At 61.9% G+C, this 57671-nt stretch carries 51 protein-coding genes (2 of these 51 only partly in view); 35 read left to right on the forward strand and 16 right to left on the reverse strand.

Annotated features, from left to right (window positions below; genetic code table 11):
• On the forward strand, positions 1-341 hold the end of the coding sequence (ilvD, locus tag KZO83_RS08855) for a dihydroxy-acid dehydratase (RefSeq protein ID WP_246895522.1). It extends 1372 nt beyond the left edge of the window; only the last 341 of its 1713 coding nucleotides appear in the window; its start codon lies beyond the left edge, outside the window; the stop codon is at positions 339-341.
• A gap of 64 nt (positions 342-405) precedes the next feature.
• Here ilvD and KZO83_RS08860 read toward each other — a convergent pair whose 3' ends face one another.
• Positions 406-2349: an aconitate hydratase gene (locus tag KZO83_RS08860; RefSeq protein WP_247620517.1), complete on the reverse strand. Its 1944-nt coding sequence runs from the start codon at positions 2347-2349 to the stop codon at positions 406-408.
• Positions 2350-2799: 450 nt separating this feature from the next.
• On the opposite strand from KZO83_RS08860, the gene KZO83_RS08865 reads away from it, so the two are divergent.
• On the forward strand, positions 2800-3858 hold the full coding sequence (locus KZO83_RS08865) for an oxidoreductase (protein ID WP_247620518.1): 1059 nt from the start codon (positions 2800-2802) through the stop codon (positions 3856-3858).
• Positions 3859-4010: 152 nt separating this feature from the next.
• Complete coding sequence (locus KZO83_RS08870) at positions 4011-4397, forward strand: hypothetical protein (protein ID WP_246942727.1); 387 nt, start codon at positions 4011-4013, stop codon at positions 4395-4397.
• Positions 4398-4493: 96 nt separating this feature from the next.
• Here the strand turns inward: KZO83_RS08870 and nudE are convergent, their stop codons facing one another.
• Positions 4494-5126 carry an ADP compounds hydrolase NudE gene (gene nudE / locus KZO83_RS08875; RefSeq protein ID WP_247620519.1) on the reverse strand — a complete coding sequence of 211 codons (633 nt, stop codon included), beginning with the start codon at positions 5124-5126 and terminating at the stop codon, positions 4494-4496.
• 81 nt (positions 5127-5207) lie between these two features.
• Between nudE and yrfG the strand changes: the two genes are divergently transcribed.
• The 9 genes from yrfG to rsd all read left to right on the forward strand — a co-directional run bounded on the left by yrfG (position 5208) and on the right by rsd (position 15196).
• Positions 5208-5882: a GMP/IMP nucleotidase gene (yrfG, locus tag KZO83_RS08880; protein WP_178999724.1), complete on the forward strand. Its 675-nt coding sequence runs from the start codon at positions 5208-5210 to the stop codon at positions 5880-5882.
• Between the two features lie 102 nt (positions 5883-5984).
• Positions 5985-6377, forward strand: coding sequence for an RNA-binding S4 domain-containing protein (locus KZO83_RS08885; protein ID WP_178999725.1), 393 nt, complete (start codon positions 5985-5987; stop codon positions 6375-6377).
• A gap of 50 nt (positions 6378-6427) precedes the next feature.
• The gene (gene hslO / locus KZO83_RS08890) at positions 6428-7303 is read left to right on the forward strand and encodes an Hsp33 family molecular chaperone HslO (RefSeq protein WP_178999726.1); all 876 of its coding nucleotides are present in this window, start codon (positions 6428-6430) and stop codon (positions 7301-7303) included.
• A 197-nt stretch (positions 7304-7500) separates the two neighbouring features.
• The gene (locus tag KZO83_RS08895; protein ID WP_246920175.1) at positions 7501-9084 is read left to right on the forward strand and encodes a phosphoenolpyruvate carboxykinase; all 1584 of its coding nucleotides are present in this window, start codon (positions 7501-7503) and stop codon (positions 9082-9084) included.
• 87 nt (positions 9085-9171) lie between these two features.
• The gene (gene msrB / locus KZO83_RS08900) at positions 9172-9678 is read left to right on the forward strand and encodes a peptide-methionine (R)-S-oxide reductase MsrB (protein ID WP_040242599.1); all 507 of its coding nucleotides are present in this window, start codon (positions 9172-9174) and stop codon (positions 9676-9678) included.
• A 160-nt stretch (positions 9679-9838) separates the two neighbouring features.
• The gene (locus KZO83_RS08905; protein ID WP_247620679.1) at positions 9839-12166 is read left to right on the forward strand and encodes a Tex family protein; all 2328 of its coding nucleotides are present in this window, start codon (positions 9839-9841) and stop codon (positions 12164-12166) included.
• Positions 12167-12418: 252 nt separating this feature from the next.
• A complete protein-coding gene (gene gshA / locus KZO83_RS08910; RefSeq protein ID WP_247620680.1) occupies positions 12419-13981 on the forward strand; it encodes a glutamate--cysteine ligase in 1563 nt (520 codons plus the stop codon).
• Between the two features lie 107 nt (positions 13982-14088).
• Positions 14089-14607 (forward strand): disulfide bond formation protein B, encoded by a 519-nt coding sequence (locus KZO83_RS08915; protein ID WP_247620520.1) that lies wholly within the window; start codon positions 14089-14091, stop codon positions 14605-14607.
• A gap of 79 nt (positions 14608-14686) precedes the next feature.
• Positions 14687-15196 (forward strand): sigma D regulator, encoded by a 510-nt coding sequence (gene rsd, locus KZO83_RS08920; RefSeq protein WP_178999730.1) that lies wholly within the window; start codon positions 14687-14689, stop codon positions 15194-15196.
• A gap of 45 nt (positions 15197-15241) precedes the next feature.
• Here the strand turns inward: rsd and KZO83_RS08925 are convergent, their stop codons facing one another.
• Both KZO83_RS08925 and cra read right to left on the reverse strand, forming a co-directional pair.
• Positions 15242-17197 carry an alkaline phosphatase D family protein gene (locus KZO83_RS08925; RefSeq protein ID WP_247620521.1) on the reverse strand — a complete coding sequence of 652 codons (1956 nt, stop codon included), beginning with the start codon at positions 17195-17197 and terminating at the stop codon, positions 15242-15244.
• Between the two features lie 16 nt (positions 17198-17213).
• Positions 17214-18209 carry a catabolite repressor/activator gene (gene cra, locus KZO83_RS08930; RefSeq protein ID WP_247620522.1) on the reverse strand — a complete coding sequence of 332 codons (996 nt, stop codon included), beginning with the start codon at positions 18207-18209 and terminating at the stop codon, positions 17214-17216.
• A 316-nt stretch (positions 18210-18525) separates the two neighbouring features.
• Between cra and ptsP the strand changes: the two genes are divergently transcribed.
• From ptsP to fruA, 3 genes are read left to right on the forward strand one after another with little or no spacing between them, the layout of a single operon-like run.
• Complete coding sequence (gene ptsP, locus KZO83_RS08935; RefSeq protein ID WP_247620523.1) at positions 18526-21402, forward strand: phosphoenolpyruvate--protein phosphotransferase; 2877 nt, start codon at positions 18526-18528, stop codon at positions 21400-21402.
• Complete coding sequence (gene pfkB, locus KZO83_RS08940) at positions 21402-22370, forward strand: 1-phosphofructokinase (RefSeq protein ID WP_247620524.1); 969 nt, start codon at positions 21402-21404, stop codon at positions 22368-22370. Before ptsP ends, pfkB begins: the two co-directional genes overlap by 1 nt.
• The gene (fruA, locus tag KZO83_RS08945; protein WP_247620525.1) at positions 22367-24148 is read left to right on the forward strand and encodes a PTS fructose transporter subunit IIBC; all 1782 of its coding nucleotides are present in this window, start codon (positions 22367-22369) and stop codon (positions 24146-24148) included. Before pfkB ends, fruA begins: the two co-directional genes overlap by 4 nt.
• A 199-nt stretch (positions 24149-24347) precedes the next feature.
• Here fruA and KZO83_RS08950 read toward each other — a convergent pair whose 3' ends face one another.
• The 4 genes from KZO83_RS08950 to otsB all read right to left on the reverse strand — a co-directional run bounded on the left by KZO83_RS08950 (position 24348) and on the right by otsB (position 30664).
• The gene (locus KZO83_RS08950; protein WP_247620526.1) at positions 24348-26402 is read right to left on the reverse strand and encodes a choline transporter; all 2055 of its coding nucleotides are present in this window, start codon (positions 26400-26402) and stop codon (positions 24348-24350) included.
• Between the two features lie 331 nt (positions 26403-26733).
• Positions 26734-28110, reverse strand: a complete 1377-nt coding sequence (locus KZO83_RS08955; RefSeq protein ID WP_247620527.1) for an alpha,alpha-trehalose-phosphate synthase (UDP-forming) — start codon at positions 28108-28110, stop codon at positions 26734-26736.
• Positions 28107-29924: a glycoside hydrolase family 15 protein gene (locus tag KZO83_RS08960; protein ID WP_247620528.1), complete on the reverse strand. Its 1818-nt coding sequence runs from the start codon at positions 29922-29924 to the stop codon at positions 28107-28109. Before KZO83_RS08960 ends, KZO83_RS08955 begins: the two co-directional genes overlap by 4 nt.
• Entirely contained in the window at positions 29888-30664 is a 777-nt protein-coding gene (gene otsB / locus KZO83_RS08965) for a trehalose-phosphatase (protein WP_247620529.1), read from the reverse strand. Before otsB ends, KZO83_RS08960 begins: the two co-directional genes overlap by 37 nt.
• 211 nt (positions 30665-30875) lie before the next feature.
• Between otsB and KZO83_RS08970 the strand changes: the two genes are divergently transcribed.
• Complete coding sequence (locus tag KZO83_RS08970) at positions 30876-32654, forward strand: acyl-CoA dehydrogenase (RefSeq protein ID WP_247620530.1); 1779 nt, start codon at positions 30876-30878, stop codon at positions 32652-32654.
• Positions 32655-32664: 10 nt separating this feature from the next.
• Here KZO83_RS08970 and KZO83_RS08975 read toward each other — a convergent pair whose 3' ends face one another.
• Both KZO83_RS08975 and KZO83_RS08980 read right to left on the reverse strand, forming a co-directional pair.
• Positions 32665-33327 carry a 2OG-Fe(II) oxygenase gene (locus tag KZO83_RS08975; RefSeq protein ID WP_040242579.1) on the reverse strand — a complete coding sequence of 221 codons (663 nt, stop codon included), beginning with the start codon at positions 33325-33327 and terminating at the stop codon, positions 32665-32667.
• 23 nt (positions 33328-33350) lie between these two features.
• On the reverse strand, positions 33351-33974 hold the full coding sequence (locus KZO83_RS08980) for a CoA pyrophosphatase (protein ID WP_040242576.1): 624 nt from the start codon (positions 33972-33974) through the stop codon (positions 33351-33353).
• Between the two features lie 48 nt (positions 33975-34022).
• Here KZO83_RS08980 and KZO83_RS08985 point away from each other — a divergent pair, with 48 nt between their 5' ends.
• Complete coding sequence (locus KZO83_RS08985; protein WP_040242575.1) at positions 34023-34580, forward strand: NUDIX hydrolase; 558 nt, start codon at positions 34023-34025, stop codon at positions 34578-34580.
• Positions 34581-34585: 5 nt separating this feature from the next.
• On the opposite strand, the gene KZO83_RS08990 is transcribed toward KZO83_RS08985, so the two are convergent.
• Complete coding sequence (locus tag KZO83_RS08990) at positions 34586-34897, reverse strand: YqfO family protein (RefSeq protein WP_040242573.1); 312 nt, start codon at positions 34895-34897, stop codon at positions 34586-34588.
• A gap of 125 nt (positions 34898-35022) precedes the next feature.
• Here KZO83_RS08990 and ftsB point away from each other — a divergent pair, with 125 nt between their 5' ends.
• The 13 genes from ftsB to KZO83_RS09055 all read left to right on the forward strand — a co-directional run bounded on the left by ftsB (position 35023) and on the right by KZO83_RS09055 (position 46459).
• The gene (gene ftsB / locus KZO83_RS08995; RefSeq protein ID WP_040242570.1) at positions 35023-35388 is read left to right on the forward strand and encodes a cell division protein FtsB; all 366 of its coding nucleotides are present in this window, start codon (positions 35023-35025) and stop codon (positions 35386-35388) included.
• The gene (gene ispD / locus KZO83_RS09000; protein ID WP_178999741.1) at positions 35385-36107 is read left to right on the forward strand and encodes a 2-C-methyl-D-erythritol 4-phosphate cytidylyltransferase; all 723 of its coding nucleotides are present in this window, start codon (positions 35385-35387) and stop codon (positions 36105-36107) included. The genes ftsB and ispD overlap by 4 nt, the downstream gene beginning before the upstream one ends.
• On the forward strand, positions 36104-36592 hold the full coding sequence (gene ispF, locus KZO83_RS09005; protein ID WP_247620531.1) for a 2-C-methyl-D-erythritol 2,4-cyclodiphosphate synthase: 489 nt from the start codon (positions 36104-36106) through the stop codon (positions 36590-36592). The genes ispD and ispF overlap by 4 nt, the downstream gene beginning before the upstream one ends.
• A complete protein-coding gene (gene truD, locus KZO83_RS09010; RefSeq protein WP_247620532.1) occupies positions 36589-37635 on the forward strand; it encodes a tRNA pseudouridine(13) synthase TruD in 1047 nt (348 codons plus the stop codon). Before ispF ends, truD begins: the two co-directional genes overlap by 4 nt.
• A gap of 36 nt (positions 37636-37671) precedes the next feature.
• The gene (gene surE, locus KZO83_RS09015; protein WP_247620533.1) at positions 37672-38424 is read left to right on the forward strand and encodes a 5'/3'-nucleotidase SurE; all 753 of its coding nucleotides are present in this window, start codon (positions 37672-37674) and stop codon (positions 38422-38424) included.
• Entirely contained in the window at positions 38405-39094 is a 690-nt protein-coding gene (locus tag KZO83_RS09020) for a protein-L-isoaspartate(D-aspartate) O-methyltransferase (RefSeq protein ID WP_075368052.1), read from the forward strand. The genes surE and KZO83_RS09020 overlap by 20 nt, the downstream gene beginning before the upstream one ends.
• Positions 39091-40032 (forward strand): DUF368 domain-containing protein, encoded by a 942-nt coding sequence (locus tag KZO83_RS09025; protein WP_178999744.1) that lies wholly within the window; start codon positions 39091-39093, stop codon positions 40030-40032. Before KZO83_RS09020 ends, KZO83_RS09025 begins: the two co-directional genes overlap by 4 nt.
• Positions 40025-41131, forward strand: coding sequence for a peptidoglycan DD-metalloendopeptidase family protein (locus KZO83_RS09030; RefSeq protein WP_247620534.1), 1107 nt, complete (start codon positions 40025-40027; stop codon positions 41129-41131). The genes KZO83_RS09025 and KZO83_RS09030 overlap by 8 nt, the downstream gene beginning before the upstream one ends.
• Before the next feature lie 122 nt (positions 41132-41253).
• Complete coding sequence (rpoS, locus tag KZO83_RS09035) at positions 41254-42231, forward strand: RNA polymerase sigma factor RpoS (RefSeq protein ID WP_178999746.1); 978 nt, start codon at positions 41254-41256, stop codon at positions 42229-42231.
• 280 nt (positions 42232-42511) lie between these two features.
• Positions 42512-43984, forward strand: coding sequence for a TolC family outer membrane protein (locus tag KZO83_RS09040; protein ID WP_097021863.1), 1473 nt, complete (start codon positions 42512-42514; stop codon positions 43982-43984).
• Between the two features lie 132 nt (positions 43985-44116).
• Positions 44117-45211 (forward strand): alanine racemase, encoded by a 1095-nt coding sequence (alr, locus tag KZO83_RS09045; RefSeq protein ID WP_247620535.1) that lies wholly within the window; start codon positions 44117-44119, stop codon positions 45209-45211.
• 43 nt (positions 45212-45254) lie between these two features.
• Positions 45255-46175: an LpxL/LpxP family Kdo(2)-lipid IV(A) lauroyl/palmitoleoyl acyltransferase gene (lpxL, locus tag KZO83_RS09050; protein WP_247620536.1), complete on the forward strand. Its 921-nt coding sequence runs from the start codon at positions 45255-45257 to the stop codon at positions 46173-46175.
• Positions 46176-46300: 125 nt separating this feature from the next.
• Positions 46301-46459 carry a DUF1328 family protein gene (locus KZO83_RS09055; RefSeq protein WP_075368045.1) on the forward strand — a complete coding sequence of 53 codons (159 nt, stop codon included), beginning with the start codon at positions 46301-46303 and terminating at the stop codon, positions 46457-46459.
• A 131-nt stretch (positions 46460-46590) separates the two neighbouring features.
• Here KZO83_RS09055 and ettA read toward each other — a convergent pair whose 3' ends face one another.
• From ettA to KZO83_RS09070, 3 genes are all read right to left on the reverse strand, one after another.
• The gene (ettA, locus tag KZO83_RS09060; RefSeq protein WP_097021860.1) at positions 46591-48252 is read right to left on the reverse strand and encodes an energy-dependent translational throttle protein EttA; all 1662 of its coding nucleotides are present in this window, start codon (positions 48250-48252) and stop codon (positions 46591-46593) included.
• 136 nt (positions 48253-48388) lie between these two features.
• On the reverse strand, positions 48389-48823 hold the full coding sequence (locus KZO83_RS09065; RefSeq protein WP_097021859.1) for a PAS domain-containing protein: 435 nt from the start codon (positions 48821-48823) through the stop codon (positions 48389-48391).
• A 71-nt stretch (positions 48824-48894) separates the two neighbouring features.
• A complete protein-coding gene (locus KZO83_RS09070; protein ID WP_247620537.1) occupies positions 48895-50211 on the reverse strand; it encodes an MFS transporter in 1317 nt (438 codons plus the stop codon).
• Between the two features lie 133 nt (positions 50212-50344).
• Between KZO83_RS09070 and KZO83_RS09075 the strand changes: the two genes are divergently transcribed.
• On the forward strand, positions 50345-50617 hold the full coding sequence (locus KZO83_RS09075; RefSeq protein ID WP_247620681.1) for an Rdx family protein: 273 nt from the start codon (positions 50345-50347) through the stop codon (positions 50615-50617).
• 4 nt (positions 50618-50621) lie between these two features.
• Here KZO83_RS09075 and KZO83_RS09080 read toward each other — a convergent pair whose 3' ends face one another.
• The gene (locus KZO83_RS09080; protein WP_247620538.1) at positions 50622-51596 is read right to left on the reverse strand and encodes a zinc transporter ZntB; all 975 of its coding nucleotides are present in this window, start codon (positions 51594-51596) and stop codon (positions 50622-50624) included.
• 116 nt (positions 51597-51712) lie between these two features.
• Positions 51713-52321, reverse strand: coding sequence for an arylesterase (locus tag KZO83_RS09085; protein WP_247620682.1), 609 nt, complete (start codon positions 52319-52321; stop codon positions 51713-51715).
• Between the two features lie 46 nt (positions 52322-52367).
• Here KZO83_RS09085 and KZO83_RS09090 point away from each other — a divergent pair, with 46 nt between their 5' ends.
• The 4 genes from KZO83_RS09090 to KZO83_RS09105 all read left to right on the forward strand — a co-directional run.
• Positions 52368-53087, forward strand: coding sequence for an ABC transporter ATP-binding protein (locus KZO83_RS09090; RefSeq protein WP_040242543.1), 720 nt, complete (start codon positions 52368-52370; stop codon positions 53085-53087).
• Positions 53084-55612, forward strand: coding sequence for an ABC transporter permease (locus KZO83_RS09095; protein ID WP_247620539.1), 2529 nt, complete (start codon positions 53084-53086; stop codon positions 55610-55612). The genes KZO83_RS09090 and KZO83_RS09095 overlap by 4 nt, the downstream gene beginning before the upstream one ends.
• 376 nt (positions 55613-55988) lie before the next feature.
• Positions 55989-57251, forward strand: coding sequence for a serine hydroxymethyltransferase (glyA, locus tag KZO83_RS09100; RefSeq protein WP_247620540.1), 1263 nt, complete (start codon positions 55989-55991; stop codon positions 57249-57251).
• A gap of 277 nt (positions 57252-57528) precedes the next feature.
• Positions 57529-57671, forward strand: the start of a protein-coding gene (locus KZO83_RS09105; RefSeq protein WP_247620541.1) for a FadR/GntR family transcriptional regulator. Its footprint extends 640 nt past the window's final position; 143 of the gene's 783 nt are visible here — the first part of the coding sequence; it begins with the start codon at positions 57529-57531; its stop codon lies off the right edge, out of view.

A 57671-nucleotide genomic window follows, 5' to 3' on the forward strand; every position in this document is an offset into this window, starting at 1 on the left:
CTTCGGCGATCATGGGGCGCGGCCTGGGCGACAAGGTCGCACTGATCACCGATGGGCGTTTCTCCGGCGGCAGTCACGGTTTCGTGGTCGGGCACATCACGCCGGAAGCCTTCGTGGGTGGCCCCATCGGTCTGATCGAAGATCATGATGAGATCACTATCGATGCCGAGAATGACGTGATGACATTGCATATCAGCGACGACGAGATGAATCGGCGTCGCGAGGCCTGGAAGCGTCCGGCACCGCGCTACACGCGTGGCACGCTGGCCAAGTACGCCAAGACGGTCAGCTCCGCGTCTAAAGGGGCAGTCACCGATCTGCCCGAAGCGCTGGACGACTGAGGCGGCGTTTTCTTTGCATCACCAAAGCGGCCCCTGCGGGGGCCGCTTTTCATTGGTGGGCTTGTCAGGCGGCCTTGTGGTCGCGCATCCAGGCGATCAGGCCGCCGCTGAACAAGATCTCGACCTGGCGTGGGGTCAAGGTATGTTCGAGCGTCAGCGTTCTACCGTCAGCCTGCGCCGTCACGGGATCGCCAGCTTCCAGCGCTTCTTTTAGCTTATCGAAGCCGATGCGGGTATCGACCTCGAGCGCATCGTAATCGTTGTCGTCGGCGAAGGTCAGCGGCAGCACACCGAAGTTGACCAGGTTCTGGTGGTGGATACGGGCAAAGCTCTTGGCGATGACGACACGCATGCCCAAGTAGCGCGGGGCGATGGCGGCATGCTCCCTGCTCGACCCTTGGCCGTAATTCTCGCCACCGATGACGATATGATCGCCTGTCTCGCGGGCACGGTCGGCATAGTCGTCGACGACGCCGCGAAAGGAAAACTCGGCGATCTTGGGGATGTTGGAACGGTAGGGCAACACCTCGCCGCCGGCCGGCATGATCTCGTCGGTGGAGACATCGTCGCCGGCCTTGACCAGCACCGGCAGGTCCAGCTGTGTCTCGAGCGGCTCGAAATTCGGCAGCGACTCGATATTCGGTCCCTTGATCAGGTGCACCTTGCGCGCCTTGGACGCCTCCATGGGAGCGATCAGGGTGCGGGTGTTGATGATCGGGTCGTCAGGCTCCCGCACCTGTGGGTAGGCCATGTCCAGCGTTCGAGGGTCGGTGATCATGCCCTTGAGCGCCGAGGCCGCTGCGGTTTCCGGGCTACACAGGAAGACGCGGTCTTCGCGCGTGCCTGAGCGACCGGGGAAGTTGCGCGGCACCGTGCGTAGGCTGTTGGTATCGTTGGCTGGCGCCTGCCCCATGCCGATACAGCCATTGCAGCCGGCCTGGTGCAGGCGGGCGCCGGCACCCAGCAGGCTCAATAGGTGGCCGTCGCGGGTCAGCGTTTCGAGAATCGAGCGCGAGGTGGGGTTGATCTCCAACGAGACGTTATCGTCGATGGTTTGATCCTTGAGCATGGCGGCGACGATAGCGAAGTCGCGGTAGCCAGGATTGGCTGAAGAACCGACATACGCCTGCGATAACGGCTGGCCGGCTACCTCGCGAACGGGGACGACATTGCCGGGGCTCGATGGGGTGGCAATCAGAGGCTCGAGTTGCGATAGGTCGAGCGTCTCGTGGCGGTCGTAGCTGCATCCGTCGTCCGGCAACAGTTCGTGCCAATCCTCGCCGCGCCCCTCGGCAATGAGGAACGCCTTCACCGCCGTATCGGAGGGGAATACGCTGGTAGTGGCACCGAGTTCCGCGCCCATGTTGGCGATGACATGGCGGTCCATCGCCGAAAGCTGCTCGAGGCCGGGACCATAATATTCGATGATGCGTCCCACGCCGCCGCTGACGCCATGGCGGCGTAGCATCTCGAGAATCACGTCCTTGGCACTGACCCAGTCGGGCAGATGGCCCTCGAGACGCACGCCCCAGACTTCTGGCATGCGCGTATGGAAGGGCTCGCCGGCCATCGCCATGGCGACGTCGATGCCGCCGGCGCCGATTGCCAGCATGCCCAGCGAGCCGGCGGCCGGGGTATGGCTGTCGGATCCCAGCAGGGTCTTGCCGGGCTTGCCGAAGCGTTGCTGGTGTGTGGGGTGGCTGACGCCGTTGCCCGGGCGTGAAAACCACACACCGAGACGTTCCGCCGAGGTCTGTAGAAAGCGGTGGTCGTCCGGGTTCTTGTTGTCTTCCTGAATCAGATTGTGATCGACGTACTGGGCGGAGACCTCTGTCTTGACGCGGTCGAGCGCCATGGCTTCCAGCTCCAGCATTACCATGGTGCCGGTGGCATCCTGAGTGAGGGTCTGGTCGATTTTCAGGCCTATGGCTGCGCCCGGCGTCATGTCGCCGCTGACGAGGTGCGAGGCGATCAGCTTCTGGGTAACGTTACGGGGTGTGTGACGCATGATGATGTCCCCAATGGTGAAATTCGTCCCTTCAGTGTAGGACAGACATCGTCGGCTTCACGGACCGAGCATGTGGCCGCTGCCAGTGACGGGCAATCATCGCCAGACAAGGCTCGCCACGAAAGGCCGGGGGCAGCCTCGAAATAGGGGGGGGGGGACGCCACGTCAGGCGGCAAGTTGCCAAGCCTGAGCGGCGTCATCCATCATTAGCCATTGCTCGATGTCGTACCATAATGTTTCCAGTAGCAGCTCGAGACTCTCTTCCGAGCAACACATAACGTCTCTCCCGGTAACGTGGCAGGGTGAGTGAAGCCCAGCTTTCAGTATGGCGCTCGTAAGCCAAGTCGCCGAGGTTTTTAGTGACGCTTTGTCACCGCGCGTACGGGTGGGCATCATCGCGCCGTCCTGTGGGTTGACGCCCGAGGGCGCAGGAGCAGAAGGGATTCACGCATGACCAACAAGATCAATGTGGGGTTGGTAGGTTACGGTTTTGCCAGCAAGACGTTTCATGCACCGCTGTTGATGGCGGATGACGGCATGACATTGCGAGCAATCTCCAGCAGCGATGCCGCTAAGGTGGCGGCCGATTGGCCGCAGGTTGAGGTCGAAGCCAGCGCGGCCGCGCTCTTCGCGCGCGACGATATCGATCTGGTGGTGATCCCCACCCCCAACGATACGCACTACGATCTGGCGAGTGCGGCCCTGTCCGCCGGAAAGCATGTGGTGATCGACAAGCCCTTCACGGTCACCCTCGACGAGGCGACGTCACTGGTCGAACAAGCCTCGCGGGCGGGCAAGCTGCTTTCTGTCTTCCACAATCGGCGTTGGGATGCGGACTTCCTGACCGTGCGGGACCTGCTCGAGAGTGGCGATCTGGGGCGTATCGCGCATTTCGAATCGCATTTCGACCGTTACCGGCCCGAGGTCAAGACGCGCTGGCGTGAATCGGCCGCCCCGGGGGGTGGCATCTGGTATGACTTGGGGCCGCATTTGATCGATCAGGCGTTGGTACTGTTCGGTATGCCCGAGGAGATCTTGCTCGATCAGGCGTGCCAGCGCGACGGTGCACAGGTCGACGATTATTTTCATGCCGTGCTCCGCTATGGGCAGCAGCGGATCATTCTGCATGCTGGCAGTCTGATGGCGGCGCCTGCACCACGCTTCTCCGTGTATGGCACGCATGGTAGCTACGTCAAGCATGGGCTCGACCCGCAGGAGGAGATGCTCAAGCGCGGCGAGCGTCTGCCCACGCCGGGATGGGGCGAAGATCATCAGCATGGGCTGCATACGGTGACCAATGTGCACGACGCCGGTGCGCGCCCTGAATTGCGGGAAGTGCCTACACGCGCGGGCAATTATCCGGCGTATTATGCGGGCGTTCGCGAAGCGATACGGGGGCAGGGGAAGAACCCCGTACCAGCGGAGCAAGCCCTGGCGGTGATGCAGGTGCTCGAAGCGGGTCGACGCAGTGCGCAACACGGGGCTTTCGAGCACTTGGTGGCGCATTGAGGCTTTCGAGCAGGCGCTCGGTAGGTGGTTTTTCCTTGCATCATGCGAATACCTTGTCTAGGGTCTGTATAGGGTTGAGCGATAACCTTTTACTCGCATAACCCACACACTTCACCTGAATGTGAAGGCGTAAAGGATTAAGGAGGATTCGCATGAAACAGCAACTGACCGCACTGACCTTCGCCGCGCTCCTAGCACTGCCCACTGCGGGTGCCTTCGCGCAAGATGATTCGGCGCCGGATGTCAGCAGTGAGAAAGGGTCAGCCAACACCGCGGAAGGGTCTACCAAAGTTGAAGGTGGTACCGTCAGTGGTGAAACCGAAGGATATGTCGACGGAGAAGACAGCATCCCCGGTGGTGATCAGGAAGGCCTGAGCACCGAAACCGGCTCGGCGAATACCGAGCAGGGTGACACTGCTGCACAGGGTGGCACTGCCGCGGCTCCCGATGCGGATGATGGTCCGGTACCGGAAAGCATGGATGATCCGGCAGACAACCACGGTGTGGATTCCGCGCAGGATGTCGATCCCGAAGAATGATCGTTTTGATGGTCCATGGACTGGGCCACTGTCACGCTAGGAAGCGATACGATGAAGCCCCGCCACGGCGGGGCTTCGTCGCGTTTGGACGGTGGCTCACCACCACTGTTCGTGGGTGCGCTCGTTACGCAATCGGTCGCGTGCGATGAATAGGGCGGCGATGGCGCGTCCTTCGTGGAAATCCTCCCGCGCCAATAGGGAGGCGATATCCTCAATAGGATGACGTTCGACGATCAAGGGCTCCGGTTCATCGCCGGGCAAGCGCTTCTCATAAAGGTCGGTGGCGAGCATCACATGGATGCGGTGGCTCATGTAATTGGGCGCCAGGGAGAGTTCCACCAGCGGTTCGATGCGTTGCGCACCCATGCCGCATTCTTCCATTAGCTCGCGATTGGCCGCACTGACGATGTCCTCACCGGGATCGACGAGCCCCTTGGGCAAGGTCAGGGCATAGTCATCGAAACCCGCAGCATATTCATGAATCAGCAACACATGCTCCGGGTCCGTCATGGCGACGATCATCACGGCGCCACCGCCATGGCCATTACCGCTGCCCGTGAGGCGTTCAAAAGTGCGCTCGGCGCCGTTGTCGAAGCGCAACTCGAGTTCTTCGACGGCGAACAGGCGGGTGCGGGCGACTTCACGACGGTTCAAGAGGCGTGGCTTGGGATGGCCCACGCCGGTGTCTTCGGGCGGTATGCCGCCATCCCGATGGGAAGAAAAGGCCATGGTGTCTCCGTGCGGGTAGCTATCATGCAGCGTACAATAAGAGAGCTTTAGGTTCGATATCCACCCTGGCGGGAGCCCATCATGGTTGACTGGAACGCCATCGACACTGTGCTGCTCGACATGGATGGCACACTGTTGGACTTGCATTTCGATAGCCATTTCTGGCTAGAACACTTGCCGCAGCGCTATGTGGAACTGCACAAGCTGGATGCCCATCATGCCGATACGCTACGTTCACGTATCATCGGCGAGCAGGGCACGCTCAACTGGTACAGCCTGGCCTACTGGAGTCGCGAGCTGGGCGTCGATGTGGTCGCGCTCAAGCGTGAGGTACAGCACTTGATCGGCTTGCGCGGCGATGCGCTGGATTTCCTCAAATGGCTCAAGAAGGCGCATCCCCGTGTCGTGCTGGCGACCAACGCCGACCGTGAAAGTTTGGCGCTCAAGTTACCGCTGACCGGGCTTGAAGGGTACCTCGATGCCATCGTCTCGTCGGCGGACGTGGGTGTCGCCAAGGAAGCGCCCGAGTTCTGGTTCGCGTTGCAGGATATCGAGCCGTTCGAGCCCGCGCGTACCTTGTTCATCGATGACAACCCCGCGGTGTTGGAAAGCGCGCGCGAATACGGCATTCGCTATCTGCTGGGCATCAAGCAGCCGGACAGCCAACGACCCGAGCGCGAGCTGGAAAATTTCATCGCTCTGGAGCGTTTCGCCACGCTCTTGCCGCAGGATATGCCGAGTGCATCGCGCCGTTGATCGCTCCTCATCCCGCCTTGAAAAGTCGCCCTTCGGCGCCCACGTTACACGTTTCGTTCGTAGGGCGTTCTCGCGTCTTGAGGCGGCGATGCAGGGAGAGATATGAGCGACACGATCCGTATCGACAAGTGGCTATGGGCGGCACGCTTCTTCAAAACGCGTGGCCTGGCCAAGAAAGCCATTGAAGGTGGCAAGGTCCACTACAATGGTGGGCGTGTGAAGACCAGCAAGGCGGTCGAGCTCGGTGCCTTGCTCAGGGTGCCGCAAGGCTGGGACACCCTCGAAGTCGAAGTGACGGGGCTCTCCGGTCAGCGCCGCGGCGCCGCCGAGGCTCGCGAGCTCTACCGCGAAACGTCGTCGAGCCAGGCGCGACGTGAGCGCGAAGCCCAGAATCGGCGTCTGGCCAATCAAAGCATGCAAGGGCCACGTGGCCGCCCCGACAAGAAGCAACGCCGTGCGATTCAAGACTTCCAGCGCCATGGCTTCGATGATTGAATGCCGGCATGGCATCCCTTTCGGCCTTTCCAACCTGACGACGAACCATCATGACCGACCAGATCCAACGTTTTCTTTTCGACGATACCAACGTGCGCGGTGAAATCGTCAACTTGCAGCAGGCTTACGCCGAGGTACTCGACAAGCATGCTTATCCCGAGGCCGTAAGCCGTCAGCTAGGCGAGTTATTGAGCGCCGTGGCTCTGCTCACCGAGACAGTCAAGCTCGATGGCACCGTAAGCCTTGAGGTACGTGGCCAGGGCGCCGTGCGTTTGCTGATGGCGGAGTCCAATCCCGGGGGCGACTTGCGTGCTATCGCGCGTCTTGACGATGAAGCGGCACTTCCCGAGGAAAACACCTCGCTCACGTCCCTGGTTGGCGAGGCGCAGATCGTGATCACGCTCGACCCTCGCGAGGGGCAGCGCTATCAGGGCATCGTCGCCGTCGAGGCCGATAGCCTGGCCGCCTGCCTGGAGGACTACTTCGCGCGTTCCGAACAGCTGGCCACTCGCCTGTGGTTGGCGGCCGATGGTCGCCGTGCGGCGGGAATGCTGCTGCAGCAACTGCCCGACGATGAGGCCAACAGCGATCCTGATGCCTGGGAGCGCACCGCGCATCTGGCCACCACGCTGAGCGATGCGGAATTGCTCGACCTCGAGCAACGCGAGCTGCTCCATCGCCTCTTTCATGAGGAACAGACCCGCGTCTTCGACCCCAAGACGCTACGCTTCGGTTGTACCTGTACGCGCGAGCGCATCGCCAATGCGCTGCATGGCTTGGGTGCCGAGGAATTGCGCAGCATCGTGCGCGAACAAGGCGAAGTGGAAACGCAATGCCACTTCTGTCATAGCCATTATCGCTTCAATGCCGCCGATATCGAGGCGCTGATCGAGTCGCCGGGCGCCGACGCCTCGACCCTGCATTGATCTGACGCGCGTCATGCCCAAGTGCGCGCGGTGTCATTACCGTGCTGGCGACGTTTTCCGCGCAGAGCCTTTTTGCCATAATGACGGCCCCTCAGTCTCGCCTTGTCCTCACAAGAGGCAATCCATTGTCCGGGTGGCCCTGGCGAGTAAGCATCGGTTAACGAGAGAGAAACGCCCTCCGGGCCCAGGACACGATAATGACCACGACCCCAGCCGCCTCCCCGGCAACCCACGAGGCACGTCCCGTGCAAACCCATACCAATCTGAGCAGCGCCGCGTTGATCGAGCATGCCATCGTGCGCGGTGAAGGCCATCTCGCCGACAACGGTGCCTTCGTGGCGAATACCGGACGGCGGACCGGCCGCTCCCCGAAGGATCGTTTCGTCGTCAAGGAGCCCTCCACGGCGGACTTGATCGACTGGGGAAGCGTCAATCAGCCGTTCGACGCCGACAAGTTCGACGCGCTGTGGGAGCGTGTCGAGGATTACTTGGCCGAGGGTGACAACTTCGTCTCCGAATTGCATGTCGGTGCCGACCCCGAGTATTACCTGCCGATTCGTGTCACCACCGAGACCGCCTGGCACAATCTTTTCGGGCGGAACTTGTTCGTGCGTCCCGAAGGCTACAACCCCAAGGGCAAGAGCGAGTGGACCATCCTCAATGCGCCGCATTTCGAGTGCGTGCCCGAGCGTGACGGCACGAACTCCGACGGCACGGTGATCCTCAACTTCGCCCGGCGCCGCGTGCTTATCGCCGGCATGCGCTACGCCGGCGAGATGAAGAAGGCCATGTTCTCGGTGCAAAACTTCCTGTTGCCCGAGAAAGACGTACTGCCCATGCACTGCAGCGCCAACGTTGGTGAGGATGGCGAAACCACGCTGTTCTTCGGTCTTTCGGGCACCGGCAAGACCACGCTCTCCGCTGATCCTGAACGCTACCTGATCGGCGACGACGAGCATGGTTGGGGAGAGGGCACCGTATTCAATCTGGAAGGCGGCTGCTACGCCAAATGCATCGACCTCTCGGAGAAGAATGAGCCTCTCATCTGGAAGGCCATTCGCTTCGGTACGGTGCTCGAGAATGTGGTCCTCGATGAGTGTCGCCATCCCGATTATAGCGATGACGGCCTGACCCAGAATTCCCGCGCCGCCTATCCGCTCGAGCACATCGACAAGCGCGTGCCCGAGAACCTGGCCGGCGAGCCCAATGCGATCATCTTTTTGACCTGCGACATGAGCGGGGTGCTGCCGCCGGTGTCGCTATTGTCCAAGGAAGCTGCCGCCTATCACTTCCTATCCGGCTACACCGCCAAAGTCGGCTCCACCGAAATGGGCGCCTCTGCCGGTCTGGAAGCGACGTTTTCGACCTGCTTCGGTGCGCCGTTCTTCCCGCGTCCGGCGCGCGAGTACGCCGATCTGCTGGTCAAGCGCGTCGAGGCCTTCGAGTCGCGTGTATACCTAGTCAACACCGGTTGGACCGGTGGCGCCTACGGCGAGGGTGGCTCGCGCTTCAGCATTCCCACCACACGGGCGATCATCGCGGCGATCCAGAACGGCGACCTCAAGGACGTCGAGACGCGTCACATCGAGGGATTGAACCTGGACGTGCCGGTGGCCGTGCCGGGCGTCGACTCGACGCTGCTCGACCCGCGTCAGGCGTGGCCGGATAGCGCCGACTACGAACGCCACATGCGCGTATTGGCAGACAAGTTCATCGCCAACTTCGCCAAGTTCGAAGGCGTCGACGAGGATATTGTTGCCGCCGGTCCTGCGCTGACCTGACGAAGCGAACCATTCAGTGGAATTCGCCTCTAACGGGGAGAGTCGGCCATCGGCTCTCCCCGTTATGTATCGCAAGGAGGACACGTCATGCATCGCCGTCGTTTTTTGGGCTGGTTGGGTGTCGCGGGAATCCTGGGTGCAGTGCCGGGTTTCGTCCTGGCACGCCCCAAGTTGTCGCTGGAACGGGGCGCGGATGTCGAGGTGCTCACGCTCGATGACGCCGAGTGGCGCGAGCGACTCAGCAAAGAGCGCTATCGTATTCTGCGTGAGGCCGATACCGAGCCGGCAGGTAGCAGTCCGCTCGACAAGGAGACGCGCGCCGGTGAATATCGCTGTGCCGGTTGTGACTTGCCGCTTTTCTCCTCGCGGACCAAGTATGACTCCGGCACTGGCTGGCCGAGCTTCTTCGACCATATCGAAGGCCACCTGCTGACAGAACTGGACTTCGTGTTGCTGATTCCACGTACCGAGTACCACTGCGCGCGTTGTGGCGGGCATCAGGGCCACGTCTTCGAGGACGGTCCCGAGCCGACCGGCCTGCGCTGGTGCAACAATGGCCTGGCGCTGCGGTTCGTGCCCGACGAGACGGGATAAGGAAGCGCCATCTGCGTCGCGCCGGCGGTTGTGATACCTTGTCGCCACTTCTGTGACAGGTCGTTTTCGACAAACGGCTTTCGACATGACGGCCCGCGTTATCGCGGGCCGAGGTTTTGCCGAGCGTCTCGCGCCCGGCCCGGAGAACGTCAAGGACATCATGGACGCCAATCTCAAGATCGTTTCTCGGCTCGCCGAAGAGCTCGCCGTTCGTTCCCAGCAGATCAGTGCTGCTGTGGCTCTGCTCGACGACGGCGCTACCGTGCCCTTCATCTCTCGTTACCGTAAGGAAGTCACCGGCGGGCTGGATGACATTCAACTACGCACGCTGGAAGAGCGTCTGCGCTATTTGCGTGAGCTGGAGGAACGCCGTGTCGCGGTGCTTGCCAGCATCGACGAACAGGGCAAATTGACCGACGCTCTGGCGGCATTGATCCAGGCTGCCGATACCAAGCAGCGCCTCGAGGATCTATACCTACCTTATAAGAAGAAGCGCCGCACCAAGGCGCAGATCGCTCGGGAGGCCGGGCTCGCACCCTTAGCCGAGGCGCTGTTGGCCGATCCCGATCTCGATCCCGAGACCGAAGCGGCAAAATATGTTCGCGCCGCTGAAGGCGATACGCCCGCCATCGAGGACGCCAAGGCTGCATTGGATGGCGCCAAACAGATCCTCATGGAACAGTTCAGCGAAGATCCCGAGTTGGTTGGGCTGCTGCGCGAGCGGCTGTGGAGTGAAGGGCAACTTGTTTCGCGTGTGATGAGTGGCAAGGAGCAGGAGGGCGCGAAGTTCTCCGATTACTTCGAGCACGACGAATCGTTCGCCAAAGTGCCTTCGCATCGTGCGCTGGCCATGTTCCGGGGCCGTAACGAGGGCGTGCTGTCGTTGGCGATTCGCCTGCCGGGTGAGGAAGACGCTGAGATTCATCCTGCCGAGGTCGCCATTGCCAAGCATGCTGGCGTGGCACTCACCGCCACGCAGCCGGCCTCGCGTTGGCTCAAGGAGGTAGTGCGCTGGACCTGGCGGGTCAAGCTTTACACCCACCTAGAGACCGAGTTGATGAGTCGCCTGCGCGAACGCGCTGAGCGCGAGGCCATCGAGGTTTTCGCCGCCAATCTCAAGGATCTGTTGCTAGCAGCGCCCGCCGGGGCGAAGGCGACTCTGGCTATCGACCCGGGCCTGCGTACCGGCTGTAAGGTCGTGGTCGTCGATGCGACCGGCAAGTATCTGGAAGACACGGTGATTTATCCGCATGCGCCGCAGAAGCGCTGGGATCAGTCCCTGGCCACGCTGGCGGGGCTGGTCGACAAGCATGACGTGGCCCTGATCGCGGTGGGCAACGGTACCGCCAGCCGCGAGACCGACAAACTCGCCGGCGAGGTGGTCAAGCAGGCGTCGCGGTCGCTTGCCAAGGTCATGGTCAGCGAGGCGGGCGCCTCGGTGTATTCCGCTTCAGAGCTCGCCTCGCGCGAATTCCCGCAGCTCGATGTCACCGTGCGCGGCGCGATTTCCATCGCCCGGCGCCTACAAGACCCGCTCGCCGAGCTGGTCAAGATCGAGCCCAAGTCCATCGGCGTGGGCCAGTACCAGCACGACGTTTCCCAGGTCCAGCTCTCGCGCAGTCTGGAGGCGGTCATCGAGGACTGCGTCAACGCCGTGGGCGTCGAGCTCAACACGGCGTCCGGTGCCTTGCTATCCAGGGTTTCCGGTCTTAATCCGACGCTGGCCGAGAACATCGTGGCCCAGCGCGATGCGAAGGGGCGCTTTACGTCGCGTCGCGAGCTGCTGGATGTCAGCAGACTAGGGCCCAAGACCTTCGAACAGTGCGCGGGGTTCTTGCGTATCGCGGACGGCGACAACCCGCTCGATGCCAGCGCCGTGCACCCCGAGGCTTACACGGTGGTCAATCGCATCGCCCAGCGTCATGAGCGTGACCTAGCCGGCGTGGTCGGCGATAGCAGCTTTCTCAAGTCGCTCAATCCGGCCGATTACGTCGATGATACCTTCGGTGTGCCTACCATCAGCGATATTCTCAAGGAGCTCGACAAGCCCGGTCGCGACCCGCGCCCCGAGTTCAAGGCCGCCGAGTTCCGCGAAGGTGTGGAAACGCTCAAGGATCTCGAGCCAGGGATGATCCTCGAGGGTAGCGTGACCAACGTCACGCACTTCGGGGCGTTCGTGGATATCGGCGTTCATCAGGATGGCCTGGTGCATATCTCGGCACTCTCCGAGAAGTTCGTCGAGGATCCGCGGCAGGTGGTCAAGGCCGGCGACATCGTCAAAGTGAAGGTCATGCAAGTCGATCTCGAGCGCGCCCGGATCGGATTGTCCATGCGCATGGGCGATACGCCGAGTGATGCCTCGCGAGGCGACGAACCGCGTCGCTCACGCGGGCAGCGTGGCGGGGGCGGCAAGCGTGATTCGCAACCGGCGAGCGAGGGTCTTGGGGCGCTCGGCGAAGCATTGGCGAAGGCACGTCGCCAATCGTGAAACGCCTCGTGCGCGCGATTTGCCTTGAAAGGTGGCCGGCCGCCTCCATAATGGTTTTTTAATGCGGCGCGCTCAGGGGGCCGACGATCCGCCGGGTTGTCCTCGGCGATGTTTCCGTTAGCCGCACACATGAGATCGTCCGGCGATGCCGGCAAGCCACGATCCACCGGTGACACCAGGGGAAAAGCCGCGCTTTTCCCAGACGTGAGGGAATTTATCTTGTCCGAAACACTCGCCACCGCCATTCAGCGCATGCACGGGCTGGCTCGCCAAGGGCGATTCGGCCGCTTGCGCCGCGGCATCGAGAAAGAAGGCTTGCGCGTCGATGGCGCCGGGCGCATCGCCCAAACGCCCCATCCCCATGCCCTGGGTTCCAAGCTCGCGCATCCCTATATCACCACCGATTACTCGGAAGCATTGCTCGAGTACATTACGCCGGTCTACTGTCGCCCCGACGACGCCTTGGCATTTCTCGGTGATCTACTGCGCTATAGCTATCGACAGCTCGGCGATGAGTTGATCTGGCCGGCAAGCATGCCGAGCCGCCTGGATGGCAACGACAGCGTGACCATCGCCGATTACGGCACCTCCAATGTCGGCATCATGAAATACGTCTACCGCAAGGGGCTCGACGTGCGTTATGGGCGCATCATGCAGTCCATCGCCGGTGTTCACTACAACGTCTCGCTACCCGAGAACCTGTGGCCGATGCTGCGTGAACTCGAAGGCCGCGACGGTGAGAGCCTGGAGGGCTATCGCTCCAGCCGCTATTTCGATCTGATCCGTAACTTCCGGCGTCACAGCTGGTTGTTGCTGTACCTGTTCGGAGCGTCGCCGGCGTTGGATCGTAGCTTCCTCACCGGCCCGGCACCCGATCACCTCGAAGCGCTGGGCGAACACACCTTGGCAGGACGTTACGCCACAAGTCTGCGCATGTCCGATCTGGGCTATCAGAACAAGGTGCAGGAGCAGCTCAAGATCTGCTTCAATTCGTTGTCCAACTACGTGGGCACGCTACGCCATGCGATCAGCACGCCGTGGCCGGACTATCAGCGTTTCGGCGTCAATGTGGACGGCGACTGGCGCCAACTCAACGCCAATATCCTGCAGATCGAGAACGAGTACTACAGCGACATTCGTCCCAAGCGAGTGGCGCGTCACGATGAGACGCCCACCCAAGCGCTAGAGGCGCGTGGTGTCGAATACATCGAGGTGCGCTGTCTGGATCTCGATCCTTTCACGCCGTTGGGTATCGACGAAACGCAGATGCGCTTCCTGGATACCTTCCTGATGTGGTGTCTGCTCTCCGAGAGCCCGTGGATTCCCGACGAAGAATGCGACCGCCTCGACGATAACCGCCGCCTGGTAGTCGAGCGTGGCCGTGATCCTGAGCTCAAGCTGAGTGTCGGCGATCGCCAGCGTTATTTACGCGATTGGAGCCACGACATCTTCGCGGAGCTCGACGGTGTTGCCGAGTTGCTCGACACCAATGAGGAGGGAACGCCGCATCGCGATGCCCTCGTGGCGCTTGCGCCGCGCCTCGACGACCCCGAATTGACGCCGTCCGGTCAGCTTTACGCCCAATTGGTCAACGAAGGCGTCGAATACCTTGATCAAGCGCGTGCACTGGCCGAGCAACAGGCGGCTGAGTTACGCGAAGCGCCTATGGATCGGGCGCGTGAGGCGTTGTTCGAGCAGCTCGTCGAGACCTCGCATCAGCAGCAAGGCGATATCGAACGCGCCGATCACGAGGATTTCGCGACCTTCCTGGCGCATTATTTCGAGCGTGCAGGTAAACCTCTCAGCGTCGCGTGAGTCGAAGCGTTGTCCAAGGCCTGTGCCGCACCTGCGGCACAGGCTTTTTCATGAGCGAAGCAAAGACCCAACACGAAACGAGTCGGATTGCCTGAGGAGACGTGACGATGATTACCCGATTGGCCGCGATGAACGTGCGTCGAGGCTGTTTGCTTGGCCTGGCGATGTGCGTGCTGATGATGGGCGTGGCCTTGGTATTGCAATATGTCTATGGGTTGACGCCTTGTCCGCTGTGTATCGGGCAGCGTATTGCGGTCTTGCTTGCGGCGCTCGTTTTCGTCGTGGGTGCGGTGCACAATCCTGCAGGATGTGTCGGGCGCGGCGTTTATGCCGGCTTGGGCGCATTGGCTGCAGCCCTGGGCGTGGCGGTTGCTGCACGCCATGTGTGGTTGCAGTCGCTGCCCTCGGAAAGTGTGCCCAGTTGCGGTCCAGGACTGGACTACATGATGGAAGTGCTGCCATTGTGGAGCGTAATCTCGCGAGTGCTTTCCGGCTCGGGGGAGTGCGCCGAGATACACGGCTTGCTGTTGGGCATGTCGATCCCGCAATGGACGCTGGTGGGGTTCGCCGTGCTGCTGCTGATTCCACTGGGCATGCTGGCCGGTATCGTGATTCGCCGCCGTTGAGGGGCGGGAAGGTGGCAGGAGAGCCGCCTTCCTCAATGTCAGGGAGTGGCCTGCGCGGCCATGACAGGAGAGGTTCATCATGCTGGAAGATACCAAGACGGCCCTCGAGCGTTGGGGTGGTGTTCACACGCTCATCGACCGCTGGCTACAACAACGCTATGACATGCTGGTGACGCTGATGGAGCTGCGCGAGGCCTGCGACGCGGAACTGGAGTCGGTTTCCAAGGCGCGCATCGATGCCTTCAGCGAAGCGCTGATGGATTACATCAGCGGTGGTCATTTCGAGGTCTATCCGAAGCTGCGCGATGAGGCGGTGGCATTCGACGACCGAGACGCCCTGGTCCTGGCCGACCGTCTGCTCGCACGGCTGGAGATGTCCACGCAGATGGTGCTTGAGTTCGACAACGACTATTCGACGCCGACGCGTTGTCAGCATTACGTGACGCGTTTACCGGCATGGCTCGAACGCCTGGGCAAGGCGCTCACCGAGCGCTTCGCGCTCGAGGATCAACTGATCGCACGCTTGCATGCCGCGCATGCACCGTCTTCCGGCGTCGGCGACTCCCCTGCACCGCGCGCCTTGTCGTAAGCCGGGTCGTTTCGGCTGTGCCGCTTAGCGTCAGCCGTCGGGGCGTCAATCGTCCTGAAGAAAGTACGTGGTGCTGCCGTCGACGCCCAGTTGCGCGATGCTGGCGGGGCGGCCTTGCGCATCCAAGGTGACCAGCCCGATGCCGGCTTGATTCCACAGTCGCTCGCCGTGGCTGGCTCCTTGTGGGTAGCGTGGGAGAATGTGCATGGGGCGACGCTTGGTGAACCAGTTAAGCGGCGACGCCGGTGCATACAGCCAGCGGTTGAGACGGTCGAATACATCCAGTAACCGTGTGGGAAATTCGTTCTTGAGCCCGCTGCTGGTAATCTGCCAGAGGCGTGGGCCGCGCTGACGGTGGCGAACCTCGATATCGTAGACAAAGGAATAATGCACGTCGCCGGAGAGGATCACGTAATTGCCGGGGGTGCGGGTATGGCGAAAGATATTGAGCATGACGCTGGCCGCGCCGCGATGGGCCATCCAGTTTTCCGCATCCACCAGCAGCGGCTTGCCCACCAGCGTGAATAAACGCTGTATTCCCTCGATCAACTTCACCCCGAACATCGGCGCCGGCGAGACCACGATCACTGAATGCTGCCCGAGCAGTGTCTGCTGGAGTTCGCTCAAGGCCTCCCAGTCCATCAGTCCCGAAGGATGATGGCGCCGCCGCTCGCTGCGCCAGCGGTGTGTGCGTGTGTCGAGCACCACCAGGCGTGGCGTGGAAGGCAGTTGATAATGCCAGTGGTCGAAATCATACAATTGCTCGATGAGGGCGTCCTGCGTTTGGCAGTCGAGACGTCCCTTGGCGTCGCGGTGTTCGAACAGTGCTCCCAGCTTGGGCCACAGTGAGCGGAAGGCGTCGGGGTCGTTGCCCCATCCCTGGCACAGCAGATATCCCAGCAAGGCATTGCCGATGATGCGTCGCGAGAATGGGTGGCCGTAGGCGGTTTCCTCCCAGGCCGCGGACAGGTTCCAGTCATCGGTGACGTCGTGGTCGTCGAAGATCATCAGGGTCGGTATATGTGCCATCACGCGCGCGGCGCGAGGCAATCCCTCGCGAAAGGCGGCGATGATCCCGGCCTCGGCGTCGAAGGTCTCGGCCAGCGTGTCGTCGAGCGAGGGCCGTGTCATCTCGATCAGCGACCAGGGCGTCGGCGACCACGTCAGCAGGTACATGGCCATGATCTCGGCCAGCGTGATCAAGTGATTGTGCGCACTGCTGGTGGTGAAGACTGGCTTGCGGACACCGCCGAAGAAGCGCTCGCGCAGTTTTTCGTTGGCCTCGAACGCGGGCAGCAAGTGTTCCCGGCGATAATACGTATCGGGGTGCGTGTAGAGGCTGTCCGCATCCTCGACCACGGCACCTTGCACACATTCGCCGAATAACCCCAGCCGTTGAATGAGCGCGTGGATGGCGACCAGCATTGGGCCGGCGACATCATCGGCATAAATCTGATCGCCCGTCATCAAGAGTGCTGCGGGCATGCGTTCGACGTTGCTGCGTGAGGCCGCGACATGGGCGTCGGCGCGTACCAGACCATCTTCGGAGGGATGGTGCGGTTTGCGACATGAGCCGTGGAGTAGCGAATCGAAACGCGAGCGCAATACGAAGCAGGGGCGGTCGGCATCGTCATATAGGAGATGAGACGCCCAGTCGGCGATGCCTTGCGTGGCATCGCTGGTTTCCTCGGCTACGCGCAGATCGTAACCAATCGGACGGTCGTAAGGCAGCGGCGCGGTAAGTGGCACATCGATGAGATGCAGCCATGCGTGTTCGCCTACCGGTACGCGCCTGCACAGCGAGCTATCCAGTGCGAAACGCTGGCTCGGCGACTCGGCGTCGTCGACATGCAAGGTTAATGTCAGGTCGAGTGGGCGCGCCCCGACGAGCCAGATTACCAGGCGGTCGGGTAATGCGCGGCGCAGGATCGGTCCGGCCAAGACCTCGGGTAAGGAAGCGTGAGACGACGTCATGAGGCCAGCATAACGGGCGGCTTGCATGCCGTCATCCGGTGTCTCACGTCGGTGCAGGGCGACGCAGCTTGAGGTCGCGTTCGACGATATCCACGCCCGGGCGATAGTCGCCACGTGCCGCTTGCATGGCGCGGTCGAGGGCGAGTTCGGCGATGCGGTCGTGATGCTGGGGTAGTGAATTGACCGCCAAAGGCAGAAAGTCCAGCAGGCGGTCGTCGCCGAATGTCGCCAGACGCAGCTCTTCGGGTAGCCCCCCTTGTTCGAGCAGCACATCGAAGACGCCATCGAGCAGCACATAGGACGCCGTGACGAGCGCATCGGGAATGCCGTGTTCGTCGATCAGACGTCGCATGAGCGCTGCGCCGGTAGCGCGGTCGTAGCGCGCGCCGCTGAGCAATATCGGGTCGTCGAGGGAGGCCTCGTGAACCGTCTCCAGAAAGCCCGCCCGGCGTTCCACACTGATCGACAACTCCGGCACTGCATCCATCCAAGCGATGCGCGCGACATCGGTGTCGAGCACCGAGCGCGTCAGGGCGCCGGCGGCTTGGGCATTGTTACTGACCACACAGACTACGCGCTCTGGGTCGAGGGCGCGGTCGAGCGCAATGATAGGCAGACCGCCCGCCATCAGATCGGGATAGAACGGATCGTCCATGGCCAGGCTGCTGGCGACGATCAGGGCGTCGCAGCGTTGGGCGCGCAAGGCTCGCGCCAGCTCGCGTTCAGTGTCTGGGTCATCGTCCGAGCCGGCGATCAGCAACTGATAGCCCAGACGGCGGGCGCCATTCTCCAGACGCTTGGCCAAGCGGGCGTAACTGGTGTTCTCCAGATCCGGTACGATGAACCCCAGCGTGCGGCTCGCGCCCCGACGCAGCGCCGCCGCCTGTGCATCGATACGATAGTCATGCTTGGCGACCACGTCCATGACGTGCGCCACCGTCTCCGGTCGGATGCGCCGCTCAGCGGCCTGACCGTTGATCACGTAACTGGCGGTGGTGCGTGAGACGCCGGCCAGCCGAGCGATTTCTGCGAGAGTCATGGGTACATTCCTTGAACGAGCCGACGATGCAAAAGCGCCTATTCTAGAGGCTGACACGCGGTCTTGCTTGTCCGCCCCTGCGAAGGTCTAGTCCCGTGTGGCTTGATAAATCTTGGTGAACGTTTCAGCATTGCTTCCAAGATAGCTGACACGATTCAGCCCGTCATCCGAAAACGCCGGGTGGTTGGCGTCCAATCGTCGGCATGTCCTGGTTCGACGGTGCTCATTCCTATTATGACGGTGCCATGTCGGGCGTGATCGTTGGCCTTACCCGAGGGACGGACGGCTCCGTTCCGGCGGCATTCTGGAGAGTTCCATGCTGACACTGACAAGCGAAGACGTTCTACTCGACCGGCACGCCGACGATTGGCGCGATGCCTTGAATCAGGCCGGTGAGGCCTTGGTCGAGGCCGGCCGTGTGGCGCCTGGTTACCGTGATGGACTGCACGCGCGTGAGGCGCAGTCGTCGACCTACCTAGGCAATGGTATTGCCATTCCTCACGGCACTCCCGAAAGTCGCGAACACGTCAAGACCACCGGGGTGCGGGTGCTGCAATTTCCCCACGGTATCGAATGGCATGATGGGCAACGCGTCACCCTGCTGGTGACCATCGCCGCGCAGAGCGACGAGCATCTCGATATTCTGCGCCAGTTGACGCACGTGCTCGATCGCGACGGCGTGGCTGAGCGTCTGGCGGCTGCCGACACTCGTGAAGAGATCATTACACTGTTGTCCAAGGCACCGGTCGAGGCGCGCCTGGATGCCGATACGCTGTGCCTGGGGTTCCCCGCGCGCGATCGCTTCGAGTTAGCGCTGGCCGCCGCGGCGCGGTTGCGTCAGGTGGGCAGCGTGGATAGCAGCTTCGTGGCCGAGATCAACACGCTGGAGCCAGTGGCGCTGGGCCAGGGATTATGGCTGGTGAGCAGTGCCCAGGGCGTCATCACGCCGACGCTGGGCGTGGCGACGCCGGAACAGGCCTTCTCGGGCCCCAAGGGGCCGGTCAATGCGGTCTTCTGTCTGGCGGCGCAAGGTGATGCGCATCGCGGTTTGCTCGAACGCCTGGGTAGCCTGCTGGATGCCGGCGACGGCGAGAGCCTCGCCGATGCCGACGCCGCGACACTGCTGGCGCGGCTGTCCGGTGAGTCCGCCGAAGCGGAGACTGCGCGCGCGACGGTACTCAATGCCCACGGGCTGCATGCGCGGCCGGCCAAACAACTGGTGCAGGTTGCCCGACGCCAAACCATGCCGGTCAAGGTGCGTCTGCTCGAGGGCAGTGCTGAGGCGGTTTCGGCGGCGAGTCTGACCAAGGTCATCGGATTGGGTGCGCGACGTGGCCAGACGCTGGTGTTCTCCGCCGAAGGGGATGGCGCCAGCGAGGCACTGGAAGCTCTTGTCGCGGCCGTCAGGGATGGCCTCGGTGAGCACGTGACACCTCTTCAGGAGGCGTCGTTCGAGGCACCTGTCGACGAGGATGAGAGCCTCCCCGCGCCCTTGGAAGACGACGTCGCGCATCCCGCCGTGCCGGCATCGCCGGGGCTGGCCATCGCGCCGGCCTTCGTGATGCGCACGCCGCGCTTCGAGTATCCCGAGCGGGCCGACGGTCTCGACGACACCCGTCGCGGTGACAGCGACGCGCAACTGGCGCGCCTCGATGCCGCGATCCGAGAAGCTGCCGAGCAGCTTCGTGCTCTGGTGCGGACCGCCCAGGGCGGCGAGGTCGCCGAGATACTCTCGATGCATGAGGAAATGCTCGACGATCCCGAGCTGCGCGAAGCGGCGCATGAGTCGTTGAGTACCGGCACGAGTGCCGAGGCGGCATGGTGGTCGGCCATCGATACTGCCGCCCGCGCCCAGGAAAACCTCGCCGATCGTTTGCTGGCCGAGCGTGCTGCCGATCTGCGTGACGTCGGCCGGCGTGTGCTGGGCATCCTGTGCGGTGTGCGCCTGCCCACGCCGCCGGAGACGCCTTACATTCTGATCACTGATGACGTCGGCCCCTCGGACGTGGCGCGCCTGGATACCGCTAAGGTGCGCGGTCTGGTCACTGCGCGCGGCGGTGCGACCTCGCACAGCGCGATTCTCGCCCGGGCGCTGGGTATTCCCGCCGTGGTAGGTGGCGGTGAACGCGTGCTGACGCTGGCCAATGACATTGATGTGATCGTCGATGGCGAGCGAGGCCGCGTGATTCCCGCACCGTCCGACGAGCGTCGCTCACGCACCGAGCTACGCCTGAAAGAGCACGAAATGCGTGAGCGCGAGGCCTATGCCGCGCGCCATGAGGAAGCGCGCACGCAGGACGGGCATCGTGTCGAAGTCGCCGCCAACTTGGGCAACACCGCGCACGCGACGGATGCCGTCGAGCGCGGCGCCGAGGGCGTGGGGCTGTTGCGTACCGAGTTCGTGTTCATGGCGCACCCCGAAGCACCGGATCTGGACACCCAGATCGCTGAGTATCGCCAGGCGATTGACGCCCTCGATGGTCGCCCGTTGGTCGCTCGTACGCTGGATGTCGGCGGCGACAAGCCGCTGCCGTACTGGCCGTTGCCCCAAGAAGACAATCCGTTCCTCGGCTTGCGTGGCATTCGTCTGGCGCTGACGCGTCCCGAGGTGCTCGAGACGCAACTGCGCGCCCTGCTGACTGCGGCGGGCGACCGCCCGTTGCGGATCATGTTCCCAATGGTCAAGGACATCGCCGAGTTTCGCGCCGCCCGCGAGATCTTCGATCGTGTGCAGGCCGAGGTGCAGGCTGGCGATGTGCAATTGGGGGTGATGATCGAAATCCCCTCGTGCGCGCTGTTGGCACCGAGCCTGGCCGCCGAGGTCGATTTCTTCTCCATAGGCACCAATGACCTGACCCAGTACACCTTGGCCATCGACCGCGGTCACGCCGAGCTCTCGGCCCAGGCCGACGGCCTGCATCCCGCGGTGCTGGCGCTGATCCGCATGACCGTCGAAGCCGCGCACGCTCAGGGCAAATGGGTGGGTGTGTGCGGCGAGCTGGCCAGCGACGCCCAGGCGGTTCCCGTGCTGGTGGGGCTGGGCGTCGATGAGCTTTCGGTCTCGGCGCGGCAGGTGCCGATGGTCAAGGCACGGTTGCGCGAGCTGACCCTCGAAGTGGCTCGCCAGCACGCCGAGCTGGCCCTGAGCCAGTCGACCGGCGATGCCGTGCGCGAAGCGTTGGAGGCTCTCTGATGGCGCGTGTACTGACGTTGACCCTCAATCCCGCGCTGGACCTGGCGATTCGCTTGCCCGCGCTCACGCTGGGGGCGGTCAATCGCACCGAGGCCACGCATCTCGAGGCGGCGGGCAAGGGCGTCAACGTGGCGCGGGTGCTGGCGGCGCTGGGCCATGAGGTGGCGGTCTCGGGCTTTCTGGGCGCGGACAACGACGGTGCCTTCGGGCGCGCTTTCGCCGACTGGGGCCTAGAGGACGCCTTTCTGCGCTTGCCTGGCGACACGCGCATTAATGCCAAGGTGGCCGAGGCTCAGGGACGCATCACCGATATCAATGGCCCCGGTCTCGAGGTTGCTCGCGATGATCTGGCGGCACTCTATGCCGTGCTTGAGGCGCGGTTGATGGATGCTGCGTTATGCCCCGATGCGGTAGTGATCGCCGGGAGTCTGCCGCCAGGCGTGTCGCCCGACGACTTGGCGGCCTTGATCGGCTGGCTGCGCGGCTATGACGTGCCGGTCTGGGTGGATACCAGCGGCGCGGCGTTGAACGCCGCGATTGCCGCCACGCCCAATGCCGTCAAACCCAACGAGACGGAACTGGCCGAGTGGGCGGGTGAGTTGCTGGAAGATGCCGCGTCGCGCCTGGCCGCCGCCACACGCCTGCACGCGTCAGGCATCGAGCACGCCCTGGTGTCGCTGGGCGGCGAGGGCATGCTGTGGGTCGGCCCCGAGGGGAGCTGGCAGGCCACGCCGCCGCGCGTCGAGGTCGCCAGCACGGTATGTGCCGGCGATACGTTGCTGGCGGCAATGCTCCACGGACAGTTGGCGGGCTTGCCTGCCGAGGACGCGTTGCGCCTGGCGAGCGGTTTGTCTGCCGAGGCGGTGCGCCATGTCGGGGTGGGTGATACGCATGCCCCGGACCTTGACCAACTCCAACAATGCACGCGCGTGCGTCGGCTCGACGATAACGCGAGGGAGGATTCATGAAAGCGATCCTGATTACGGCCTGCCCGAGTGGTGTGGCGACGACGTTTCTGGCCGCTCGACGCCTTGAGCAGGCCGCCCAGCGTCGTGGTTGGCAGGTCACGGTGGAAATGCATGGCGAGCTCGAACCGCCGCAGCCGGTGTCCGAGGCGGACGTGCGCGATGCCGAACTGGTTATCGTGGCCGCCGACCATGTGCCGGAGGCGTCGCGTTTCGCGGATAAGCGTTTGTTCCAGGCGCCCATCGCCGAGGCGTTGCCCGACCCGGATGCGTTCCTCTCACGGGCCGAGCGCGAGGCCGAACTCTTCGCTGGCGGTGACACAGTAGCGCCACAGGCAGCGCCTACGAGCACCGCTGGGGGCGATGATGATCAAAGCCAACGTATCGTCGCGGTGACGGCGTGCCCAACGGGGGTCGCACATACCTTCATGGCGGCCGAGGCGTTGGAAGAGGCCGGACGCGGCCTGGGACATCATATCCGGGTCGAGACGCAAGGCTCGGTCGGGGCGCAGAATCAACTCAGTGAAGCGGATATCGCGGCGGCCGATGTGGTGCTGCTGGCCTGCGATATCGAAGTCGACGATGAGCGCTTCGCGGGTAAACGCATCTACCGGACGTCGACCGGTAATGCGCTCAAGAAAGCTCGTCAGACCGTGCAGGACGCTCTCGCTGAAGCTGCCGTGGAGAGCCAGGGCAGTGCTGCCGCGTCTGGCGATAAAGCCGCCGGCAAAGGCAAGAGCGTCAAGGAAAAAGGAGTCTATAAGCACCTGCTGACGGGTGTTTCGTTCATGCTGCCGATGGTGGTTGCCGGTGGCTTGTGCATCGCTCTCTCGTTCGTGTTCGGTATCGAGGCCTTCAAGGAAGAGGGCACACTGGCGGCGGCCTTGATGCAGATCGGTGGTGATGCCGCCTTCGCCTTGATGGTACCGGTCCTCGCTGGGTATATCGCCTATTCCATCGCCGACCGGCCGGGGATCGCGCCCGGCATGATCGGCGGGATGCTGGCCAGCAATATCGGCGCCGGGTTCATCGGCGGCATCCTGGCTGGTTTTCTTGCTGGGTACGCCGCCAAGGCGATTACCCGGTATCTCAAGCTGCCGGCGAGTGTGGAATCTCTCAAACCGATTTTGATCATTCCCTTGCTGGCGAGTCTGTTCACCGGGTTGGTGATGATCTACATCATCGGCACGCCGGTGGCGGGCTTGCTCAATGCCTTGACCTCGTTCCTCGACAGCATGGGCTCGACCAATGCCGTGTTGCTGGGCCTGCTGCTCGGCGGGATGATGTGCGTCGATATGGGCGGGCCGGTCAACAAGGCGGCATATACCTTCGGTGTGGGACTGCTATCGAGCGAGACCTATGCGCCGATGGCGGCCATCATGGCGGCAGGGATGGTCCCGCCACTGGCGATGGGTATCGCCAGCATGCTGGCCAAGCGCAAATTCGATACGACCGAGCGCGAAGGGGGCAAGGCGGCCTTCGTGTTGGGGCTTTGCTTCATCACCGAAGGTGCGATTCCCTTCGCTGCCAAGGACCCATTGCGCGTGTTACCGGTATGCATCATCGGTGGGGCGATCACCGGCGCCTTGTCGATGTATTTCGGTATTCAGTTGATGGCACCGCATGGCGGGCTGTTCGTGCTGTTGATCCCGCACGCGGTCAACTTCGCACTGCTGTATCTGCTGGCTATCGCGGTGGGCGCAGTCATCGCCGGGGTGGCGTATGCCGTCATCAAGCCAGGCGCTTCTACCATGCCGGTCGAGGAGAAGGTGGCGTCGTGATACGCCGCTTGCCAGAGCGCCCGCCGCCGAGGGTGCTAACGCAAGGAGCGCCCCGTAGGGCGCTCCTTTTTGTCTGGGGGGAGACAGGGTTGCGTGCCCATGAGCGTTGGCACTGAATCGTCACCAATAGGATCGTCGCAATAAAAAGGGGCGCATCTGGCGATGCGCCCCTAATGGCTCGGCGTGGTGGTTGACTAGATCATTCCGGCGGTTGCTCAGGGCTGTCCGGCATGGTCACGGTCCCCGGCGCTTGCCGGTTCATGTGCAGGAAGTGGAGGTGACGTTCATACTGATCGAGGATGTCTTCGATCACCTGTTCCTTGTTGTATCCCATCAAATCGTAGCCCTGGCTGCCTTCGAGCAGATAGACCTCTAGGCGATAGTAATACGCATTGGTTTGCTGGGCGCGAAGCGCGAACGAGGGGGTAGCGAAGCGGCGCGGCCAGACCTGATACGTGAAGTTCTGTTCGTCGCCGAGGCTGACATTGAGCGCCAGGTGCGGCTCGTCGCCTTCCTGCTCGTCGACCTCGACCTTGACGCCTTCCTGGCCGATGGCCTGACTGACTTCCTGCATGGCCGGTTTGGCCACTTCATCGAGGAAGCGTCGCGCCTGCTTGTCGCCCGGGAAGCTCATCGCCCGGCTGAGACGCTGGCGCCAACCGCGCGGCGCGCGCTCGCCGCCACCGGTGCGGCTGGAAAGATGCCCAGCGAGGCTGGTGCGATGGCTGTCCTCTTTGAGACCTTCCACGCGCAGCGCCTTGAGCAAGCCCGCCATCATGAAGAACAGCACGATGGAGAAGGGTAGGCCGGTGATGACCACTACGCTCTGCAGGGCCGACAAACCACCGGCCATGAGCAACGCTAGCGTCAGCAGGCCAATCACGCAGGCCCATAGGATACGCATCCAGATCGGTGCGTCGCTGTTCACGTCCTTGAGCTTGGAGGTGAAATTGGACAGCACCAATGCCCCGGAGTCGCCCGATGTGACGAAGAAAACGATGGCTAGAATGGTCGTGACCAGCGTGGTGATCCCGGTCAGTGGCAAGGACTCGAGAAACAGATAGATGGACGAAGCGGGCGTGTTCATCGCCGCATCCCCGAAATCCGTGGCGCCGTTCATGACCATGTCGATGGCGCTATTCCCCATGATCGACATCCACGCCATCATGAAGGCCAGCGGCAGAATGAGCGTGCCGGCCACGAACTCACGAATCGTGCGGCCGCGCGAGATACGTGCCAGGAAAAGTCCTACGAACGGTCCCCAGGCAATCCACCAAGCCCAGAAAAACAAGGTCCAGCCGTTTAGCCAGGCGGTGGGCGGATCGAAGGCGTAGGTGTTCATCGATAGGCTGATGAAGTCGGAGAAGTAGTCGCCGACGTTGAGCACCAGGACGTTGAGCAGGAACAAGGTTTTGCCGCTGAAGAGTACGAACAGCAACAGCAATAGTGCCAGCAGCATGTTGAACTCTGACAGGCGGCGAATGCCTTTTTCCACCCCGGTGACGGCAGACACCGTGGCGAAGAACACGATCATGATCACCAGCGCCGCCTGCACTAGGGTGTTCTCGGGAATCGAGAACATGTAGTTGAGGCCAAAGTTGAGCTGGATGACCCCGATTCCCAGGCTGGTGGCGATACCGAAGACCGTGCCCAGCACGGCAGCGATATCGACGGTATGCCCGATGGGACCATGGATTTTCTTGCCGAAAATAGGATAGAGCGCGCTGCGGATGGTCAGCGGCAGATTATGCCGATAGCTGAAGAACGCCAGCGACATGCCCACCAACGTGTAAATGCCCCAGCCGGAAAGCCCCCAGTGCAGGAACGTCAGCTGCATGGCGTGGCGTGCGGCTTCTATCGTGCTGCCTTCTCCCTCGGGAGGTGCCAGGAACTGCGTTACCGGTTCGGCGATACAGAAAAACAGCAGGTCGATGCCGATACCCGCCGAGAATAGCATCGCCGCCCAGGAGGCCATGTTGAAGTCGGGTTTGGAATGCTCAGGCCCTAACTTGATCTTGCCGAAGCGTGATAGGCCTATGGCGATCACGAACACCAAGTAGGCAACCACGGCAATGAAGTAATACCAACCGAACGTGTTGGAAATCCAGCCCAGTATGGCGTTGATGATGTCGCTGGCCGAGTCGGTGAAAAACATCGTCCAGAGTGCGAAAAGCACGATGCCGATCACCGAACCGTAAAAGACCACCGGATTGAGACGGTCGCGACTGACGTCGTCGGTGTGTTGTGGATGCATGAGCAATCCTCTAGTTGTGTAAGCACGGCGGTAGCGAGACGAGAGGCGCGTTCTTTTACTATGGCCGAGTCATGAAGATGCGATCTGGCCATGCGCCGCCGCCGTCGTGAACACGATTCTCCATGCGAGCTCCTTGGCAGCGGATCCCTGGGCGCTGCCAAGATGTTCGCGGGAGACGCGACTGGCGTCGTCATGGGTCACGTTCCGTAGGAGGTGCGCTTCACGTGGCTACCGATGGAATGAAATCGTATTTTTATTGATTGAATGTTCAATCAAAATACTTGGTTATGTATCGGCTTTCAACCGTCAGGCGCAATCGAAGAGGGGCATTTCAACCCGATACGGCATACCCGAGATCGTCCAGGAAACGCTGCCACCAACGCGTCAGATCATTGCAGCAGACGCTGGCCAGCATGCTGGCATGGCGTCGACAACGCTCCTCGTGTGGCATCTGCAGTGCTTGATCGAGCGCTTCGGCGATGGCGTGCGGATCGTAGGGGTTGACCAGCAAGGCCCCTTCGAGCTCATGCGCGGCGCCGGCGAGTTCGCTGAGCACCAGCGCGCCGGGATCGCGGCTGTCCTGGGCCGCGACGAATTCCTTGCAGACCAGGTTCATGCCATCGCGCAGCGGTGTAACGAGGCCCACCTGGGCGGCGCGAAAAAGCCCCATGAGGGCGGTACGCGGATAGGTCTTGTTGATGTAATGCACTGGCACCCAATCGAGGTCGGAATGCAGGCCGTTGATATGGCCGGCCTGGGATTCGAGCTGCTGGCGCAGGTCGTCATATTCGGTGATAGCGCTTCGAGAGGGGCTGGCGACTTGTGTATAGAGGACGTGGCGCCGGTAGTGGGGGTAGTCGTCGAGCAGATGCTCGAAGGCGAGCATGCGTTCACCGAGTCCCTTGGAATAGTCGAGTCGGTCGGCGCCGGCGATCAGCGCACAGCCGCCCAACGAGGCGCGTAGCTGGCGGACGGCTTGCTTGGTTTCGCTATGCTGTGCTTCGCGTTGCAGGGTATCGACATCGATGCCCACGGGGTAGATGCCGAGTTTCAGGCGTTGGTCACCGTAGCGCAGCACATTGTCGCTGCGCTTGGCCCCGAGGATGCGGATCGCGGCATGGCAGAAGGTTTCGAGGTCTTGAGGCGTCTGGAATCCCAGCAAATCGTAAGCGAAGAAGCTTGCCAATAAGTCGCGATGTCCGGGAATACAGCGCAATAGCTCGGCGCTGGGAAAGGGAATGTGCAGGAAGAACCCCATCGGGGCGTGGTTCCCCTGGCGCCGCAAGGCTTCGCCGAGAGGGATCAGGTGATAGTCGTGTACCCAGATGAGCTCGTCGCCGGTAAGCAGCGGGCTGAGTTTCTCGGCGAAATGCTGGTTGGTGGCGTAGTAGACCTGGGCATGGCGGCGTTGGAACTTCATGGCGCCCAGATTGAAGTGGAAGATAGGCCACAGCACTTCGTTGGAAAACCCCAGATAATAGTCACTGTGCTGCTCTGCGTTCAGCGGCAAGGTGGCGTAGGTAATGCCATTGCGACGTGTCTGCGTTGGCTGTGGTGAGGTGTCATGGCAAATCTCGCCATTCCAGCCGAACCACATGCCCCCATGGCGGGCGAGGGCGCTATTGAGCGCCATCGCCAAGCCCCCTGCCTGGGAGCGTCCGGCCTCGGGGATCGACACCCGGTTGGAGACCACGACAAGGTCTTTCATAGCGCTTCCTCCCAGCTCTTGCTGAGGTGCAGCGCCGAGTTGATCAGCCCCACCATGCTGTAGGTTTGCGGGAAGTTGCCCCATAGCTGGTGACTGTCGGGGTCGAGGTCCTCGGAGAGTAGCCCCACCTTGTTGCGACATGCCAGAAGCCCCTCGAACAGGCGCCTGGCTTCGGTGTGATCGCCGATCGCCCAGAGCGCGTCGATATACCAGAAAGTGCAGATGTTGAAGGCATTTTCGGGCGCCCCGAAATCGTCGTCAGCGACGTAGCGAAAGAGGTGATCGCCACGCCGCAGATGCCCGCCAATGGCCTTGACGGTGGCGACGAAGCGCGGGTCGTCGGCGGGCAAAAAGCCCAGCTCGTTGATGAGCAACAGGCTGGCATCCAGGCCCTCGCCGCCGAAGCTCTCGGCGAAGAAGTCTTGCGTCTCGTTCCAGGACTCGGTGCAGATGGTGCGGTGCATGGTGTCTGCGGTGTCGCGCCAGTGCCGTGCGGCGCTGTCCAGATCGAGTTGCGCGGCGATCTTGGCCAGCCGATCGCAGGCCGCCCAGCACATGATGGCCGAGTAGGTATGTACGCGCGCGCGGCCGCGATATTCCCAGATACTGGCATCGGGTTGGTCGTAACATTCAGCGGCCAAGTGGCCCAAGGGCTCGAGGCGCCGGAACAGGGTCTCGTTGCCGACCTCCTCGAGGCGCTGATCGAAGAAGACTTGGTTGGCAGCCAGGACGACGGCGCCGTAGACATCATGCTGATTCTGCAGATAGGCCGCGTTGCCAACACGTACCGGCTCCATACCGTGATATCCGGCGAGCGTCTCGAGGCTGTGCTCGTCCAGCACTGTCTCGCCGCCAATGCCATAAAGCGGCTGTAACTGATGGCGATGGGTGCCGACGACGAGGTCGATGATGTAGTGCAGGAAATTTTCCATCGTCCCGGTCGCGCCGAGCCGGTTGAGTGCATGCACCACGAAATATGAATCGCGCAGCCAGCAATAGCGGTAATCCCAATTGCGCTGGGTGTTCGCAGCTTCGGGAATCGAGGTGGTCATGGCCGCGACCACGGCCCCAGTATCGTCGAAGGTGCTGAGTTTCAGCGTGATGGCGGCGCGAATCACGGCGTCCTGCCATTCGAAGGGCACGGCCAGCCGGCTGACCCAGTCGTGCCAATAGCGGCGCGTCTCTTCCCAATAGTGGTTGTAGAGCCGCGCGGGGGTGGTGGTCAGGCTCTCGTCGGGCCCGATGATGAAATGCAACGGGCGATCCAGGGCATGGGCGGATTCCTGCAACAAGTGGGTGATCGAGGCGTCGGTGGTCAGACGCATGACGTCGTCCTGGCACAGGTAGCGGATGTGGTGGCTACCGTGGGTCGTGTCGGGCGACGTACCGTCGTAGCCCCGCACCGGACGTAGACGCGTGCGGATGACTGGCGTGCCGGCGATGCGCTCCACGCGTCGACACAGCCCGGTGGGATGGAATTCTCGCCCGAACTGCAGGAAGCGAGGACAAAAGTCGGTGATACGGACCTTTCCGCCCTCGGTATCCTCGATCTCCGTGCACAGAATGGCGGTGTTGCGGACGTAATATTGATGGCTGGCGATACGGTTTTCGACATCGATGGCGAAATAACCGCTGTCCTGCGTATCCACCAGGCGGGAAAATACCGGGGCGCTATCCAGGCGAGGAAAACAGAACCAGACGATGCGCGACTGGTCGTCGATCAGCGCACTGACCTGACAGTTGCCAACCAGCCCCAGTTCGAGTGTCGGATCCTGCGTTAGCGTGACATGCTCCTTGTCTGACGTTCCAACCATGACAAAACCTCCTCGACGCTATCCAAGCGATACGTGGCTTGACTCTGCGCGGCTTCACCGACGCGCACGGAGAAGCCGCCGTGTGCATTGACGACGGGAAACGCGTCCTCGTCCGTGCGATCGTCACCAATGAACATCGGGGTGCGCAGCCGAAAGGGCGGTGTGTCGAGCAGTCGCTGCACGGCGCGTCCCTTGTGGCAAGCATGATGACGCAGCTCCAGCAGGCACTTGCCCTCGGTGAGTTGATAGGCATCGCGGTGCGCCTGCCAAAGGCGTGTCATCGTGTCTCGGCAGGCCCGTTCGTACTGCGGCGCCTGACGGTAGTGGAGCGCGAAAGCGTACGTTTTATCCTCGAACACGGTACCGGGATGTCGTTGTGAGAATTCGGTCAGGGCGGCTCCCAGGTGCACCGTGGCCTCGGACTCGAGTCGCTCGGCGTGTCGGGTGCCGTCGCTGTCGCGCCACTGCGCGCCATGACAACCCATGAGCGTTAGCGGCAGGGGCGCCGTCAAGCGTTCCATGTCGGCCAGGCGGCGGCCACTGATGATGGCGAGGGCGCCCTTGAGCCGGGTCTGCAAGGTGCTCAGCAAGCGGCGCTGGCGGGGCGGTAGCGTGACGGCATCGGGGTGCGATGCGATGGACACCAAGGTGCCGTCGAAATCGAGAAACAATGCGATATTGGAAAAAGCAAGTACCGACGGGAGTGGCGTCTGCATGCCGATATCGGTCTCAGTATTCACAATCGATGTCTTTAAGCGTTGGTCATGCAAGGAAAAATTGCAAGCGGCCCTCGGCGCTTGATTGCCAGAGGTGGTCTGGACGAGCCTGGGCTCATGCCTCCTGCACCGTTCGGCTAATGGCTCGTCGTGCCCGGCGCCTCTATGATCACGACATGCATTCCAATTAACACATACGTTTGAATGATGGACGTATGAATGATGAAGGTGAGCCATGTCTTCTTATGCCGCGCCGTTACGCGATCTGCGCTTCGTCCTCGAGGAATTGCTCGAGAACCGCTCGCTTCAGTTACCCGAGTATCAAGAGCTTACCGAGGATTTGATCACCGCCATCCTCGACGAGGCTGCACGCCTGGCGGGCGAAGTGTGGGCACCGCTCAATCGCCGTGGCGACGAGCAAGGATGCCGTCTGGTAGAAGGTGAGGTGCGCACGCCCGCGGGGTTCGCCGAGGCCTATCGTGCCTTCGTCGAGGGCGGGTGGAACGGCATCGGCAGCGATAGCGTCCATGGCGGGCAGGGGCTTCCGGAGGTCGTCGCCAGCGCGGTGCAGGAAATGTGGCAAGCCGCCAACATGGCGCTGGCGCTGTGTCCACTGTTGACGGCGGGAGCTGTCGAAGCACTGGCCCAGCATGGCAGCGAGGCACTCAAGGCGCGCTATCTGGAGAAGTTGGTTAGCGGTGAGTGGACGGGCACCATGAACCTTACCGAACCGCAGGCCGGCTCGGACTTGTCACAGGTTCGCACGCGGGCGATACCGGAAGGCGAACACTATCGCATCAGCGGTCAGAAGATCTTCATCACTTGGGGCGAGCATGACTGCGCCGACAACATCATCCACCTGGTCCTCGCCCGTCTGCCGGATGCCGCCGAAGGCAATCGCGGTATCTCGTTGTTTCTGGTGCCCAAATTCCGGGTCGATGAACAGGGCCGCCTAGGGGAGCGCAATGACGTAAACTGCGTATCGCTGGAGCATAAACTGGGCATTCATGGGTCGCCGACCTGTGTACTCAGCTTCGGCGAGCACGAGGGCGCCATCGGTTATTTGGTCGGCGAGCCCGGCCGTGGGCTTCAGCACATGTTCACGATGATGAACGCGGCGCGCCACAAGGTCGGCATTCAAGGCATTGGCGTGGCCGAGCGGGCTTATCAGCAAGCGCGTGCGTATGCCGCAGAGCGTGTACAAGGATACACGCCCGAGGCGCGCGGCGGTCGGTCCGCCGTGCTCAGCGAGCACTACGACGTGCGTCGCATGCTGCTGTCGATGCGCGCGCGCCTGGAAGCCTTGCGGGCTTTGGCTTTGCTCTCGGCCAGCGAGATGGACCGTGTCCGGCATGCGTCCACGGCTGACGAACGGCAACGCGCTCAACAGCGGGTCGATCTCTATACCCCAGTGGTCAAAGCTTTTTCCACCGACCAAGCGGTAGACATCACCTCGTTGGGTATTCAGGTACATGGTGGTATGGGGTACATCGAAGAGACTGGCGCCGCACAGCATCTACGCGATGCGCGCATCGCACCGATCTACGAAGGCACCAACGGCATTCAAGCGCTCGACCTCGCGGGTCGGAAGATCTACCGCGACGGCGGTACCGCCTTGAGTGGTGTGCTCGACGAGGTCGCCGCTTGCGCCGATGCGCTTACCGCCGACACTGAGCTCGCTGAATTGGGCGTGTCGCTGCATCAGGGCGTAGTGGATCTACGTCGGGCGGTGGCCATCGTGCTGGCGCGGGGCGACGATGCCGAGCGCGGCCCAGACGCGCTCCAGGCCTTGGCGACGCCGCTGCTGGCATTGACGGGCCATGTGCTGTGCGCCTGGCAGATGGGACGCGCGGCACTGATCGCGCAGGCGGCGTTGGTAACCGGTGATGACGATGCCTTCTATCGCGCCAAGTTGGCCAGTGCGGACTTCGTCTTGCGCCAGTGGCTGCCCATCGGGCGGGCGCAGTTGGCGGCGATCGAAGCCGATCCGGGGGCGTTCGATGAAGCGTGGTGAGGCGGTGTCTTCAGCGGGCCGGATCGATGCTGCTGCCCAGTGAGGTGTTGCGGCGAAACCAGCCGGCGATGCTGGCACGCGGGGCCTGAGTAGGCAGTACCTCGTGGGGAATGCGTTCGGCGAGAAAGCACACGAAGGTGCCGAGTTCAGGGCGTATGCGCGCGATTTCGCTTGCTGGGTCGTCGGGATCGAACAACGCCATCTCGCCGCCATGCGTTGTCGTCCATGCGGGATTGAGATATAGCACAGTCGAGACGATGCGATTGCTGCGGCCGCGAAAGCTGTCGAGGTGCTTTTTGTAGAAGGCGCCGGGCGGGTACAGGGCAAAGTGCGCCTCGAACTCGAAAAGCCCCAGATAGAGTGCGCGGTTGATGGTCTGCTGCAAGAATGTCATGACCGTCAGGTATTGGCGCTGGGCCCGGCTTTCGCGGTCCAGCCAATGAATGGCGTCGCCCCGAACATCGCGTTGGATGCGGTGCGCCTGGCCGCGGCCGATGCCGGCTTCGTCGAGATGCGATTGTGTCTTCAGCGTCTGTAATTCCGCCTGCAAGCTGTGGCATAGCGCGGTATCGATGAAGCGTTCGCCGACGAACCAACCCTGCGTGACCAGCGCATCCAGAAGCCGGGGTAACGCGGCCATGTCGAGGTAATCGGCGGGATCGGGTCGCGACATTCGCATGGGGTCCATGGTAGATATCAAGGTCGTGGCGGGGGTGGTGCGGGCAGATGACGCAATGGACTCCCGAGGGGCGCACGGTCGAGGCTGATGGGGCGCGCGAACCCCACCGCCAGCAGTTCGACCAGCATCATCGCCGACAGGCCCCATATTACATGATTGGCGTAGGCATAGCTGGGCACATAATACGTGTGCTCACCGTGACGGATGACATCCGTGTGGCTGCGGCGATCCTCGAGGAACCACGCCAATGGCACTTCGAAAATGGTATCCAGCTCATTATGATCCGGTACCAATGGAAGGCCGGGCGGAATCAGGCCGACGAACGGCGTCACGCCGATGCCGTGGCGCGAGGTGACATCGCTTAGCCGGCCGAGGTATGCGACGTGTGCGGGCGGTAGAGCGATCTCCTCATGCGCTTCGCGCAAAGCGGTGGCCCACAAGTCGGCATCCTCGGGTTCGACCTTGCCGCCGGGAAACGCGACTTGTCCGCCATGCTGCGCGAGGTGGCCGGCACGACGCGTCAGCACGAGCGTGGGCTCGCGGCGCTCGACGATCGCGAGCAGCACTGCGGCTCTCGGAAGATCGGCGTTCAGTTGCTGCGGTCGATGCGCTTGCAGGCGTTTGCGCAGTGTCTCTAACATGTTGCTTTTCACCTAATGGGGCGCCATATCGCTCGCCCGAGGACGACCATGAATTTCTGTAGCCATTGCGGCCAAGCTGTGCGTTTCGCGATTCCCGAGGGCGACGATCGCGGGCGTTTTCTCTGCGATGCCTGCGGCACCATCCATTATCAGAATCCGCGCATCGTGGCCGGTACTTTACCGGTAGCGGGCGACCGCGTCTTGCTGTGCCGGCGTGCGATCGCGCCTCGCATGGGCTATTGGACGCTGCCTGCCGGCTTCATGGAAAACGGCGAAACCACGTCCGAAGCCGCCACGCGCGAGACACGCGAGGAAGCCTGCGCCGACGTCGACCTCGAAGGCCTTTATACGCTCATCAATCTGCCGCATATCAATCAGGTCTACATGATCTTCCGGGGGGCGCTGCGCGGCGATTATGCGTCCGGCCCGGAGAGTCTCGAAGTCGCGCTGTTCGAGGAAGCCGAGATTCCCTGGCACGAGTTGGCCTTCCCGACCATCGAACGTACCTTGCGCCACTATTTCGACGACCGCCGAGGCGGTGACTATCCGCTTCACGTGAGCGACATCACCGCCGAAGATCGGGAGCGTTATCTGGGCAGCGCGTAACGTGTCTAAACGTCTGCCAGGCGCCACGCCTCATACGCCGGTTCCTCGTACGGGTGGGCCAGTTTGAGCGCCGCCACGGCGGCTTCCAGGTGATCGTCCTCGCAGACCAGTTCGACCTTCAATTCCTCGACATGGCTGAGCGCACCGACCTGGCCGATATGCGGATCGGCCCCGTCGAGCGGGCGAAATTGGCCCTGCCCGGGCGTCTGGAAGCAGCAGGCTTCGTAGTCGCCGATGCGCCCGGCGCCGGTAGCGAAAACCGCTTCCTTGACGCTTTCGGCGTCGTCCACGGGAACGAAAAACGCGAGTTTGTACATGCGGGGCTCCTTGACGTCGCTTTGAGCGGGGCGCGTCACGCGGCGATGGCTCGCCGCGTGGACTGCGCGGGTGCCGTGATGATGGCATAATGCCGGGCAGCTGTCGGTCCAGGACGGAACCAACGATGTTGAAGTGGATATGCATAACGCTAGTGGTACTGATCGGTCTACTGCAGTATCACCTGTGGTTCGGTGAAGGGGGAGTGCGTGAGCTTAACCATATTCGTCACCGTGCCGATGTGCTCGAAGAAAAAAACGAGCGGCTGCAGGCGCGTAACGACCGTCTGGCGGCGGAGGTGATCGATCTCAAGAAAGGGCTCGATGCCATCGAGGAGCGGGCACGCAGTGACCTGGGCATGGTGCGCCGTGACGAACAGTTTTTCTGGGTACCCGGCGTGACCGCGGAGCGCTCCATCGTCGAACAGAGTGCCACTACGGTGCGTGGCGATCCCGAAAAGGCGGCGGCGATGCCCGAGGAGGCTGCGCCGTGAGTCGATTGTGGTTGATCGTGCCGGCGGCGGGGCAAGGCCGCCGCATGGGCGCCGGCTTGCCCAAGCAGTATCTCGATATCGCAGGCAGGCCGGTACTGGCGCACACCTTGGCGCGGCTGCACGCTGCCTTTCCTGATGCGGCGCTGCGCCTGTGCCTCGATGCCGACGATGCTCGTTTCTCTTCCGAGTGGGTTCCCTTCACCGACTGGCAGCGGGTACCCGGCGGCTGTGAGCGTGCCGATTCGGTGGCGAACGCGCTGGCCTCGCTCGAGGGTGTTGCGGTGGACGATGACCTGGTGTTGGTCCACGACGTCGCGCGGCCTTGCGTGGCGCTCGATGACTTACGTCGCCTGCGCACCGTGCTGGAAACCTCACCCGATGGCGGGTTACTGGCGTCGCCGGTGGCGGACACCATGAAGCGCGCCGATGCCGATGGCCGCGTCGTGCATACGGTATCGCGCGAGGGGCTGTGGCATGCCATGACCCCGCAAGGTGCTTCCTATCGCGTGCTGTGCCGGGCATTCGCGCATGCCCGCGACACGCGCGTGGCGCTCACCGATGAGGCTTCGGCGCTCGAGGCGCTAGGCTTGGCGCCGCGCTTGGTGCCCGGCCGCCGCGATAATCTCAAGATCACGCATCCCGAGGATCTTTCCCTCGCCACGCGGCTTCTCAGCGAAACCGCAATCGATGCCCCGCTTTCCGACGAGACATGTTCATGACGCTACGTATTGGTCACGGTTTTGATGTGCACCGCTTCGGCGATGGCGATCACCTGATGATCGGCGGTGTGCGCATCGCGTATACGCACGGGTTCATCGCCCATTCGGACGGCGATGTCCTGCTGCATGCACTGTGCGATGCGCTGCTCGGTGCCTGCGGCCTGGGCGATATCGGCCAGCATTTTCCCGATACCGATGCGACCTGGGCCGGTGCCGACAGTCGCGAATTGTTGCGCCAGGTATACGCTCAAGTCATCGCTACGGGGTATCGCATCGCCAACCTGGATACCACCGTCATCGCCCAGGCGCCGCGCCTGGCCGATCACATCGCATTGATGCGCACGCGTATCGCCGAGACGCTCGAGGTGGCGGAAGAAACGGTCAACGTCAAGGCGACCACCAGCGAGCGCCTCGGTTTTACGGGGCGCAAGGAAGGCATCGCCGCTGAAGCGGTAGTGTTACTGACACGTGCGGACGCGACATGATCGATATGTCGCTCTGGCCACCCGATTGGCCACGTATTCACGGCGGACCGCTGGCGTCGGGCGACTTTCGCATGACACCAGAGGACTTCCTCGTCGAGGAAGTGTTCGACTTCGCGCCGGAAGGGCAGGGCGAACACCTCTGGCTGTGGATCGAGAAGCGTGATCTGACGACACCGGAAGCCGCTAAGCATGTGGCGCGAGTGTGTGGCGTGCGTCCGCGCGACGTGGGCTATAGCGGCCTCAAGGACCGCATCGCGGTTACCCGCCAGTGGCTCTCGGTGCATTTGCCTGGACGTGACGCCCCTGCTGCGTTGGCTACCCAACTGAGTGACGTAGGGATCGTGGTGCAAGAAGCGCGACGTCATCCACGCAAGCTCAAACGCGGCGTGCATCGCGCCAACCATTTTACGCTTCGTCTGAGCGGCGAGATTGCCGCGCATCCCGATCTGACGCGGCGTTGGCAGCGTCTGTGCGCGGATGGCGTACCCAATTACTTCGGCCCACAACGCTTCGGCCGCGAAGGGCGCAACCTGGTGCTCGCTCAGAAGGCTTTTGCGCGAGGTTGGCGTAAGCGTGACGATCCGCATGGTATGCAGCTTTCTGCGGCACGTAGCTTCCTGTTCAATGAGGTGCTGGCCATGCGCCTGCGCGCGCAGACCTGGCGAACGCCGCGTCCGGGCGATGTGCTGGCGTTGGCAGGTACGGCCAGCCGCTTTGTAGCCGACGAGATCGACTCTGCCTTGCACGAACGCGCCGCGCGTGGCGACGTCACCCCCACCGGCCCGTTGTGGGGGCGCGGGCGTTTGGAGAGTGGCGCAGAGGTGGCCGAGGAAGAAGCGCGGCTTGCGGCGCGACATGAAGCACTCATGCAGGGGCTGGAAGCGGCCGGCGTACGCATGGATCGGCGCACGCTATGCGTGCCGCTTGATGCACCGTCGCTGGAGCATGAGGCCCCAAACCGGGTGACGCTCGGCTTCGGCTTGCCGCGCGGCGCCTTCGCGACCTCGGTATTGCGCGAGTTGATGCATCACCCGTTGCTGTGAAGGGATATCGGCTACCAGAAAAGCAAGAGGATAGATATGCGCAAGTTACTGTTATCCAACGATGATGGCGTCCATGCACCGGGGCTTCGTGCGTTGCATGACGCGCTCTCGGCACATGGGCGTCTGCGTGTGGTGGCACCGGATCGTGACAAGAGCGGCGCCAGCAACTCGCTGACGCTGACGCGTCCCCTGGCGTTGACGGCCCTCGACAACGGCTTTTATTCAGTCGACGGTACGCCTGCCGATTGCGTGTACCTGGGCGTCAACGGGGTCTGGGACGAGAAGCCTGATCTAGTGATTTCAGGCATCAACCATGGTGGCAATCTGGGCGACGACGTGCTGTATTCGGGCACCGTGGCCGCCGCCATGGAAGGACGCAACCTGGGCATGGCGGCGATTGCCGTATCGCTTTGCGGCGAGCGCTATTTCGAGACGGCCGGCCGCGTCGCGGCGACCTTGGTGGGGGCGGCGGAGTCGCTGTCATTGCCCCCACGGAGTCTGCTCAACGTCAACGTGCCGGACGTGCCTTGGGAAGATATTCAGGGCGTACGCGTAACGCGGATGGGGTATCGCGGTCCTGCGGCCCGACCGATGAAGGTGAAAGATCCGCGTGGCCGCGAGCGTTATTGGATTGCCGCCGTCGGCGATAACGCCGATGATGGGGCGGATACCGATTTCGCGGCTATCGACGCGGGGTACGTATCGATCACGCCCCTACAGACCGATCTCACGCGCCATGCCGCGTTGGACGACGTACGGAACTGGCTGGATGCATTGTCGAATTCCTGACACACACGATACACACCGACTCGGTGGCATCGGCATGACCTCGCAGCGTACTCGCAACCGCTTGATACGGCGCTTGCAGGCCGGTGGCATTCAAGATCGACGGGTGCTCGACGTCATGGCGCGCGAACCGCGTCATGTCTTTCTCGACGAGGCGCTGGCGCATCGGTCCTATGAAGATACTGCCTTACCGTTGGGCCATGGCCAGACGCTTTCTCAGCCGTGGATCGTGGCGCGGATGACCGAGTTGGTGCTGGCCGCGCAGCCGCGTCGCGTGTTGGAAGTCGGGACTGGCTCAGGCTATCAGACCCTGATTCTGGCGCGCCTGGTAGAGTCGGTATGGAGCATCGAGCGCATTGGTGCGTTGCATCGCAGCGCCGCCTCTCGCCTGGCCATGCTGGGGGCCGGTAATGTGCGCCTGCGCCATGAAGACGGCGGCCATGGATGGCCGCAGGCTGCCCCCTTCGATGTCATTCTCTTCACCGCCTGTGCCAGTGTGCTGCCTAAAGAACTATTGGACCAACTGGCTGACGGCGGAGAACTGATCGCGCCGCTGGAGGATGAAGTAGGTCATCAATGGCTGACGCGAGTACAGCGGTGCGGCTCCACCTTCGAACGTACACGGCTCGAGCGGGTCAGATTCGTACCGCTCTTGGAAGGGGTCATAAAATGAAGCGTTACCTGACGCTTTTTTTCAAAGGCGCCGGGATGGGCGCCGCGGACGCAGTACCCGGAGTTTCCGGCGGCACCATTGCCTTCATCACGGGCATCTACGAGGAGTTGATCCACTCGATCAAGCAATTCGGCCCTCGTGCCTTTGGGGCGTGGCGTCGCGGTGGTCTGGCGGGGCTCGTAAAGCATCTCAATCTGGCATTTTTGCTGCCTTTGCTGCTAGGGATCGTGGCGAGCCTGGTGAGTGTCGCACATCTGGTGACCTGGCTGCTGGATCATCATCAGTTATTGCTCAATGCATTCTTCTTTGGATTGGTGCTAGCCTCGGCCGTCGTGGTGGGTAGACAGGTCGGCCATTGGCAGTGGCGGCATGGCTTTCCCTTGATTCTGGGCGTCTGCGTGGCCCTGTGGCTGCCCAGCCTTTTGCCCGCCCCTACGGGAGGCAGTCAGTGGATATTATTGGTGGGAGGCGCCATCGCCATCAGTGCGATGCTTCTGCCGGGCGTCTCGGGGAGCTTCCTGCTATTGGTGATGGGGCTTTACGGGACGGTCATGGAGGGCATCAAAAGTGCCGACCTGGCCTTGATCGCGACCTTCGGTACCGGCTGTGTCATCGGCTTGATGGTGTTCTCGCGAGTCCTGTCGTGGCTGTTCCATCATTACCGACTGGGAACGCTTTTGACCCTGGTCGGCTTCATTCTCGGCTCGTTACCGCAACTCTGGCCGTGGCGCGAGCTGGTTAGCTACCGCCTCGCAAGTGGCGATAAGATCGTGCCGCTCGACTATCGCTATCTCATGCCTTCGGACTATAGCGTGATCACCGGTGAGCCGGCCCAATTGCTGACGGCGGTCGTCTTGATGATCGCTGGCCTGGTGTTGGTCATGGTCATCGGCGAACGCAGTCCATCCCCGTTTAAAGAGGACCGACCCCATGTCTGACGCTCGTCGACTACTGCCCGCGCTGGGACTCGTGGCACTGGGCCTGGCGGGGTGCGCAAGCTCCAGCGGTGCGCCCCAGGTGCAGGATCTCTCGATCAGCCGTAACAGCGAGCCGCCGAGTTCGTATACCGTCAAGTCGGGCGATACCTTGTATGGCATTGCCTGGCAGAACAATCTCGATTTCCGTGACTTGGCACAACTCAATGATATTACGCCACCCTATCGCCTCGACCCGGGGCAAACGCTACGCCTGACTCCCGAAGGCGAGGCCCGGGCGGCGTCAAGTAACGCGTCCGACGAGACAAGTGGTGCGGTCGCGACCCCGTTGGGCGATGGTGCCGAGTCGGCCGGTAGCGCTCAGGACGATGACTGGCTGGTACCGGCGGATAGCGCGTCTTCCCAAGGCCGTGACCTGGATACCGCGTCCATCGACGCGCAGGCCGTAGGCGCCGCTTCCGATGCCCGCGAAAGCGGTGCGCCGGGACCGGTCTACGACGCAGACGACGCGTCAGACGCGCCTGCGCGCGATGACGAAGCCGAGAGCGATACCTCGAATGCGTCAACTGCAGGCGATGCGTCGCAAGAGACACCATCCGATAGTGCGAGCACGGATGATCAAGCGACGGGCAAAGCGCCGTCCGAGCCTACCTCCGAGGCCGGCACGAGCGTCGCCGGTGAAAGCGACGCGACGGCCGATCGCTCGCAACGCGAGTACCAGCCGGTCGACAATGTGGCTTGGCAGTGGCCCACTGAGGGCAATGTCGTCAACGGTTTCGACGACAATTCCACCGTGACGGCCGGCATTGATATCGCCGGTGAAAAGGGGCAACCTGTCAAGGCAGCGGGTCCGGGCATCGTGGTGTATGCCGGCGGTGGCGTCCGCGGATATGGCAACCTCATCATTCTCAAGCATAACGACCATTTCCTGAGTGCTTACGCGCATAACGATACGTTGCGTGTGGAGGAAAACGATGTCGTCAAAGCAGGGGAAGTCATTGCCACCATGGGCGATACCGATGCCGATCGCGTCAAGCTGCATTTCGAGGTGCGCCAGGACGGCCAGCCTCAAGACCCAATGGAGTACCTGCCGTCGCGTTGAGCACGGTAGGACTCAGACCCTGAATATGCGCACAACAATAAACGGGTAGTCCGCCATGGCCGGTGGCTCGCACGCCCCGGCCGAGGTCATCAAATCGGCAGTAGTAAAGTGGGGTATCGGATATGAGCATGCTGGAGCGGGATATTCAGGGTGTGGATCTCGACGACGTTGATAACGAAGTGGAAGTCGATGCCGGAGAGGTCGCTAGCGACAAGGATGACGATGCGTTCGAGAAAGCGTTGAATCGTGACGAAAAAAGTTACCATCAAAGCCTCGACGCAACACAGATTTACCTCAATGAGATCGGCTTTTCGCCGCTTTTGACCCCCGAAGAAGAAGTGCACTATGGGCGCCTGGCCCAGAAGGGCGATCCCGCCGGGCGCCAGCGCATGATCGAGTCCAATCTGCGGCTAGTGGTCAAGATCGCTAGACGCTATCTCAACCGTGGGTTGTCACTGCTCGATCTAATCGAGGAAGGCAACCTGGGCCTGATTCGTGCCGTGGAAAAGTTCGACCCCGAACGAGGCTTTCGCTTCTCGACCTATGCGACTTGGTGGATTCGCCAGACCATCGAGCGGGCGTTGATGAATCAGACACGCACGATTCGCTTGCCCATTCATGTGGTCAAGGAACTCAACATATACTTGCGGGCCGCGCGCGAGCTGACACAGCGACTCGATCACGAAGCCACCGCCGAGGAAATTGCTGATTTCCTGGACAAGCCGGTGGGCACCGTCAAGAAAATGCTCGGGCTCAACGAGCGCGTCTCTTCGGTCGACTATCCGATGGGCGGCGAGAGCGATAAGCCCTTGATCGACACGCTAGCCGATGAAAACGAAGCCGGTCCCGAATCGTTGCTGGTCGGCAACGACGTCAAGCAGCACGTCGATGACTGGCTGGCGGAGTTGACCGACAAACAGATGGAAGTCGTCGTGCGTCGTTTCGGTTTGCGCGGACATGAAGCCGCAACGCTCGAGGACGTCGGGGCGGAAATCGGTCTGACGCGTGAGCGGGTGCGTCAAATTCAGGTCGAGGCGTTGAAAAAATTGCGCCGGGTACTGGAGAAGCAAGGATTGTCGCTGGACTCGATTTTCGAATGACGCGCACCAGGCATGATGAGCCGTATGGCTTGTCATGCCACCGTTCTGTCACGGCAATGACGCGCTTTCCACGCTATCCTTGGTACTTGCTTATTTGCCTGATACATTGATTTGAGGCAATACATGCGGCATTGTATGTAACCCCGATACCCCTGTTGGCGGTGACACTGCCGGTCGTCGAGCCCGTAATCAGCTCGCCCCGAGAAAATCAGTGAAAAGCAAGTCAGTCAAAAGCACGTTCGTCAAAAGAACGTGCTTCAAAAGAAAGGAACCCAAGCCGATGTCCTCTCGAGAGCCGTCATCGCCGAAATTTCGGCTGCGTTTATTGCCGGTGTTGATCGCCGCCGCTGTTACCTCTCAGGCGCACGCCGCCGATTTGTGGACCATTACGCAGGACGCCCTGCAGAACAATTCCACTCTGGGGGCCTCGCGGTCGACTTTCCAGAGTGTCGAGGCCGGGCGTGATGTGGCGCGTGGCAGCTTGTTGCCGCAAATCGATGCGACCGCGCAGGTCGCGCACAACAACACGCTGGAAAGCCAGAGTTCATCGAGTGCTTTGGGAGGTGCCGGAACGGGAGGCACTGGGACGGGTTCCGAAAGTAGTTATAACTCCACCAGCGCCGGTATTGAATTGACCCAGGCGTTGTACGACGCCACGAGCTGGGCTGAGCTTGAAATCGCCAAACGCGAGACTGGTCAGCAAGCGCTTTTGCTTCAAGCCGACCGTCAACAGTTGCTCTATGATGTCGCCTCGGCGTATTTCGAGATCTTGCGCGCCAATGACGTGCTCGAAGCGAGTATTTCCCAGGAGAAAGCGATCAAGCGCCAGCTCGACCAGGCGCAGGAGCAATTCGATGTCGGGCTAGTGGCAACCACCGATGTCAACGAGGCGCAGGCGTCTTACGATCTAGCCCGCTCCCAGCGTATTTCCGCCGAAAACGACCTGCAGGTCAGTTTCGAGGCGCTGGAACGTCTGACCGGTAAGCGTTACGACAGCATCGACGCCTTGTCGGACGATATTCCCATCGAGTCTCCCGAGCCGGCGGGGCGCGATAACTGGATTCAGATGGCAATCGCCAATAATCCCAACGTACAGGCGGCACAGGCCGCGGTGGATGTGTCTCAGGCGGAAGTCGAGCAGGCGGAAGCCGGCCATAAGCCGACGCTCTCGGCCTTCGCCAACTATAATTATTCGGATAGCGACCAGGATTATCTGGACGGCCATAACACGGACACACAAGTCGGGCTCCAGGCCTCACTGCCTATCTACAGTGGCGGGACGACCAGCGCTCAGGTGCGTCAGCAGACCTACTCGTTAGAGGCCACGCAGTACGATTTCGAGGCCCAGCGTCGCGACACCACCCAGCAGGTACGCTCGCTGTTCACGCAGGTCATGAACGATGTCGAAAGCGTCGAGGCCCAGCGGCAGGCGATCGTCTCCAACCGTAGCGCACTGGAAGCGACGCGTTCCGGCTACGAGGTGGGGACCCGCAATATCGTCGATGTGCTCGACGCCGAGCAGGCCTTGTATCAAGCGGTGTCCGATTATGCCGATGCACGTTATACCTACGTGACCGATATGGTGGAGCTGCGCCAACAGGCTGGGGTGCTCGATCAAGACGTGATTCGCGATCTCAATCAGTGGCTGCGGGAGACCGAGACAGTGACGCTGCGTCTGCCCGAGGATGGTGGCATGAGCCAGATGGAAGATATCGGCGAGCGGCCCACGATGGAGCAGTCCTCTGCGCCTTGACGCAAGTTCGATAAACGCCATTCGTCGCGCCGCACCTTTTGGGTGCGGCGTTTTACGTCGTGCCGCGCACCACTTCCGTGAGCGAGGTAGAATAAGGCGCCCGTTATTGCCTTGTCAGAAGGAACGTTTGCCATGTCTCGGCCGCTGATCGCCGACATCGACCTGGGCGCTTTGCGCCACAATTATCGTCTTGCCTGCGATCAAGCACCGCACAGCCGTGCCATCGCGGTCCTCAAAGCGGGTGCCTACGGTCATGGGGCGGTAGAGTGCGCCAATGCCCTGGCCGATGTTGCCCCCGCGTTTGCCGTCGCGAGTATCGAGGAAGCCCTGGCGCTGCGCGATGCGGGGATCGAGCAGCCAATCATGTTGCTGGAGGGATTCTTCGACGCCGAGGAGTTGCCGCTCATCGACGCACACCGGCTCTGGATCGCCGTGCACAGCGACTGGCAGCTCGACGCCTTGCTGGCATTTCAGCCTCGGACGCCGATTCCGACCTGGCTAAAGCTGGATTCCGGCATGCATCGCCTGGGGTTCGCGCCGGAGGCCTTCGTGTCGCGTTGGCAGCGTCTGAAGGCGGCGCCGGATCAGGCCACCGACCTGCATCTGATGACGCACTTCGCCACTGCCGATGCGCTCGATCCTGGTTATTTTCGTCGTCAGATGGCGTGTGTCGAGGCGCTGCGCGAGCGGCTCGAGGCGCCGGTCTGCCTCGCCAATTCGCCGGCCACGTTGGCCTGGCCGCAGACACACGGTGAATGGACACGTCCGGGCGTCATGCTCTATGGCAGTGATCCGCTGGAAGGTGCCAACGATGCGAGTCGCGCCCTCAAGCCAGTGATGACATTGCGATCTGAGGTCATCGCGGTGCGTGAATTGGAGACGGGGGAAGCGGTCGGCTACGGTGGGCGTTGGCGGGCACCACGTCCCTCACGCATTGGCGTGGTCGCGTGTGGCTACGGCGATGGTTACGATCGCCACGCTGGGGATGGCACACCGGTGCTCGTCGAGGGACGGCGTGTGCCATTGGCCGGCAAGGTGTCCATGGACATGCTGACGGTCGATCTCACTGAGGTGCCCGAGGCGCACATCGGCAGCCAGGTCGTGCTGTGGGGTGAAGGGCTGTCCATTGATGAAGTGGCGCGTCACTGCGATACCATCAGCTATACGCTGATGACCGGGGTCTTGCCCCGCGTGCCACGTCGCTATCGGGTGGCCGACACAGTGTAAAAATCCGCTACAATGAGCGGCGTTTCGATGCCTCGAGAGAGATATGGCCAAGCACGTATTGCCTGATAATTTCGCCCATCCCCGCTATTGGCCCACCTGGCTGGCCATCGGACTGATGCGTCTCGGTGCCTGGTTGCCCTGGCGCCTCAAAATGGCGGTAGGGCGCCTCATCGGCCTGTGTGCCTGGCGCTTCGCGCGCAGTCGCCGGCGCATTACCGAGACCAATCTGGGGTTATGCTTTCCAGAGTTGAGCGAGGAGGAGCGGTCTCGGCTGGTACGTGAGACCTTCATCGCCAACGGCAAGGGTATTCTCGAGACTGCTACTGGCTGGTGCCGTGATCCCGAGCATTTGCGCCATCGCGTGACTTTCAAGGGCGAAGAGCACATGACTCAAGCCTTGGCGCAGGGCAAAGGGGCGTTAATCATTGGGGTGCATTTCTCGACCCTCGACCTCGGCGGTGCGCTGCATTCGCTGTTCTTTCCTGCGGACGTCGTCTACCGGGCGCATGACAATCCGCTATTCGAGCGCTTCATGACGCGTGCACGACGGCGTATTTTCGGACGTGCCATCGATCGCCATGACCTGCGCGGTGTGGTGCGTCGTATCAAGGAAGGGCACGCCGTGTGGTATTCGCCGGATCAGGATTTCGGCCGTGATGCCAGCGTCTTCGCACCCTTTTTCGGGGTCGAGGCTGCGACACTCAAATTGACGGCGAAGATTGCCCGTATGACGGGGGCGCCGGTGATGCCTTTGATTTTTCATCGCAACCCCGGTGATGAGACGTACACGTTGGAATACCTGCCTGCGCTGGAAAATTTTCCGAGCGGGGACGATGTTGCCGATGCCACACGCATCAACGGCCTCATTGAAGACGCCATTCGTCGCCACCCCGAGCAGTACCTATGGCTGCATCGGCGCTTCAAGACGCGGCCACGCGGTGAGGCCTCGCTGTATTCGAAGTGAAGGTAATGGCGAACGGTTCTCGCCATAATGATCTTGACGTTGAGCGGATTACGGACAACTCTTGAGGCGTCTCTCATGGACAATGAGAGCGAAGGTAGACAACATCCAACGGAAGGAAATTACTTATGCTCAATTATGCGATCATTTTTCTAATCATCGCCGTCGTTGCAGGTGTTCTCGGCTTTGGCGGTATTGCCGGGGCCGCCGCGACCATCGCCAAGGTCTTGTTCTTCGTCTTCTTGGTGCTGTTCGTGGTAACGCTCATTCGTGGCCGAGGTCGCTGACGCCACACGCATCAAGGCCTCATCGAAGAGGCCATTCGCCGGCAACTGTAAACTTTCCATAAGAAAACCCCACTAACCTTGCGGTTGTGGGGTTTCTTCAAGCTTACAACTTCCAGCCCTAGCGAGGCCGGTCAGGCATCGATGCGCTTGTACTTCATGCGCTTGGGCGTGTCGCTGCCCACGCGCTGGCGGTAGTCTTCCTCGTACTCGCTATAATTGCCCTCGAAAAACTCCACACGGGACTCACCCTCGTAGGCGAGGATATGGGTCGCGATACGGTCGAGGAACCAGCGGTCGTGCGAGATGACCAGCGCACAGCCAGGGAAGGCGAGCAGGGCTTCTTCCAAGGCACGCAGCGTCTCGATGTCGAGATCGTTGGACGGTTCGTCGAGCAGCAGGACATTGGCGCCTTGCTTGAGGGTCTGTGCCAGTTGCAAGCGACCGCGCTCGCCCCCCGAAAGCTCCGATAGGCGTTTTTGCTGATCGTTGCCCTTGAAGTTGAAACGTCCCACGTAGGCACGTGAGGACATCTCGTAGCCATTGATGCTGATCATGTCCTGACCGTCGGATACCGCTTCCCAGACGGTCTGCTTGTCGTCGAGATGGTCGCGCAACTGTTCCACGTAGGCGATATCCACGGTCTCACCGATAACGACCTCGCCGCTATCGGGCTGTTCCATGCCGGCGATTAGCTTGAACAGCGTAGACTTGCCGGCGCCGTTGCCGCCGACGATGCCTACGATGGCACCCTTGGGTAGCTGGAATGAGAGGTTCTCGAACAGCAGCTTGTCGTCGAAGCGCTTGGCCACATCGTGGAACTCGATGACCTTGTCACCTAGGCGCGGCCCGGGCGGAATGTAGATCTCGTTGGTTTCGTTGCGCTTCTGGAAATCGCCCGATTGCATTTCCTCGAAGCGGTTCAAGCGCGCCTTGCTCTTGGCCTGACGCCCCTTGGCGTTGCTGCGTACCCACTCGAGCTCTTGCTTGATCGCCTTGTTCTTGGAAGCCTCCTGCTTGGCTTCCTGCTCGAGGCGTTTTTCCTTCGATTCAAGCCACTGCGAGTAGTTGCCCTCGAAGGGAATGCCCTGGCCGCGGTCCAGCTCGAGAATCCAGCCGGCCACGTTGTCGAGGAAGTAGCGATCGTGGGTAATCGCCACTACGGTTCCGCTATAGTCGTGCAGATAGCGTTCCAGCCAAGCCACCGATTCGGCGTCGAGGTGGTTGGTCGGCTCATCGAGCAGTAGCATGTCGGGACTCGAGAGCAATAGACGACACAATGCCACGCGGCGGCGCTCGCCCCCGGAGAGGTTACCGACCTTGGCTTCCCAGGGCGGTAGACGTAGAGCCTCGGCGGCGACCTCCAGCTTGCGTTCGATGTTGTGAGCGTCGGCGGCCTCGATCAGATCCTCAAGACGTGCCTGCTCGGCAGCCAGGGCGTCGAAATCGGCATCCGGCTCGGCATAGGCGACATATACCGCCTCGAGCTGCTCTTGGGCGTCCTTGATCTCGCTCAGGGCCTCTTCGACCGTCTCGCGGACGTTCTTGTCGTCGTCGAGCTCGGGCTCTTGCGGCAGATAGCCGATATTGATGCCCGGCATGGGACGTGCTTCGCCGTTATATTCCTTGTCCACACCGGCCATGATCCGTAACAGCGTGGACTTACCCGCACCGTTGAGGCCGAGCACGCCGATCTTCGCGCCAGGAAAGAAGGAAAGCGAAATATCCTTGAGGATTTCATGCTTGGGCGGGACGATCTTGCCCACCCGATTCATGGTATAGACGTATTGCGCCATGGAATTCCGGTTTGGTTGGGAAATGGATCACAAGTAACGATGATAGAGGGGGCGTGGCGTAAAGGCTAGCGTGATGAAATCGCGTCTACTCGCCGCGCGTCCCATTGCTTGAAAATTTCGCTCAGCATGCTGTTTATCAGGCCTGCCCGCGCTCGGCACGCAGACGCTCGAGCTCCTGCATCGCTTCGACACGCTCGGTAACATCCTTCTGCACGCCGACGAAGTAGGTCAACTGGTCTTCGTCGTCATAGACAGGCGTGATCGAAAGTTCGTTCCAGAACATCGAGCCGTTCTTGCGATAGTTGCGCAAGACCTCCTGGCAGGGCCGTCCCTCGCGGATCGCTCGACGAATGTTATCCAACTGGGGCTGATCGCGGTCGCCGTTCTGGAGAAAGCGACAGTCGCGATAGAGGATCTCGTCGGCAGCGTAGCCGGTGAGTCGTTCGAAGCCTTGGTTGGCATAGATCAGGATGGTTTCGTCGCCTTCCTGTTCGGCCACCACGATGCCGTCGTCTGACGCGTTGACAATACGCTCAAGTAGCGCCGGGCTGATCATGGGAGGTCGTTTCATCGTCTCTGCGTTCCTTGGGACTGTCATGCATTCATCATGGCCATGCCGGGGGTGGATTTCAACGCGACGTATTACATCTCGACCTCCGGTAGGCGCTGGCTGGAGGCTGCCGCACCTAGGGCACACAGCGCCAGGACCAGCAATAGTCCAGCGCTGCCGGTGAAGTGCGCGATGGCGCCCAGCAGCCCGCCCACCAGCAACATGAGAATCCCGGTGAACGTATTGGAGAGCGCGACATACAAAGCACGCTTGTCGCTTCCGGCCATGTCGATCACGTAAGCCTTACGCCCCAGGCGTACGCCGGCATGAGCGATGACGAGCAGTGCGTACACCAACGCGTACGGCCACACGCTGTCGCTCCAGGCGCCAGGCAGCCAGGCGATCAATGCCGTGGTCGCGCAGCACAACGCGGCAATCACGGCGCTGTCGCGCATTACCTTGCGGCTGGAGCGGTCTGCAAGTTTGCCCCATATAGGGCTGGCCAGCATACCCGCCAGGCCCGAGACCAGGATCATGATACCCAGACCACCGAGGTTGGAGCCGCTTTGTTGTTGTCCCAGCAGGGCGATATAGGGCAGCGCCAACGCGCTGGAAAGCAGCAGTGCCCGCGTCATGTTGAAATGCAGGAAGTGTCGGTCGGTACGCAGCAGACGCAGGCCTTCGCCGAGGCTGCTCCACACGTTCATGCCGCCTTCGGTGGCGCCGGGCTCTTCCTTGATGCGTGATGCCAAGAGAGCATTAAGCGCCCAGCCGAGCGTGGCGATGAGCAAGAGGATCGACAGCGCAATCTGCCCTGGACGATCGCCGAACAGCATTAGTACAGCGCCCACGGCTAGCGCGATGGCGCCTGCGGCGCTACCGCTCCATCCCATGAGCGTGCCGCGGCGTTGCTTGGAAATCGTCTTGCCCAGCACGTCCTTGGTGGCAATCGACGAGAGCCCACGGCCGAGCGATAGCACCACCAAGGCCGCGAGAACGATAGCGCCGCCCCAGGCGCCCTGGCCGAAAAGTGCCATGATGGCCATGATCAGCGCCGCGAGCGCTTGTACGATGCCGCCGGTGACCCATACGCCCTTGCGAATTGCCTTGAGGCGAATGTAACCGGCAACGAACACTTGCGGCAGCAGGGCACCCGCCTCGCGGACCGGAACCAGAAAGCCTACCATCCACACCGGCGCGCCGAGGGCGCCCAGCAACCACGGCAATACCAGGCGGGCGCTGGAGAGCTCATCGGCGAGCTTGTTGCCCAGCGAGGCCAGTAAATGGCGCAGAAAGTTTCCGGGCTGCTCATGGCAGGCGGCGTCAGGAATATCCTTGCATAGCCGACTATCTTCGTCGCCGGTCAAGCGCTCGTAGAGCCGCGTCAGGGAAGAGGCGCGATCACTCATGCGTTTTGTCCTTACGTTGTGCTCTTACTACGTTCAGTCCTTGCCGGCTGGCTGGTCGCGATTGTGTGACTTGTCCGAGGGGCGCGGTCACCGCATCATGGCCGCCTTATCCACCGACGAAGGCGCGTTCGCCATGTCCCGCATTCGCATCCATTATTGCACGCAATGTCACTGGTTGTTACGAGCCGGCTGGTATGCTCAGGAATTGTTGCAAACCTTCGGTGAAGATCTCGAGCACGCTGCGTTGGCGCCAAGTCACGGTGGCCATTTCGAGATCATCTACGATGACGACGACGTGATCTGGGAGCGCAAGCGCGATGGCGGCTTCCCCGATATAAAATGGCTCAAGCAGCAGGTGCGCGACCGGCTCGACCCCGAGCGAGACTTGGGGCATACCGATCGATAAAGCACTACCACCAATGCTTGCGCTTGAGTAGCCACATCACGCCTAACCCCATCACCACGGTGAGTGTGATGAAGACGGCGAAACCATAAGGGCTGTCGGCCCCGGGGATGCCGCCTACGTTGATGCCCAGTAGTCCGGTCAAGAAGCTCAAGGGCAGGAAAACGGTGGTGATGATGGCCAGCATGTACATGCGCTGGTTGAGCTGCTCGTTGTGCTCGCTCCAGATTTGCTCCTGAAGGATCAACGCACGTTCCTGCATGGCACTGAAATCCTCGACGTAGCGTGAGAGCTGGTTGGCGTTCTCGCGTAATGCCACTTGGGTCGTCTCATCTATCCACTGAGGACTTTGGGCAAGCTGCGAAAGACAGTCGCGTTGCGGTCCCATGAAACGCCGCAGAGTGATGAAGGGGCGGCGCAGCCGGGTAAGGTCATCGGCGTCGACATCGCCCTTGGCAAGTTGCAATTCTTCGAGCTCGCCGAGGGCGTTATCGAGTTGGTGGGAATAGTCACCGACCTGATCCACCAGCGCCTCGACCAGCCAGGCGAGCAGATCGGGCACCGATAGTGCGCCGTCGCCGGCATCCAGGCGTTCACGGACATCGCTGGCTGCCTTCAGCGGACGGCGGCGCAGCGTAATCATGCGCTTGGGCGTCATCCACACGCGCAGCGAAATCATGTCGTCCATGGCGGCGCCAGGGTTGTGGTTGACGCCACGCAGCGTGGTGACGATGCCGCGTCCGAACTTGGCGACGCGCGGACGCGTGTCTTCCTCGAGCAATGCCTCGACCACTGTCTCGTCGAGCTCGGCCAAGTCGTTGAGATAGGTCGCGACATCGTCATGGCGAAAGTCGAGATGCATCCATACGGGGGCCTCATCGCTGGCCCAGGCGGCCTGCAACTCGCTCACGCTCAATAATTCACCACCACCTTGACCGTTCAGCCGGTAGGCGGCCACCAGCGCGGTGTCCATGTCACTCATCGAGATCTCCTTGTCGACGATTAGCCTTGTACGCTAAGCATGAGTGAAATAGTCATCGCTGATATGCGTAAAATCAACCGCGCAGGCAAGACGCCTGCGCCAGCGTCAGTGCGTCTCTAATCATTCGTCGTCGAGGCTTGTTTCAGCATGGGCGCGAGGCCTTCCCACACATTGTCGAGGATAGTGGGCTGCGCTTCGGCGGTGGGATGAATGCCGTCGTCCTGCATCATGGCATCTTGTAGGGCGATACCGTCGAGAATGAAGGGCACCAGGGGGATGGCGTATTCTTCACTGAGCTGTCGGAAGACGCCACGAAAGGCATCGGTGTAAGAGGCGCCGTAATTGGGCGGTATTTCGATGCCCAGTAGTAGTACGCGCGCGTCCGCTGCCTGGCTTTTTTCGATCATGTCACGCAAATTGAGCTTCATCTGCTGTGGTGAAAGTCCACGCAGGCCGTCGTTACCGCCCAGTTCGAGCAGCACGATGTCGGGTGAGTGACGCTCGAGCAGTTCCGGCAGGCGTGCAGCGCCGCTCGAGGTGGTATCGCCACTGATGCTGGCATTGATGACCTGATGCTGACGGCCCAGGCGTTGTCGAAGCAAGTTGACCCAGCCTGCGTCACGCTCGATGCCGTGAGCCGCGCTCAGGCTATCGCCGACCACCAGCAGGGTATCGGCGCGAACATTCACGGCATGCCCCGCGGCGAAACACAACATGGCGACCATCAGGACGCGCATGCCTCCGCGTATCCAGGAAGAGGAATTCTCACGCATGTCCGACGACTCCTTGAGTGAAGCTAAAACCCCCATTTTACACGCAAGTCACGTCGCGCAGCGCGTGCGCAGCGGTGAGCGTGTACTGACAATTCTCGACGACTTGGCGTTGGACGTCCATGGCGGCGAAAGCGTGGCCATCTTGGGTAGTTCCGGATCGGGCAAGTCGACCCTGCTAGGCTTGCTGGCGGGGCTGGATACGCCCAGTGAAGGCGATATCCGGTTATTCGGTGAATCGCTGAACGATCTGGACGAGGATGGCCGGGCGCGATTGCGCGCCGGTCGAGTCGGTTTCGTGTTTCAGAACTTTCAATTGCTGCCCACGCTGACGGCACTGGAAAACGTGTTGCTGCCACAGGAGTTGTCGCCGGGCCCCGACGACGATCAGCGGGCACGTACCTGGCTGTCTCGGGTGGGGCTCGGCGAGCGCCTGTCGCATCTCCCCAAGCAGCTCTCCGGCGGTGAACAGCAACGCGTGGCGGTGGCCCGCGCCTTCGTCAGCCATCCCAGGCTGGTTTTCGCCGACGAGCCCACCGGCAACCTCGACCGAGCCACGGGGGCGTATATCATCGACTTGCTGTTCGAACTCAACCGGGAAATGGGCACGACCTTGATATTGGTCACGCACGATCATGCTCTGGCGCGACGCTGCGAGCGATGCCTGCGCCTTGAAGAAGGGCGCCTACAGGCCATGAGCCACGACGAGGTGGTCTCGTGAAGGCGCTCTCGCTATCGCTCAAGGGGTTGTGGCGTGATCTTCGTGCCGCCGACGTGCGGGCGCTGTTCGTGGCGCTGGCGCTGGCGGTGGCGGCCTCGACGATGATCGGTTTCTTCCTGGATCGTCTTGACCGAGGGCTGACCCGGCAGGCCGGGCAGTTGATGGGCGGCGATCTGGTGCTTGAGCAGAGCGATCCCTTCTCCGAGGAGCTTCGTCAGGCGCTTCGCGATGCTGGGCTGACGCTCTCGCAGCAGGTCGACCTGATTTCGATGGTCAGTCGCGACGATGCCTTCCAGCCGGCCAGTCTCAAGGTCGTTGACGCCGCTTATCCGTTGTATGGGCAAGTGCGCGTCGATCGGGGCGAGGGCCTCGAAATGCTGGCTCACGGCCCCGCGCCCGGCAGCGTGTGGGTGGCGCCGCGCCTGGCGCGGCTGATGGAACTCGACATTGGTGACTCGCTCGCGATAGGCGACAGCACGCTCATTGTAAGTGGTCTGATCGAGCGCGAGCCGGATCAGAGCGCGGGGTTTTCGGCCTTCAATCCACGCGTGATGATGCACCGCGATGACCTGGCGGCGACCGATCTGGTGCAGCCCGGCTCGCGGCTCGAATACGAACTGCTGGCCCAGGGGCCGCCCGAAGCGGTGGCGCGTGTACAGTCACGCCTAGAGAGCCTGCGCGATAACGGTGTCGAAGTCCGCGATGTGCGCGAGGATCGTCCTCGGCTGGGCGGTGCGCTGGATCGCGCCCAACGCTACCTGAGCCTATCGGGACTGGCCGCAGTATTGTTGGCAGGGGTCGCGGTAGCCATGGCCACGCGTCGCTATGTCGATCGCCATTTGGATACTGCGGCGTTGTTGCGCTGTTTCGGCGCCTCTCAGCGACAACTCGTGACATTGTTTGCCCTGCAGCTCGCCTGGCTGGCATTGGCGGCTGCGGTGGTGGGGGCGCTCTTGGGTCTGCTGGGACAGGCTGGCTTGCTGATGATTCTGACGAATTTCTTGCCGCTCGAACTGCCGCCGCCGGGACCATTGCCGCTATTGATGGGGGTGCTGACCGCGCTGGCGGTGCTCATCGGCTTCGCCGGTCCCACCCTGTTGCGTCTCAAGCGTGTGAGCGCGCTCAAGGTGCTACGGCGAGAACTCGACCCTGTGCCCATGGCCGGCTGGGCCGTGGTGGTCATCGCCAGTGGCGTTTTTGGCGCTTTGCTGTGGTTGTATTCGGGTGATTTCACGCTCTCGCTGGGGCTTTTGATCGGCGGCGAACTGGCGCTGGCGGCCTTGTGGCTATTGGGCCACGGGCTACTCTCGGGGCTACTGCGACTGGTGCGAGGCGTCGCTGGCGAGCGCCGCCATGGCGCGCGGCACGCTTGGCGTCTCGGCGCGCGACAATTGGCCCGCCGTCGACATGCCAGCTTGGGGCAGTTGCTGGCCTTCTCGGTCACCTTCGCCGCCATGGCGATCATTGCCCTCGTGCGCGGCGATCTGGTGACGGCCTGGGAATCGCAATTGCCCGAGGATACGCCCAACTACTTTGCTATCAATATTCAGCCGGCCGAACGCGAAGGCTTTCGACAGATCGTCGAGGGGGCCAGCGATACGCGTAGTGCTTTGTATCCCATCGTACGTGGGCGGCTGGTCGCTATCGATGGCGATGCCGCCGAGGACGCCGTACCGGCCGAGCAACGTGACGCCAATGTGCTGCGGCGTGAGCTCAATCTAACCTGGCGTGAGACATTGCCCGAGGGCAACCGCATCGTCGCCGGCGGGTGGTTCGATGCAGGCGCGCCTGCCGAAGACGGCCGCCCGGTGCCGATCTCCATGGAACAGGAGCTGGCCGAGCGCCTAGACGTGACGCTTGGTGAGGTGCTGCGCTTCGATATCGGCGGCGAAACGGTCGAGGGACGCGTCACCAGCCTGCGCAGCCTCGACTGGGAAAGCTTCCGGCCCAACTTCTTCGTGATCTTTCCTCCGGGGACGCTTGAGCGCTTCAGCCACAGCTATATCACGGCGTTTCACCTGGAAGATGAGCGCCAGACGGTCATCGGTAAGCTGGTATCGCGCTATCCCGGCGTCTCGCTGCTCAATGTCGACGCGATTCTCGAGCAAGTCCGCGAGTTGCTGGGGCAAGTGACGCGTGCCATCGAACTGGTGCTGGTATTCGTGTTGTTGGCGGGGATCAGCGTGCTCTATGCCGCGCTCACCGCAAGCCGCCCGATGCGCGCGCACGAAAGCGCTCTGCTGCGTGTGTTCGGTGCCGGCGATCGGATGATCGCTCAGATTCAAGGTGCTGAATTCGCACTGCTGGGCATCGCCAGCGGGCTGCTGGGCGCATTGCTGGCGGAAGCGGCGGCGCTGGGTGTCTACCTGATGTGGTTCGATCTACCGCCGCGCTTGCATTGGCCGCTATGGGTCGTGATGCCCTTGGGCGGTGGGCTGCTCATCGGAGGTATCGGTCATCTGTTGACCCGTCAGGTACGTCGTCAAGCGCCCATGGAAAGCCTGCGGCTATTGGGGGAAACCTGAGGTGGTACTAGGCACGCAAGAAGCCCCGCCGAGGATCGTTTGATCGTTCGGCGGGGAGGACCAAACTTGCAGGGCATTGTCGGTAAGCGGGCATCCATGCCCCATGCAATCCTTCCACTCGGCGACGAACTGCCGACGAGCAGCGCCACTGTAGCGTTCAAAGGCAAGGTGCAGAAGATGAGTTCACTCATCGCCACGTGCGGTTTTGGTCATCGCGTACATGCTTGAGCGATCCTAAAGCGACTATGAGAAATCATGCAGCGACGGATGACTGCCTTTCATATGAAAGGCATCGCGCGCTGCGCTATCATAGCGCTTCGTTGACCCCGTGCGGCGCCCGCCGCGCAGACCTTCCGTGATTCGAGGACTCTCGCCGATGTTCACCCGTGACATGCAGATTGCCGGTTTCGATGATGCCCTGTGGGACGCCATGCAGCAGGAGGTGGGCCGTCAGGAAGCGCACATCGAGCTGATCGCCTCCGAGAACTATGCTAGCCCGCGCGTCATGCAGGCGCAGGGTACGCAACTGACCAACAAGTACGCGGAAGGTTACCCCGGCAAGCGTTATTACGGCGGCTGCGAGCACGTCGATGTCGTCGAGCAGATGGCCATCGACTACGCCAAGGAACTATTCGACGCGACCTACGCCAACGTTCAGCCGCATTCCGGCTCCCAGGCCAACGGTGCTGTGTTTCAGGCGTTGGTCAAGCCCGGCGATACCGTACTGGGCATGAGCCTCGACGCGGGTGGCCACCTGACCCACGGTGCCAAGCCGAACTTCTCCGGCAAACATTACAACGCTGTGCAGTACGGCCTCGACGACAACGGCCTGATCGATTACGACCAGGTCGCTAGTCTGGCGCGCGAGCACCAGCCGAAGATGATCATTGCCGGTTTCTCGGCCTATTCGCAGATCATCGATTGGGCCAAGTTCCGTGAAATCGCCGACGAGGTGGGGGCCTACCTGCTCGTCGACATGGCGCATATCGCGGGTTTGGTCGCGGCGGGTGTCTATCCCAGCCCCTTGCCTCATGCGCATGTGGTCACCACCACCACACACAAGACCCTGCGCGGACCGCGCGGTGGTTTGATTCTCTCCGCCGAAAACGACGCCGAGATCGAGAAGAAGTTTCAATCCGCCGTCTTCCCCGGTGGGCAGGGCGGCCCGTTGATGCATGTCATCGCCGCCAAGGCAATCTGCTTCAAGGAAGCCATGGAGCCCGACTTCAAGGCCTACCAGCAGCAGGTAGTGATCAACGCCAAGGCCATGGCCAGCGTGTTCATCGAGCGGGGCTATGACGTCGTATCCGGCGGCACCGAAGACCACCTCTTCCTGCTCTCGCTGGTCAAGCAAGGCCTGACCGGCAAGGACGCCGATGCCGCGCTGGGCCGCGCGCATATCACCGTCAACAAGAACGCCGTGCCGGGCGATCCGCAGAGCCCGTTCGTCACCTCGGGGCTGCGCATCGGCACGCCGGCCGTGACCACGCGTGGCTTCGGTGAGAGTGAGTGCGCCGATCTCGCCGGCTGGATCTGCGATATTCTCGACGCCATGCAGCAGGGCGATACCGCGCAGGCGGAGGCCGACGTCAAGGCCAAGGTCGAAGCCGTCTGCGCGCGGTTGCCGGTGTATCGTTAAACCGTGATGGCCTCCTGACGGAGGGCACGTCCTGATGAGATCCCTCGCTTTTCGTGATGCTGCGAAGCGGGGGATTTTCTTTTCTCGCCATTGGTAAGTGGTATTCTCTTGCTAAGGAAAGCGGGCCTGTTTCCTCGCCATACGAGACTCTGCCTTTCGGTGTTGCATGTCGCTATTTCCCGTTAGCACTAAGGTCTAAGAGCAATACGGCCGAAAATGCTGGAACCTATGTCGGACATAGAGGTAAATTTGTCCAACAAGGCAGGCGGAGCCGTTTATGCGCCCCTCTTCACTTTCCGGTACCACGGCACGACCCGATATCGCCGAGTCGTTGGCCGAGGCGATTTTCAGTGGCCGTTATGCACCCGGTGACTTGATTCCCCGCGAGCTGGATCTCTGCGAGACGTATGGCGTCAGCCG

The sequence above is a fragment of the Chromohalobacter moromii genome, assembly GCF_023091865.1.
Classification (GTDB): domain Bacteria; phylum Pseudomonadota; class Gammaproteobacteria; order Pseudomonadales; family Halomonadaceae; genus Chromohalobacter; species Chromohalobacter moromii.

Coding starts and splice junctions, on each gene's coding strand:
- KZO83_RS08870 (WP_246942727.1), top strand. CDS start 4,011: ATGAAACAGCAACTGACCGCACTGACCTTCGCCGCGCTCCTAGCACTG.
- rsd (WP_178999730.1), top strand. CDS start 14,687: ATGCTGGAAGATACCAAGACGGCCCTCGAGCGTTGGGGTGGTGTTCAC.
- KZO83_RS08895 (WP_246920175.1), top strand. CDS start 7,501: ATGACCACGACCCCAGCCGCCTCCCCGGCAACCCACGAGGCACGTCCC.
- KZO83_RS09085 (WP_247620682.1), bottom strand. CDS start 52,321: ATGGTCGCCATGTTGTGTTTCGCCGCGGGGCATGCCGTGAATGTTCGC.
- cra (WP_247620522.1), bottom strand. CDS start 18,209: ATGACTCTCGCAGAAATCGCTCGGCTGGCCGGCGTCTCACGCACCACC.
- KZO83_RS08955 (WP_247620527.1), bottom strand. CDS start 28,110: ATGAAAGACCTTGTCGTGGTCTCCAACCGGGTGTCGATCCCCGAGGCC.
- surE (WP_247620533.1), top strand. CDS start 37,672: ATGCGCAAGTTACTGTTATCCAACGATGATGGCGTCCATGCACCGGGG.
- KZO83_RS09030 (WP_247620534.1), top strand. CDS start 40,025: ATGTCTGACGCTCGTCGACTACTGCCCGCGCTGGGACTCGTGGCACTG.
- glyA (WP_247620540.1), top strand. CDS start 55,989: ATGTTCACCCGTGACATGCAGATTGCCGGTTTCGATGATGCCCTGTGG.
- KZO83_RS08960 (WP_247620528.1), bottom strand. CDS start 29,924: ATGGTTGGAACGTCAGACAAGGAGCATGTCACGCTAACGCAGGATCCG.
- pfkB (WP_247620524.1), top strand. CDS start 21,402: ATGGCGCGTGTACTGACGTTGACCCTCAATCCCGCGCTGGACCTGGCG.
- KZO83_RS09040 (WP_097021863.1), top strand. CDS start 42,512: ATGTCCTCTCGAGAGCCGTCATCGCCGAAATTTCGGCTGCGTTTATTG.
- KZO83_RS08980 (WP_040242576.1), bottom strand. CDS start 33,974: ATGTTAGAGACACTGCGCAAACGCCTGCAAGCGCATCGACCGCAGCAA.
- truD (WP_247620532.1), top strand. CDS start 36,589: ATGATCGATATGTCGCTCTGGCCACCCGATTGGCCACGTATTCACGGC.
- KZO83_RS09075 (WP_247620681.1), top strand. CDS start 50,345: ATGTCCCGCATTCGCATCCATTATTGCACGCAATGTCACTGGTTGTTA.
- rpoS (WP_178999746.1), top strand. CDS start 41,254: ATGAGCATGCTGGAGCGGGATATTCAGGGTGTGGATCTCGACGACGTT.
- KZO83_RS08985 (WP_040242575.1), top strand. CDS start 34,023: ATGAATTTCTGTAGCCATTGCGGCCAAGCTGTGCGTTTCGCGATTCCC.
- KZO83_RS08975 (WP_040242579.1), bottom strand. CDS start 33,327: ATGTCGCGACCCGATCCCGCCGATTACCTCGACATGGCCGCGTTACCC.
- KZO83_RS09025 (WP_178999744.1), top strand. CDS start 39,091: ATGAAGCGTTACCTGACGCTTTTTTTCAAAGGCGCCGGGATGGGCGCC.
- KZO83_RS08865 (WP_247620518.1), top strand. CDS start 2,800: ATGACCAACAAGATCAATGTGGGGTTGGTAGGTTACGGTTTTGCCAGC.
- ftsB (WP_040242570.1), top strand. CDS start 35,023: ATGTTGAAGTGGATATGCATAACGCTAGTGGTACTGATCGGTCTACTG.
- KZO83_RS08970 (WP_247620530.1), top strand. CDS start 30,876: ATGTCTTCTTATGCCGCGCCGTTACGCGATCTGCGCTTCGTCCTCGAG.
- nudE (WP_247620519.1), bottom strand. CDS start 5,126: ATGGCCTTTTCTTCCCATCGGGATGGCGGCATACCGCCCGAAGACACC.
- hslO (WP_178999726.1), top strand. CDS start 6,428: ATGACCGACCAGATCCAACGTTTTCTTTTCGACGATACCAACGTGCGC.
- yrfG (WP_178999724.1), top strand. CDS start 5,208: ATGGTTGACTGGAACGCCATCGACACTGTGCTGCTCGACATGGATGGC.
- KZO83_RS08990 (WP_040242573.1), bottom strand. CDS start 34,897: ATGTACAAACTCGCGTTTTTCGTTCCCGTGGACGACGCCGAAAGCGTC.
- ptsP (WP_247620523.1), top strand. CDS start 18,526: ATGCTGACACTGACAAGCGAAGACGTTCTACTCGACCGGCACGCCGAC.
- msrB (WP_040242599.1), top strand. CDS start 9,172: ATGCATCGCCGTCGTTTTTTGGGCTGGTTGGGTGTCGCGGGAATCCTG.
- KZO83_RS08860 (WP_247620517.1), bottom strand. CDS start 2,349: ATGCGTCACACACCCCGTAACGTTACCCAGAAGCTGATCGCCTCGCAC.
- alr (WP_247620535.1), top strand. CDS start 44,117: ATGTCTCGGCCGCTGATCGCCGACATCGACCTGGGCGCTTTGCGCCAC.
- KZO83_RS09055 (WP_075368045.1), top strand. CDS start 46,301: ATGCTCAATTATGCGATCATTTTTCTAATCATCGCCGTCGTTGCAGGT.
- KZO83_RS08950 (WP_247620526.1), bottom strand. CDS start 26,402: ATGCATCCACAACACACCGACGACGTCAGTCGCGACCGTCTCAATCCG.
- KZO83_RS08925 (WP_247620521.1), bottom strand. CDS start 17,197: ATGCAAGCCGCCCGTTATGCTGGCCTCATGACGTCGTCTCACGCTTCC.
- gshA (WP_247620680.1), top strand. CDS start 12,419: ATGCACGGGCTGGCTCGCCAAGGGCGATTCGGCCGCTTGCGCCGCGGC.
- KZO83_RS09070 (WP_247620537.1), bottom strand. CDS start 50,211: ATGAGTGATCGCGCCTCTTCCCTGACGCGGCTCTACGAGCGCTTGACC.
- KZO83_RS09065 (WP_097021859.1), bottom strand. CDS start 48,823: ATGAAACGACCTCCCATGATCAGCCCGGCGCTACTTGAGCGTATTGTC.
- lpxL (WP_247620536.1), top strand. CDS start 45,255: ATGGCCAAGCACGTATTGCCTGATAATTTCGCCCATCCCCGCTATTGG.
- KZO83_RS08885 (WP_178999725.1), top strand. CDS start 5,985: ATGAGCGACACGATCCGTATCGACAAGTGGCTATGGGCGGCACGCTTC.
- KZO83_RS09020 (WP_075368052.1), top strand. CDS start 38,405: ATGCATTGTCGAATTCCTGACACACACGATACACACCGACTCGGTGGC.
- KZO83_RS08915 (WP_247620520.1), top strand. CDS start 14,089: ATGATTACCCGATTGGCCGCGATGAACGTGCGTCGAGGCTGTTTGCTT.
- KZO83_RS09080 (WP_247620538.1), bottom strand. CDS start 51,596: ATGAGTGACATGGACACCGCGCTGGTGGCCGCCTACCGGCTGAACGGT.
- KZO83_RS08905 (WP_247620679.1), top strand. CDS start 9,839: ATGGACGCCAATCTCAAGATCGTTTCTCGGCTCGCCGAAGAGCTCGCC.
- ettA (WP_097021860.1), bottom strand. CDS start 48,252: ATGGCGCAATACGTCTATACCATGAATCGGGTGGGCAAGATCGTCCCG.
- KZO83_RS09090 (WP_040242543.1), top strand. CDS start 52,368: ATGTCCGACGACTCCTTGAGTGAAGCTAAAACCCCCATTTTACACGCA.
- fruA (WP_247620525.1), top strand. CDS start 22,367: ATGAAAGCGATCCTGATTACGGCCTGCCCGAGTGGTGTGGCGACGACG.
- ispF (WP_247620531.1), top strand. CDS start 36,104: ATGACGCTACGTATTGGTCACGGTTTTGATGTGCACCGCTTCGGCGAT.